The 57,671-nt window shown below is 32.5% G+C and carries 52 protein-coding genes (1 of these 52 running past the window's edge); 48 read left to right on the forward strand and 4 right to left on the reverse strand.

Features of this window, described 5'->3' with window-relative positions; translation table 11 throughout:
• Positions 1-101 precede the first annotated feature (101 nt).
• The 3 genes from JOC47_RS07935 to JOC47_RS07945 all read left to right on the forward strand — a co-directional run bounded on the left by JOC47_RS07935 (position 102) and on the right by JOC47_RS07945 (position 4,405).
• A complete protein-coding gene (locus tag JOC47_RS07935; RefSeq protein ID WP_204701537.1) occupies positions 102-1,229 on the forward strand; it encodes an amidase domain-containing protein in 1,128 nt (375 codons plus the stop codon).
• 180 nt (positions 1,230-1,409) lie between these two features.
• The gene (locus JOC47_RS15910) at positions 1,410-4,001 is read left to right on the forward strand and encodes a DUF4145 domain-containing protein (protein WP_204701538.1); all 2,592 of its coding nucleotides are present in this window, start codon (positions 1,410-1,412) and stop codon (positions 3,999-4,001) included.
• A gap of 23 nt (positions 4,002-4,024) precedes the next feature.
• On the forward strand, positions 4,025-4,405 hold the full coding sequence (locus tag JOC47_RS07945; protein ID WP_204701539.1) for a VOC family protein: 381 nt from the start codon (positions 4,025-4,027) through the stop codon (positions 4,403-4,405).
• 24 nt (positions 4,406-4,429) lie between these two features.
• Here JOC47_RS07945 and JOC47_RS07950 read toward each other — a convergent pair whose 3' ends face one another.
• On the reverse strand, positions 4,430-5,122 hold the full coding sequence (locus JOC47_RS07950; protein ID WP_204701540.1) for a hypothetical protein: 693 nt from the start codon (positions 5,120-5,122) through the stop codon (positions 4,430-4,432).
• A gap of 227 nt (positions 5,123-5,349) precedes the next feature.
• Positions 5,350-5,643: a DUF4351 domain-containing protein gene (locus JOC47_RS07955; RefSeq protein WP_204701541.1), complete on the reverse strand. Its 294-nt coding sequence runs from the start codon at positions 5,641-5,643 to the stop codon at positions 5,350-5,352.
• Positions 5,644-5,834: 191 nt separating this feature from the next.
• On the opposite strand from JOC47_RS07955, the gene JOC47_RS07960 reads away from it, so the two are divergent.
• The 18 genes from JOC47_RS07960 to JOC47_RS08040 all read left to right on the forward strand — a co-directional run bounded on the left by JOC47_RS07960 (position 5,835) and on the right by JOC47_RS08040 (position 25,814).
• On the forward strand, positions 5,835-6,194 hold the full coding sequence (locus tag JOC47_RS07960) for a helix-turn-helix transcriptional regulator (RefSeq protein WP_204701542.1): 360 nt from the start codon (positions 5,835-5,837) through the stop codon (positions 6,192-6,194).
• A 25-nt stretch (positions 6,195-6,219) separates the two neighbouring features.
• The gene (locus tag JOC47_RS07965; protein ID WP_204701543.1) at positions 6,220-7,017 is read left to right on the forward strand and encodes an ImmA/IrrE family metallo-endopeptidase; all 798 of its coding nucleotides are present in this window, start codon (positions 6,220-6,222) and stop codon (positions 7,015-7,017) included.
• Positions 7,018-7,144: 127 nt separating this feature from the next.
• Positions 7,145-7,492, forward strand: coding sequence for a hypothetical protein (locus JOC47_RS07970; RefSeq protein ID WP_204701544.1), 348 nt, complete (start codon positions 7,145-7,147; stop codon positions 7,490-7,492).
• 195 nt (positions 7,493-7,687) lie between these two features.
• Positions 7,688-7,831, forward strand: a complete 144-nt coding sequence (locus tag JOC47_RS07975; protein WP_204701545.1) for a hypothetical protein — start codon at positions 7,688-7,690, stop codon at positions 7,829-7,831.
• A gap of 31 nt (positions 7,832-7,862) precedes the next feature.
• Positions 7,863-12,089, forward strand: coding sequence for a PDDEXK-like endonuclease domain-containing protein (locus tag JOC47_RS07980; protein ID WP_204701546.1), 4,227 nt, complete (start codon positions 7,863-7,865; stop codon positions 12,087-12,089).
• 94 nt (positions 12,090-12,183) lie between these two features.
• Positions 12,184-13,671, forward strand: coding sequence for a class I SAM-dependent DNA methyltransferase (locus JOC47_RS07985; protein ID WP_204701547.1), 1,488 nt, complete (start codon positions 12,184-12,186; stop codon positions 13,669-13,671).
• A gap of 65 nt (positions 13,672-13,736) precedes the next feature.
• Entirely contained in the window at positions 13,737-15,014 is a 1,278-nt protein-coding gene (locus JOC47_RS07990) for a restriction endonuclease subunit S (RefSeq protein WP_204701548.1), read from the forward strand.
• 129 nt (positions 15,015-15,143) lie between these two features.
• Entirely contained in the window at positions 15,144-15,452 is a 309-nt protein-coding gene (locus tag JOC47_RS07995; RefSeq protein WP_204701549.1) for a nucleotidyltransferase domain-containing protein, read from the forward strand.
• A 129-nt stretch (positions 15,453-15,581) separates the two neighbouring features.
• Complete coding sequence (locus tag JOC47_RS15445; protein ID WP_275579396.1) at positions 15,582-16,817, forward strand: type I restriction endonuclease; 1,236 nt, start codon at positions 15,582-15,584, stop codon at positions 16,815-16,817.
• On the forward strand, positions 16,801-18,654 hold the full coding sequence (locus JOC47_RS15710) for a type I restriction endonuclease subunit R (protein ID WP_275579397.1): 1,854 nt from the start codon (positions 16,801-16,803) through the stop codon (positions 18,652-18,654). Before JOC47_RS15445 ends, JOC47_RS15710 begins: the two co-directional genes overlap by 17 nt.
• A gap of 13 nt (positions 18,655-18,667) precedes the next feature.
• The gene (locus JOC47_RS08005; protein ID WP_204701550.1) at positions 18,668-19,396 is read left to right on the forward strand and encodes a M48 family metallopeptidase; all 729 of its coding nucleotides are present in this window, start codon (positions 18,668-18,670) and stop codon (positions 19,394-19,396) included.
• Positions 19,397-19,601: 205 nt separating this feature from the next.
• Positions 19,602-21,311, forward strand: coding sequence for a diguanylate cyclase (locus JOC47_RS08010; protein ID WP_204701551.1), 1,710 nt, complete (start codon positions 19,602-19,604; stop codon positions 21,309-21,311).
• A 31-nt stretch (positions 21,312-21,342) separates the two neighbouring features.
• Entirely contained in the window at positions 21,343-21,513 is a 171-nt protein-coding gene (locus tag JOC47_RS08015) for a M48 metallopeptidase family protein (protein WP_239551000.1), read from the forward strand.
• Between the two features lie 129 nt (positions 21,514-21,642).
• Positions 21,643-23,268 (forward strand): SEC-C metal-binding domain-containing protein, encoded by a 1,626-nt coding sequence (locus JOC47_RS08020; protein WP_204701552.1) that lies wholly within the window; start codon positions 21,643-21,645, stop codon positions 23,266-23,268.
• A gap of 154 nt (positions 23,269-23,422) precedes the next feature.
• On the forward strand, positions 23,423-23,671 hold the full coding sequence (locus tag JOC47_RS08025) for a DUF6364 family protein (RefSeq protein ID WP_204701553.1): 249 nt from the start codon (positions 23,423-23,425) through the stop codon (positions 23,669-23,671).
• Positions 23,652-24,080, forward strand: a complete 429-nt coding sequence (locus JOC47_RS08030) for a PIN domain-containing protein (RefSeq protein ID WP_204701554.1) — start codon at positions 23,652-23,654, stop codon at positions 24,078-24,080. Before JOC47_RS08025 ends, JOC47_RS08030 begins: the two co-directional genes overlap by 20 nt.
• 245 nt (positions 24,081-24,325) lie before the next feature.
• On the forward strand, positions 24,326-24,970 hold the full coding sequence (locus JOC47_RS08035; protein WP_204701555.1) for a hypothetical protein: 645 nt from the start codon (positions 24,326-24,328) through the stop codon (positions 24,968-24,970).
• A complete protein-coding gene (locus tag JOC47_RS08040) occupies positions 24,963-25,814 on the forward strand; it encodes a contractile injection system protein, VgrG/Pvc8 family (protein ID WP_204701556.1) in 852 nt (283 codons plus the stop codon). Before JOC47_RS08035 ends, JOC47_RS08040 begins: the two co-directional genes overlap by 8 nt.
• 105 nt (positions 25,815-25,919) lie before the next feature.
• Here JOC47_RS08040 and JOC47_RS08045 read toward each other — a convergent pair whose 3' ends face one another.
• Entirely contained in the window at positions 25,920-27,218 is a 1,299-nt protein-coding gene (locus JOC47_RS08045) for an RNA-guided endonuclease InsQ/TnpB family protein (protein ID WP_204701557.1), read from the reverse strand.
• Positions 27,219-27,453: 235 nt separating this feature from the next.
• Between JOC47_RS08045 and JOC47_RS08050 the strand changes: the two genes are divergently transcribed.
• The 17 genes from JOC47_RS08050 to JOC47_RS08130 all read left to right on the forward strand — a co-directional run bounded on the left by JOC47_RS08050 (position 27,454) and on the right by JOC47_RS08130 (position 45,562).
• On the forward strand, positions 27,454-27,738 hold the full coding sequence (locus JOC47_RS08050; RefSeq protein ID WP_204701558.1) for a hypothetical protein: 285 nt from the start codon (positions 27,454-27,456) through the stop codon (positions 27,736-27,738).
• Between the two features lie 19 nt (positions 27,739-27,757).
• Positions 27,758-28,549 carry a hypothetical protein gene (locus tag JOC47_RS08055; protein WP_204701559.1) on the forward strand — a complete coding sequence of 264 codons (792 nt, stop codon included), beginning with the start codon at positions 27,758-27,760 and terminating at the stop codon, positions 28,547-28,549.
• A gap of 322 nt (positions 28,550-28,871) precedes the next feature.
• Positions 28,872-29,285: a hypothetical protein gene (locus JOC47_RS08060; protein WP_204701560.1), complete on the forward strand. Its 414-nt coding sequence runs from the start codon at positions 28,872-28,874 to the stop codon at positions 29,283-29,285.
• 45 nt (positions 29,286-29,330) lie between these two features.
• Complete coding sequence (locus JOC47_RS08065; RefSeq protein ID WP_204701561.1) at positions 29,331-29,738, forward strand: DUF4280 domain-containing protein; 408 nt, start codon at positions 29,331-29,333, stop codon at positions 29,736-29,738.
• A 279-nt stretch (positions 29,739-30,017) separates the two neighbouring features.
• On the forward strand, positions 30,018-30,962 hold the full coding sequence (locus JOC47_RS08070) for a contractile injection system protein, VgrG/Pvc8 family (protein ID WP_204701562.1): 945 nt from the start codon (positions 30,018-30,020) through the stop codon (positions 30,960-30,962).
• A 14-nt stretch (positions 30,963-30,976) separates the two neighbouring features.
• Positions 30,977-31,552, forward strand: coding sequence for a hypothetical protein (locus JOC47_RS08075; RefSeq protein WP_204701563.1), 576 nt, complete (start codon positions 30,977-30,979; stop codon positions 31,550-31,552).
• A 156-nt stretch (positions 31,553-31,708) separates the two neighbouring features.
• Complete coding sequence (locus tag JOC47_RS08080) at positions 31,709-34,597, forward strand: PD-(D/E)XK nuclease family protein (RefSeq protein WP_204701564.1); 2,889 nt, start codon at positions 31,709-31,711, stop codon at positions 34,595-34,597.
• Positions 34,597-38,100 carry a UvrD-helicase domain-containing protein gene (locus tag JOC47_RS08085; RefSeq protein WP_204701565.1) on the forward strand — a complete coding sequence of 1,168 codons (3,504 nt, stop codon included), beginning with the start codon at positions 34,597-34,599 and terminating at the stop codon, positions 38,098-38,100. Before JOC47_RS08080 ends, JOC47_RS08085 begins: the two co-directional genes overlap by 1 nt.
• Positions 38,101-38,201: 101 nt before the next feature.
• On the forward strand, positions 38,202-38,387 hold the full coding sequence (locus JOC47_RS15715; RefSeq protein ID WP_204701566.1) for a VOC family protein: 186 nt from the start codon (positions 38,202-38,204) through the stop codon (positions 38,385-38,387).
• 37 nt (positions 38,388-38,424) lie between these two features.
• Positions 38,425-38,568 carry a VOC family protein gene (locus tag JOC47_RS15720; RefSeq protein WP_204701567.1) on the forward strand — a complete coding sequence of 48 codons (144 nt, stop codon included), beginning with the start codon at positions 38,425-38,427 and terminating at the stop codon, positions 38,566-38,568.
• 163 nt (positions 38,569-38,731) lie between these two features.
• Positions 38,732-39,472, forward strand: coding sequence for a hypothetical protein (locus JOC47_RS08100; protein ID WP_204701568.1), 741 nt, complete (start codon positions 38,732-38,734; stop codon positions 39,470-39,472).
• An 18-nt stretch (positions 39,473-39,490) separates the two neighbouring features.
• Positions 39,491-39,931 carry a hypothetical protein gene (locus JOC47_RS08105; protein WP_204701569.1) on the forward strand — a complete coding sequence of 147 codons (441 nt, stop codon included), beginning with the start codon at positions 39,491-39,493 and terminating at the stop codon, positions 39,929-39,931.
• Between the two features lie 46 nt (positions 39,932-39,977).
• Positions 39,978-40,589, forward strand: a complete 612-nt coding sequence (locus JOC47_RS08110) for an IS607 family transposase (protein ID WP_204701570.1) — start codon at positions 39,978-39,980, stop codon at positions 40,587-40,589.
• 28 nt (positions 40,590-40,617) lie between these two features.
• Positions 40,618-42,147 (forward strand): transposase, encoded by a 1,530-nt coding sequence (locus JOC47_RS08115; protein ID WP_204701571.1) that lies wholly within the window; start codon positions 40,618-40,620, stop codon positions 42,145-42,147.
• Positions 42,148-42,247: 100 nt separating this feature from the next.
• Positions 42,248-44,254 (forward strand): SwmB domain-containing protein, encoded by a 2,007-nt coding sequence (locus tag JOC47_RS08120; protein ID WP_204701572.1) that lies wholly within the window; start codon positions 42,248-42,250, stop codon positions 44,252-44,254.
• Between the two features lie 101 nt (positions 44,255-44,355).
• Positions 44,356-44,673, forward strand: coding sequence for a carbohydrate-binding protein (locus JOC47_RS08125; protein ID WP_204701573.1), 318 nt, complete (start codon positions 44,356-44,358; stop codon positions 44,671-44,673).
• Between the two features lie 424 nt (positions 44,674-45,097).
• On the forward strand, positions 45,098-45,562 hold the full coding sequence (locus JOC47_RS08130; RefSeq protein ID WP_204701574.1) for a redoxin domain-containing protein: 465 nt from the start codon (positions 45,098-45,100) through the stop codon (positions 45,560-45,562).
• A 382-nt stretch (positions 45,563-45,944) separates the two neighbouring features.
• On the opposite strand, the gene JOC47_RS08135 is transcribed toward JOC47_RS08130, so the two are convergent.
• Positions 45,945-46,886 carry an aldo/keto reductase gene (locus JOC47_RS08135; RefSeq protein WP_204701575.1) on the reverse strand — a complete coding sequence of 314 codons (942 nt, stop codon included), beginning with the start codon at positions 46,884-46,886 and terminating at the stop codon, positions 45,945-45,947.
• A gap of 589 nt (positions 46,887-47,475) precedes the next feature.
• Here JOC47_RS08135 and JOC47_RS08140 point away from each other — a divergent pair.
• The 10 genes from JOC47_RS08140 to tpiA form a co-directional block, all read left to right on the forward strand.
• Positions 47,476-48,693 (forward strand): glycosyltransferase family 4 protein, encoded by a 1,218-nt coding sequence (locus tag JOC47_RS08140; protein WP_204701576.1) that lies wholly within the window; start codon positions 47,476-47,478, stop codon positions 48,691-48,693.
• A gap of 103 nt (positions 48,694-48,796) precedes the next feature.
• On the forward strand, positions 48,797-49,735 hold the full coding sequence (locus tag JOC47_RS08145; protein ID WP_204701577.1) for a hypothetical protein: 939 nt from the start codon (positions 48,797-48,799) through the stop codon (positions 49,733-49,735).
• Positions 49,736-49,760: 25 nt separating this feature from the next.
• A complete protein-coding gene (locus JOC47_RS08150; RefSeq protein ID WP_204701578.1) occupies positions 49,761-50,513 on the forward strand; it encodes a PHP domain-containing protein in 753 nt (250 codons plus the stop codon).
• A gap of 106 nt (positions 50,514-50,619) precedes the next feature.
• Positions 50,620-51,483: an RNase adapter RapZ gene (rapZ, locus tag JOC47_RS08155; protein WP_204701579.1), complete on the forward strand. Its 864-nt coding sequence runs from the start codon at positions 50,620-50,622 to the stop codon at positions 51,481-51,483.
• A gap of 16 nt (positions 51,484-51,499) precedes the next feature.
• A complete protein-coding gene (gene mgfK / locus JOC47_RS08160; RefSeq protein ID WP_204701580.1) occupies positions 51,500-52,795 on the forward strand; it encodes a gluconeogenesis morphogenetic factor MgfK in 1,296 nt (431 codons plus the stop codon).
• A 15-nt stretch (positions 52,796-52,810) separates the two neighbouring features.
• Entirely contained in the window at positions 52,811-53,770 is a 960-nt protein-coding gene (gene whiA, locus JOC47_RS08165) for a DNA-binding protein WhiA (RefSeq protein WP_204701581.1), read from the forward strand.
• A gap of 248 nt (positions 53,771-54,018) precedes the next feature.
• Positions 54,019-55,053, forward strand: coding sequence for a sugar-binding transcriptional regulator (locus JOC47_RS08170; RefSeq protein ID WP_204701582.1), 1,035 nt, complete (start codon positions 54,019-54,021; stop codon positions 55,051-55,053).
• 62 nt (positions 55,054-55,115) lie between these two features.
• The gene (gene gap, locus JOC47_RS08175) at positions 55,116-56,114 is read left to right on the forward strand and encodes a type I glyceraldehyde-3-phosphate dehydrogenase (protein WP_204701583.1); all 999 of its coding nucleotides are present in this window, start codon (positions 55,116-55,118) and stop codon (positions 56,112-56,114) included.
• A 91-nt stretch (positions 56,115-56,205) separates the two neighbouring features.
• On the forward strand, positions 56,206-57,393 hold the full coding sequence (locus JOC47_RS08180) for a phosphoglycerate kinase (RefSeq protein ID WP_204701584.1): 1,188 nt from the start codon (positions 56,206-56,208) through the stop codon (positions 57,391-57,393).
• A gap of 211 nt (positions 57,394-57,604) precedes the next feature.
• On the forward strand, positions 57,605-57,671 hold the beginning of the coding sequence (gene tpiA / locus JOC47_RS08185) for a triose-phosphate isomerase (protein WP_204701585.1). It continues 686 nt past the right edge of the window; 67 of the gene's 753 nt are visible here — the first part of the coding sequence; it begins with the start codon at positions 57,605-57,607; the stop codon falls past the right edge of the window.

The following is a 57,671-nucleotide window of genomic DNA, read 5'->3' on the forward strand; positions in this document are numbered from 1 at the left end:
TAAGGAAGATTATAATCAAGCGATTATACCTAACACGATCTAATCCTGTATGATTGTGGTCTATGTATAGTTTTGCATAGGTTTTTATAAGCAGGGAGAAAATGATATTTTTAACTGTTGCCAAAAATAAATTGCTTTTAACATTAGGTTTATCTTTGTTTTTTCTTGTTGGAGTAGGTGGTTTGGGGTTTGATTTATTTTTTAAGCAAGAAAATATAACTGTTAACAAAGAATTAGATTTTGGATTAGAAGAAAAAGTAAAGAAAATATTTGCAAAGCGAAATAAAGCATTATTAGAAGAAAATACAGATATTCTAGAAAAATTATATAATAAAGAAATTAAAACGGGTATGTGGGCTTATGAACATGAACTTAACAGAATGCAGTATCTACATCAATGGTCAACTAAACAAGGTGTAAAATTTAAAAAGATTGCTTCACAGATTGTTATTGATCGCATAACAGAGAAAGAAGATGGTCATAAAATAAATTTAGCTGTTTCTACAGAGTACACATATGGATATCCAGATGCTTTAGCAGAAGATAATTCTTTTAGAACAGGAACTTATCACTCTTTAAATTTAATGCCTCAAGATGAAGAACTATTAATTACAAAAGAGTGGTATAGAGATCCTTTTGCAGATTCTCTGCATTTGGATAAGATTAATGATAAGCAGATAAGAAAAATAATCCTTTCTAAGAAAGCTAAAAACTTGTCTGACCTTAATCCTAAGCGAGTAGAAGCCTTGGAATATGTAGATCAATATTGTGGTTCTGCCAGTCCTTCTAAATATAATCAAAAATATAATCCTCAATATAAAAATTATAATTATCAAGGTGGAGATTGTGCCAATTTTACTTCTCAGATGTTATATGAAGCAGGTGGGTTTAAAAAGAATAGAATTTGGAATTATAATAATGGAGCAGGAACTAGAGCGTGGGTAAATGCCCATGCTTTTAATCGATACATGCTAAATAGTGTTAGGGCGTCTTTGATTAATCGCGGTAGCTATGAAAGAGTATTAAAATCGTCTTATCAATTATTACCTGGTGATTATATTGCCTATCAAAAGAAAGGAAAAGTTGTACATATATCTATTGTGACGGGAGTAGATTCTAACGGATATATTTTAGTCAATTCTCACAACTCAGATCGTCATAGAGTCCCTTGGGATTTAGGATGGAGTAACCGTGAAATAAAATTTTGCTTAGTGCGAGTTCATTATTAAAGTAATTCTCTCCTATAAACTTATAATTGAAAAATATATTTTATTACAAATATATTAATGACTATAATTTTTTGTATTAAAAAAAGATAATTTCTGTAAGACAAGAAATAATTAAGTAGTTGTAATATATTTAACAATACTTTATGCAGCATATTATAATTATATTCAGGAGGGAAAATAGTGAGCTTTAGTAATTTTTCTTTTTTAAAAGATAAATGGTCTGATTTAAGCAAGATTGCAAAATTAGCTGAGAAAAATCTATATAGTGATCCGAATACAACTTTATTTAAATTAAGGAAATTTGGAGAGAAAATAGTTGATTATATTTTCACATATGAAGATTTAGAGGGAATGAAGGATGATAGGCAGTTCAATCGTTTAAAAAAGTTAGAAGAAGAAGAATTAATTAATCAAGAGGTATTAGAAAAGTTTCATGACTTAAGAAAAGTAGGAAATGAAGCAGTTCATAATGCTCATGATGATAGTAAAGATGCTGAAGAATTAATTGCAGTAGCCTATGAGGTTGCGATTTGGTTTATGCAGTTGTACGGTGATTGGGATTTTGAGGGAGATGAATTTAGACTACCTGATGAAGAGATGATGACTTTTTTAGATAGTAACCGCAAATTTATTACTACTGATCCCTTTGGCACTCAAGGGCAGCAGGAAGAGAAAGAAGTATGGGAGTCAGTCAAAAAGTCTTTTCGAGATAAAGAATGTTTAGCCTATTGGAGATATCCTATTTTTTCTAAGCGGGGAGAAAATAGAAGTGAACCAGATATTTTAATTGTTGATAAAGAATTAGGATTGATTGTGTTAGAGGTTATTTCAGCTAATTTAGAGCAAATAGATGAAATTAATGGTAGTCAATGGGATTATAGAGGTTATGACCTTGATTCAGAAACGCCAATTGAGAATGTTGAAGATCAGTTATTTGCTTTATTAGGCTATTGTGATGCAGAACGGGAGTTGAGAAGAAAAGTAACGGGTAGGTCAATAGTGGTTCTGCCTAATATTACTAAAGAAGAATGGGAAGATAGTGATTTGCCTATACTATCAGATCTAAAGCCGATTATTTATGGAGATCAGCTTGGCCCTAAGACTTTGCTAGAAAGAATTAAAGATTATGATCCAATAGCTAGAGGTCAGCAATTAGATAAGCAAAAATGGAAGACTTTAATCTCCGTATTGACCGGGACAGTCTTACATAGAGAAAAAGCTAAGAGCAATAATCAAGATCAAAAGACGAGAAAAGGAGTTAAGAATATAATTAAAGAGCATCTTCATAAGATTGATTTAAAGCAAGAAGAGATAGGAAAGAGTATTCCTCCAGGGGCACAGCGAATTAGAGGGATTGCGGGCTCAGGTAAGAGCGTGTTGTTGGCCCAGAAGGCTGCTCATATGCACTTGAAAAATCCAGACTGGAAGATTGCCTTAGTATTTTTTACCCGTAGTCTGTATGATGCAACGATTAAACAGTTAGATAAGTGGATGAAGCGATTTACTAATGGAGAGCAAGGATATAATCCAGCGGAAAATGATAATTTATTGGTTTTACATGCCTGGGGTTCTAAAAATCAACCTGGATTTTATCGTAAAGTTTGTGATGAACATGAGGTTAAACCGCTTGGAGCGATGAATAAAAAATTAGGAGATAGAGACCCTAATCAAAAGTTGATTTTGGCTTCTAAAATATTTTTAGAAAAAGAGTTAGAAATAAAGCAGTTATTTGATGCTGTGTTAATTGATGAGGCGCAGGATTTAGTAGCAGATGATGAAGAATTGAAATATCAGAATAAACAGCCATTTTTCTGGTTGGCTTATCAAACTTTAAGTGATATTAATGATGAGCAGGATAAAAGATTAATTTGGGCTTATGATGAAGCCCAGAGCTTAAATTCATTAAATATTCCAACTGCTCCTGAGCTATTTGGTGATGATCCTAAATTTAAAAGGATGGTTAGTGGATTTCATGATGGAGGAATTAGAAAGAGTGAAATTATGTATAAGTGCTATAGAACGCCTGGGCCAATCTTGGTAGCAGCTCATGCCATTGGAATGGGCTTATTAAGAGAAGAAGGGATGTTGCGCGGCTTTACCCGCCAAGAAGATTGGGAGAATGTTGGTTATCAGGTTCGAGAAGGTAGTTTTAGACCTGGCAACCAAATTGTATTACATCGTCCTCAAGATACTACCCCTAATCGGGTTCCAGAAATTTGGGATGATGAAATTATAGGATTTGATAATTATAGCACCCGAGATAAGGAATTACAGGCCTTGGCTAATAATATAAAGTACAATATTCAAAAAGAAGACTTAGATCCAAGTCGAGATATTCTAGTCATAGCCTTAGGAGAAGGTAAAGAAGGATATAGATTAAAGACTAAAGCAGCTAAAGTGCTGCAAAAGTATGATGTTGATATTTATGTACCTAAAGCGAAAGAGAAAAATGTGGTGTATCCTAGATATCCTAATGTTGACCCTAATAAGTTTTGGCATCAAGAGGCAGTTACAATTGCTAATATTTTTCGAGCTAAAGGAAATGAAGCCTATATGGTATATGTGATTGGTCTTGATCAAATTGCTAAAAATGAGGCTGATGTAGGTCTGCGCAATCAATTGTTTGTAGCTTTAACGCGGGCTAAAGGTTGGGCTCAGATTAGTGGAATTGGTAGTTATTCATTATATGATGAATTAGAAGATGTAATTGCAAGTGGTAATACATTTAAATTTGAATTTCAACGACCAGTAGCAGATGAAATGAGTGGTTAAAAGTAAAGTAGGTGGGGGTTAAAATGCAAATAGAACATATAGCAATTTGGACAAATAACCTAGAAAAACTTAAAGAATTTTATGTTAACTATTTTGATGGTCAGGCTGGAGAAAAATATTATAATCCGAAAAAAGAGTTTGAATCTTACTTTATTGAATTTGAATCAGGAGCTAGATTGGAAATAATGCGTAAAGCAGGAATTAAAGATAAGGTTCAAAAAGAAGTTTTAGGCTATGCGCATCTAGCTTTTTCAGTAGGTAGTAAGGAGAAAGTTGATCAATTAACTAATAATTTAGAAGAAGCAGGATATGAAGTTGTAGGGGGACCGCGTAGAACTGGTGATGGGTATTATGAAAGTAGTGTTCTTGATCCTGATGGTAATAAAGTTGAGATTACGGAATAGAAATATAATCTCTATCTGCAGGGGTTAAAAAATTATTTTTTTAATAGCTAAGATGATTATAGATAAGAGTAAAACTAAAATTAAATAAGTTGAGATTTTTTTCTCAGCAAACTGGCGAACATTCCACCAAATTTTAGGGAATTTAATTATATCTTTAATCTCCCATTGTTCTTGTTGACCAATAGCAAGTACATATTTACCTACTTCTTCTTTGTTGGAGAAAACAGTTAAATAGTATGTTCCTGTGGTTGGAGCAGTAATTATTAGTTTTTGTTTCTGCCAATATGAGGTTTGAGTAAAAGGTTCAAAAAATACTTCGGAAGTTGACTTTGAATATTGTTTAATAATGACTCCTTCATCAGTGCTAAAGTTAAGTTTAGCAGCAATTTCTGTTGGGCTTAATCTAGCATAGTCTGAATCTAGACCAGGGCCAATTAAAGCCAAGTCAGGGTTAAATCCTTTTAATCTATCAATTTCAGGTACTAATAGCGAGGCGAAAATTTTATCGCCTTGCTGAGCCTGAAAACGATAATAGTCTGCATCATTAGGTTTAGTAAGGCGATTGTAGGCAGCCCACGATAATTTATGATTGCTAACGACGATCGGTTCTTCTCTAGTGGCCGGTCCGTCTGTATCTAAAGGGCGGTGGGCCCAAGTGATATTAGTAGTTATTAAAAGAATACTAACTACTAATATCATTACATGTTTTTTCTTCATTAGTAATTATCTCCTTATATTAGAGTTAAAAAATTACTTTGTATTATAAATATATTATTAGCAAATTTGAAATATTCTATATTATATAAATTAGCTAAACACAAGCAGGAAAATATGTTTAAAGAAATTGGTGAAAGGGAATATAAATTAATTGAGTAAGGATAGATTTTTATTAAAGCCAATATTCTCGAACAGTTAGCTCGAGAATACTGGCTTTTGTTTTGTAGTTAAATAAAATATTCCTCTAGTTCTTTTATACTGTTCATTTCAAATGCTGCAAGGAGTATCTTTTCTAACTGCTCCAAACTCTGATGCTGTAATTCTTCAATATATTCTTCAGGAATTGTTGCAAATTTATCTGATAAAATATTAGTGATCATCTCCACTGTTGCTTCTTTTTGGCCCTCTTTGAAATTAGCTTGATAAAATTCTAATATCTGGTCTATTTCTTTTGCTAAATATTCTTTTCTAGATTCATAATTATTTTTAAAAGCTAAATAATATACGAAAGATGACTTCAATGAATCCGCTTTGTCACTAAATTCATTTTGTCATAAAAATCCGATTTACTAGAAGGGAAAAACATAATTTGAATTTTGTTAATCTTTGATTTACAAAATAAAAAATAAATATAATTTTGTAAATATATTTTTGACACTAGGATATAATAAGAATATAATAGTAGTATAAGTAAGAAAGGAGTTGAAGAGTGATGGATATGAATCAAATTGTAGGAAAAAGAGTTTCTGATTTTTTGGAAGATAAAGGGTGGACTCAAGTTAAATTAGCAAATAAAATTGGAGTTTCAAGACAGATAATGAATAATATTATCCAAGGTAAAAAAAATATAACAGTAGCAGAAGTAAAAAGTATAGCAGAAGTTTTGGAGGTAGATGTTGAAGATTTAACTAAAACATTTACTAAGGAAAAAGAGCCTGAAACTATTACTGCTTTTATGGGTGAAGTTAGTACTGATAAAGCTAAAAAAGGAATAAAAAAAGTGGAAAAAATAATGGATATGATAGTCTTCTATAAACAAACAAATGATTCGTTTGAAGATATGATGTCTTAATTTTGCACAAAATAGAGGTGAAATAATGGAATTGATAAATGAAATTGTTAAAAAGAATAATTTACAATTATATGAAGAAGTAAAAAAGGAAGTTGCTTATATAAGAGAAGAGCTAGCTGGAGCTTGTGATGAAGCAATAAGAGATAGTATTTTTGACATATTAGATGATCAGATTAATTTAATTATGTTTCCGATTAAAGACGATGATTTCTGTGGTTTCATCTGTGAATATAAGGGAGAAAAATTTATTTATATTAATACTTATTTACCTTTAGAAAAACAGATTTTTGCAGCAGGGCATGAATTATATCATTTGATTAGAGATACTGATGAAGGAACTGAGTTATTAAAAAGTAGTATATTAAATGAAGAAGAAAATATAGAAATAGAAGATAAGCTGGCTAATCTTTTTTCGGCATTATTATTAGTTCCTAAAGAGTCTTTATTAAAGCAACTTGATCTATTAAAAATTAATAATTATAAAGATTTAACTATAAAAAAAATATTAAAACTAATGAATACTTTCGCTGTACCATATAAAACCATTATTCTTCGGTTGTATGAAATTGAAATATTATCTGAAACCAAAACTAAAAAATGGTTAGAAGTTGAGGATCGAGATACTGACCGTGAAGTGTTGTATGAGATTAAAAAACATCAAATTGGAGAAAAATGGCAACAAAGGACAAAAACAGTTAAGTTGAGTAATTTAAAAGCTTTAATAATTGATAATGGAGAAGAAAAATTGTTACCTAAATCAAGAATTGATTCTGATTTAAATTATGTAAATGAGTTAATAAAAGAAGCTGATAAGTTAAAATGAAAGATAAATTTATTAAAAGAGGGTTTTTAGATGCGGATATATTAAACTTAAATAAGATATAAGTTCATAAAAAAGTTTAGACTTTAATTTATAAATTAATGATGGCAATTTGAGAGGAGTGAAGTTGATGGATGTTGAAAAGATAAAGGGTGATTTTTATTTCATGATTGTGAAAGACAGTGACGATTTCACAATTTATAAAACTGAGGAAGAAATAATTGATTTATATCAAGAGAATAAAGTTTTACTTTATAAAGAAGAGGATTTATTATTAGAAGATATATCAACTTATTCTGATGATAATTTTGTAGTGGGAAAGGAATATTATGATTATTATAATGGAATGTTAGTAGGTTTTTTTGAAAGTAATAATATTGCTATGACTATTATATTAGTTCATTTAGCTTCCAAAAGCTATTATAAAGGAGATCCCTTTAATTTAAAAAGGATTGTTAAGGAAAATAATGAATATTAAATCATGATTCCCGGGCCAAGCGCTCGGGATTTATTTTTTGTTTAAATATAATATTTTTCGCAAGATAAAAGGAAAATTGCTGTAAAACAAGAAATAATTAAATGGTTGTAGTAATTTTATCAATATTTTAATTTTGCTAATTATAATTATTAAACTGAGTATAAATTAATATATATCAGTTAAGGGGGTAAATATATGGGTGAAACTAAATTGAGTAATAAGGCTGGACAGTTATTTGATTATTTAAATGATGTAGTTAAATTAGGTTATAAACCTACTTATAGATTAGAAGACCATAATCATTTTTTAGTATATCAAGATCAATTACCTAAAAGTTGAGTTAATAGATAACAACGAGCAGTTTTATTTTTTGGATAATAATTTATTTGCGATTATTCGCAAGGAAGTTCCTGACCCACCAGCAATACCAAATTTGCTGAGTAAATGGATAAATGTTTCTGATGATCCAGAAGATATGATTAGTATTGAGTTGTGGGAGAATCATTTAAAATCTGGAATAAGGGAGAACTTTTATGAGATCCCAGAGAGAGAATTAGCTTTGCGTACATATATTAAACAATGGGAAGAATGGGCTAAAGAAGCTAAAAAGATTAAAGAAAGCAAGGAGCTATTTAATGAATTATTTAATATTCGTAAGGAGTTACAGTACGAAGAGAATTTGGAATTAGTATTAGGTTATGGATTAGTAGTTTGGAAAGAGAATGATAAATTAATTAATCATCCCTTATTAACTCAGAATATGACAATTAATCATCAACCTAAACAGAATAAGATTGAAGTTAAAGTTCCGGATGATGCACAATGGAATTTGGAGTTAGAGCCACTAATTGACGCTGGGATAACTGAAACAGAAGAAATCAGGAGTCAATTTAGAAATCTAAGTTATGAAAGTAAAGAAGAAAATCCTTATGTAGATTTGTTTTATGAAGCTAGTGGGTTATCTGCTGAAGGAGCAGTGGCGAAAATTGAAGATGTAAAATTAAACCCGAGTTCTCAATTAAAAGTAGTAGATGGCTGGGCTTTGTTTGTTAGGAATAGAAATCAAAATGAATTATTAAAGGATATTAGAGAATTTAATCGACAATTAGAAGAAGAGAATGTTGAATTGCCAGGGGGATTAGAACGAATTATTACTGATCCAGAAGATAGTCCGTCTAGTTGGGATAAAGATAATTTTCATGATGAGTGGACTGGATTATTAGATAAAGATATCTTATTTCCTAAAGAAGCTAACAAAGAACAGATTCAGATTTTAGATAGTTTAGAACATTCTGATGGAGTGCTTGTGCAGGGGCCGCCTGGAACTGGGAAAAGTCATACGATTGCTAACTTGATTTCTCACTTTATGGCTCATGGGAAAAGAACTTTAGTGACTAGCCAAAAAGACCAAGCTTTAAAAGTGTTAAGGAAAATGATTCCTGAATCTTTGCGATCATTATGTCTAAGTGTGTTACAGAATGATGCTGACCGTAAGAAAAAGTTAGAAGAGGCTGTTACTTATATTTCAGATATAGTTTCGAATGAAAAAGATTATAAATTACAAGAAGAAGCAGAAGACTTAAGAGAAAAGATTGATATTTATCGCAGAAAGTTGCAAAAAAGCAAACATAAGCTGCAGGACTTGGCCCGGGCTGAATTATATATTAATATGAAAAACTTTGACCAACCTTTATCACCAGCCCAAGCTGCTAAAAAAGTGAAAGATAAAAATAAAGAATATAGTTGGTTTAATGACCAACCTAGTTATCAAACTGAGAAACAGACTATTGATAGAGAACAAGTGTTGCAGTTAATCCCTGAGTTTTCTATTACAGAACGAGAATTTAAACAGATGTATGATTTACGGAAGAAGATCTATTCTCACTTAGATGAACTGCATAACTATCAATATCCGAACTCAGATGATTTGTTAAATCCAAGTGATTTTAAAGATTTAGCCCAATCATTAGCTAAGATAGATCAATTACAGGAAGAAGCTGATAGTTATTATTCTGATTTGATATTTAAAAAGGAAACCGCTTTAGAAGCTATAGTTGAGTTAGCTGAGAATGCTGTAGAGAAATATCAAAAGATTACAGATACTTGGGTAGAAGAATTAATTAATAATCAGCAGTATCCCCGGGAACAATTAGAAGAAGCAGTAAATAAGTTAGAAGAACTATTTTCAGAATTAATTAGTTTGCAGCAGCAATTGGATTTAACCACAAATATTAATTTAGCTTCGGAAGTATCTTTGCCTGATTATCAAGAATTTGTGGCTGAAGCTTTAACTAAAATTAATAATGATAAAGAGCCGGTAACTTGGTTGAATTTTATCACTCAGTTTTTTGACGGCGGTAAGACTGAAGCATTAAAGCAGAGTCAAATAAATAATAGTCAACCGGAAACTAAAGAGGAATGGCAGCAAGTTAAGAATAAGATTGATTTCAAAATAAAATTTAGAGAATTTATTACTGCGTGGAGTGGATTAAGAAATAATTTAGGAGACTACTTGCCTGAATTAGAGACTACAGATAATTATAAAGCGGTTAAAGAGGTATACGAGAAATTGAAGGCAGGAATAGAATATACTTATCAATTAAAGCCGCAATTAAAAGAGGAATTGAAAGAGACCATTAGTAATCACGATCAATTGTTGACTAATAATTTAGACCAAGAAATAGAAGAGATTTATCAAGTTTTAAAAATCAAACAAGAACAAAGTGAATTTAAATCTGCTAAGCAAATTCACCAAAATTTACGTCAAAAGTTGTCAGCTGTGAATACTGAAAGTGCTCATCAGCTAGTGGAGAGACTATTATCATGTGTGCCTGAAGAATTGGCCCGGGTGCAAGAGAAAGTGGATATGTGGGAAGATAATTATCGACAATTACAGGAGTTAGAAGTATTAGAACCAGATTATCAACAGTTTAAAGATTTAGTGGGTAAATTAGCAGAGCAAGCACCAAATTGGGCCCAAGATTGGTTGAATGCTGATTATCAAACTGAAAATTTATATTGGGATAATTGGAAAGAAGCTTGGCAGTATGCAGCTTTAGAAGCTTATTTGGATGATATAGCTGATAGTGAGGGTAAAATACAGAAGATTGAAGCACAGCAAAAAGATTTAGAAGATAAATTAAGAAGGAGTAAAGAACAATTAATATTAGTTGCTACTAAATTAAAATTAAAAGAAAATATTTCTCAGCAGGATGTAAGTTCTTTAACGGCATGGAAAAATGCTGTTGATAAATTAGGTAAAGGTACTGGGAAATATGCTCCAAAATGGCGGAGAAAAGCACAAGAACATATGCAGGAAGCTAAAGATGCTGTACCAGCATGGATAATGCCTATTTATAGAGTATCAGAGACTATTCCCAAAGAGTTTGGGGCCTTTGATGTAGTAATTATTGATGAAGCAAGTCAATCTGACATCAGAAGTTTATTGGCGTTATGCCGAGCAGAGAAAGTAATAGTAGTTGGGGATGACCAGCAGATAAGTCCTAGTGCAGTAGGTATTCCTCATGATCAGGTGAATGCTTTTATTGACCAGCATTTAGATGGAATTCCATTTAATGAAATGATGGATTTACAAACAAGTTTATATAATATTGCTGATATGTTGTTTGACCACCAAGCAAAGTTGATGTTAAAGGAACATTTTCGCTGTGTGCCTGAAATAATTAACTTTAGCAATCAAGAATTTTATAATGACAATATTTTACCGATAAGAAATGTACCAGAAGCAGAAAAACTGCAGCCAACTTTAGAAAATAATTTTGTAGATGAAGGCTATATAGATGACAGAGGAAAAGTCAATAAACCAGAAGCAGAAGCAATTTGTCAGAAGATAAAGGAATTAGCTGAAAACCCACAGTATGAAGATAAAACCTTTGGTGTGATTTCGTTAAAAGGGAAGAAACAAGCTAAATATATTTTTAATGAAATTGATAATTATCTTACTCCAGCCCAACAAGAAAAACATGATTTCTTAGCAGGGGATGCCTATGCTTTTCAGGGTGATGAACGAGATGTGATGATTTTATCTTTAGTAGTGGGTGATAATAAACGATTTAGGGCTTTAACTAGTAGAAGTGCTAAGCAACGTTTTAATGTAGCAGTCAGTCGAGCCAAAGATCAATTGATGTTATTCCATTCTGTAAAATTAAGTGATTTAAACAATCGTGAAGATATGCGCTATCGATTATTAAATTATATTCAAAATGGAGTTACTACTAGTAAAGAGTTAGATAATCCTAAAGAGATTATGGATTCTCCATTTGAGGAAGATGTTTATGATTGGTTGACCGAAAGAGGGTATCAGGTTACGCCGCAAGTAGAGGTAGGAAGTTATCGCATTGACTTAGTAGTGGAAGGTGCAGAAAATCGTTTAGCAGTTGAATGCGACGGCGACCGCTGGCATCCGCCAGAAAAATGGTGGGATGACCGTATGAGACAGCGGCAGTTAGAACGAGTCGGCTGGAAGTTTTGGCGCGTATCAGGAACTGAGTTTTACCGCAATAGAGAACAGGCTATGGAATCAATTATACCTCGGTTGGAAGAATTGGGGATTAAACCGCAAGATTTTAGTGATTAAAGTAATAATAATTTCTAATCATAAGTAGGACTTTCAACATTAGTCTATAATATTAAGTAGTGGTAACGATAATAAATAAAGGAGTGTATGGTTTATGTCAGACGATATTTTAACATTAGATAAGCTAGAATCTCATTTATGGGAATCTGCTAATATATTAAGAGGTAGTATTGATTCAGCAGATTATAAGAACTATATTTTTGGAATGTTATTTTTAAAGCGAATTAATGATGTCTTTGTAGAAGAACGAGAGCGGGTCAAAGAAGAAGACGGTGAACAATTTGTTGATAATCCTGTCTTTTATGATTTTTATGTACCTGAACGAGCGAGATGGGAGCATCTTGCTAGTATTAAGCAGGACATAGGAGCAGCTTTAAATAAAGCTTTTGAAGAATTAGAAGAAGAGAATGAAATGTTAGAAGGAGTTTTAGTCAATATTGATTTTAATGATAAAGAACGACTGCCTGATCATGTATTAGATGAATTAATACAACATTTCTCTACTTATACATTGAGTAATGAAAAATTAGAAGATCCAGATATATTAGGAACAGCTTATGAGTACTTGATTAAGCAGTTTGCAGATGATGCCGGTAAGAAAGGTGGAGAATTTTATACTCCGCAGGAAGTAGTAAAGTTATTAGTAGAGATATTAGACCCTCAACCAGGTATGCGAGTTCATGACCCATGTTGTGGTTCTGGAGGAATGTTAGTTTATTCAGCCGATCACTTAAAAGAGAATGGCTTTGATACTTCCCGCATTACTCTTTATGGACAAGAGAGAAACCTTAATACTTGGGCTATTTGTAAGATGAATATGCTGTTACACGGTCATTATGATGCAGAAATAGCTAAGGGAGATACAATGCGAGATCCTGAATTTACTACAGGGGGAGATTTAGAGCAGTTTGATATTGTACTAGCTAATCCAATGTGGAATCAGAAAAGATGGAGTAAAGAGTATATTCAAGATTCAGAACCTTATGGGCGAATGAAATATGGATATCCACCAAAGAACAAAGGAGATTGGGCTTGGATTCAGCATATGCTAGCCAGTACTAATCAAGAAGGTCGCTTAGGGATTGTGTTAGACAATGGAGCTTTATTCCGCAGTCGTTCCGAAGGAAAAATTAGAAAGAAAGTACTGCAGGATGATTTAATTGAAGCAGTAATTGCTCTACCTTCTAATTTGTTTGCTAATACATCATCCCCAGGTTGTATTTTGGTCTTTAATAAAGATAAGCCTAAAGAGCGAAAAGATAAAGTACTATTTATCTATGCTGAAGAAGATTATGAAGAGTTAAGTAATCAAAATAGATTGCGAGAAGAAGATTTAGAGAAGGTACTAGATGCTTATCATAACTTTGAAGATGTAGAAAAGTACTGTCGAGTAGCTGATATGGAAGAAATTGAACGTAATGACTTTAATCTTAATGTGCCGAGATATGTGGATACTACTGAACCTGAAGAACCAGTTGATATTGATGAAGTGTTAGATGATCTTGAACAGCTTGAAGCAGAATACGAAGAGATTGAGAATGAATTAGAAGGTTATTTAAGTGAGTTGGGGTATGATGGGTAGAGAGCAATTGATAATTGATAATGGAAAATTGAGAATTAACGAGCGGGATAAGTTGGTGGTAGGTTATGAGTAATGAGGTTAAAGAGGGATACAAAGAAGTTCAATTGATTGGTGAAACTATTGAAGTGCCTGATAAATGGGAAGTAGAAGAATTGAATGATCATATTGACGTTTTGTCTGGGTCTTCTTTTGAATCCGATTTATTTAATAATGAAAAAAAAGGGTTGCCTTTGATTAGAATTAGAAATTTACAAGAAAGTAATATTGACACCTATTATAGTGGAGAATATGATGAAAAGTATATTATAACTAATGGAGATATTCTAATCGGTATGGATGGTAATTTCTATGTAGTAAAATGGAATAGTAAGGATGCTTTACTTAATCAGAGAGTTTGTCGAGTAGAGGCTTCAGATGATTTATTAGATCAAAATTATTTGTATTATAGAATTCAGCCTGAAATTGAAAAGATACATAGAATTACTCCTGCTACAACAGTAAAACATCTTTCAGTTAAAGATGTTAGAGCGATAAGAATTCCTGTTCCACCTCTTCCAGAACAGAAAAAAATAGCCGATATTTTATTTTCAGTTGATCAGGCAATAGAAAAGACAGCCCAAATTATTGCTAAGACTAAAGAGTTGAAGCAAGGATTGATGCAGGAGTTATTGACGAAGGGGATTGGGTATGATGAATTTAAGGAAGTTAGAATTGGCCCGAGAGTCTATAATTTGCCTAAAAATTGGAATGTAATTAAACTAAAAAAAATAACAGACTATATTTCTAGAGGGAGAAGACCTAATTATGTTGAAAAAAGTCCTTATAAAATTATAAATCAAGCTTGTATTTATTGGGATAAAATATATAAAGAAAATGTAAAATTTCTAGATGAAGAAGCATGGGAAAATTTAAATGAAGAAAGAAAACTTAAAAATAATGATGTATTGTTAAATTCTACTGGGAAAGGTACTATAGGAAGAGCAAATTGTTTTGATGGAGAAGAAAATTATACTTGTGATGGTCATGTTACAATAATTAGACCTAGTAAAAATAAGTTGAACTCTAGATATCTTAAAGGATTTATAGAAAGTTATGAAGGACAAAAACATCTTGAAAGATTTTGTATAAGAGGTTCAACTAATCAAGTAGAGTTATCTAAAACTGAGTTAGAGAGAATGTATATTACCTTACCACCATTAGAAGAACAAAAGAAAATAGCTAATATTTTATCGTCAGCAGATAATAAAATACAGAAAAAAGAAGAACAGAAAGAAAAACTAAAAGAACTAAAAAAAGGCTTAATGCAGAAATTGTTAACAGGTGAAATAAGAGTAGAGGTTTAAGATTGAGTTTAAGTTTAAGCTTGAGCTTAGAATAATTGGAGAGTAATCTTGCTCTAACCAATGTTAAACACCATGATTTGTGATATATATTATTAAATAGTTTGAATGCTAATTAGAGAGGGGATTATCATGATTAATCAAGAAGACTTACAAAAACTAAGCCAAAGAATTTCAGAACTAATTGATACTAAAAAGATAATTCTATTTGGCTCTCATGCTAATGGTAATGCAGATGATGAGAGCGATGTAGACCTCTGTATAATAACAGATGAAGATAAGCGTAAGTTAGATATTATGAGAGAAATAAGAAAGAATTTAGATTCTGTTATAGATTATCCCCTTGATTTAATAGTTTATAAAGAAGATGAATTTTATCAAAAGGCTAATTTGAATAATAGCTTTGAGCATAAGATAAGTGAAGAAGGCTGTAATATTTAGAAAAGTGATTAATATAAAGACCACAACTACTATATTGAAATTGGTTGTGGCTCTTTTTTTATTAGTTGATGGCAAATTTTATATTAAGTAGTTAAATTTATAATTGGTCACAGACGAGGAGGGGATTAGATGAGTCAGGATTGGGACGAATATCATTTAGCAGAAAAGAGAGCTTTAGATCTATTCCAAGAATTAGATTATCAAGTTTATGATGTAGAACAAGACGATAGTTTACCTTATAGAGAATCAAAACATCAAGTATTACTCTTAGATAAACTAAGAGAGTCGTTACAACGAATTAATCCCTGGTTAAATGAAAATAACTTAAATAAAGCTGTTAATCAGATTCGACCTGCTAAGATACAGGCTACTAACTTAATGGATGCTAATGAGAAGGTTTATGAAAAATTAGTGCAGCATATTTCACTACAGCAGGATTTAGGTAAAGGAAAGAAGAATCAAACTGTTAAATATATCGATTATGATAATCCTGAGAATAATGAATTTATAGCACTTAATCAGTATACAGTTTACGGCAAAGAAGAAATCAGAACGGATATTACAGTCTTTATTAATGGTATACCTATAGCAGTAATTGAATGTAAGAATGAAACTACTTGTAATCAACCTGAAGAAGAAGCAATTAATCAACTGCAGAGGTACCAAAATTTAAGAGGCTATGAAGCAGATGAAGGAGCAGAGAAACTCTTTTATACTAATCAATTCTTAGTAGCAGCTTGGGGTCATTCAGCTTCAGCAGCTCCTGTAGGGACTCCTACCCGCCATTTTAGAGAATGGAAAGATCCGTATCCCTATACTAGAGATGATATTGCAGAACTAACAGGTAGAGAAGCAAATTTACAGGATATACTCTTATTTTCTATCTTCAAGAAAGAAAATTTACTTGATTTAATTCAAAACTTTACTGTCTTTGAACAGGAAGGTAATGATTTAGTTAAAAAGACAGCCCGCTATCAACAATTTAGAGCAGTGAATAAGGCATTAGATAGAATTCAAACTGCTGATAGTTTAGCGGATAGGAATGGGACAGTCTGGCATACGCAGGGTTCAGGCAAGTCTTTATCGATGCTCTTTTTAGCTTTGAAATTACGAAGATTGAAAGAATTAAATAATCCTACATTGTTAATAGTAACAGACAGAGTAGATTTAGACCGTCAAATAACTGCTACTTTTGAAAGATGTGGTTTTCCTAATCCTAAATCTGCTGGTGGAGTAGAGGATTTAAGAGAGAAAATCAAATACGGTTCTGGCAAGACAATTATGACGACAATACATAAATTCCAATTAACGGCTGAAGAACAGAATGAAAATAAGAAACGATCTAATAATGAAGAAAAAAATTAAATATCCAGTCTTAAATAAAAGTGAGAACATCTTTGTGATGGTTGATGAAGCTCATCGAACGCAGTATAAAGATCTAGCTTTTAATATGAGAAGAGCAATCCCTAATGCTTGCTATTTAGGGTTTACTGGAACTCCAATTGAAAAAGAAGAACGAAGTACTACTCGTACCTTTGGTGATTATATTGATACTTATACTATCGAAGAATCTGTAGAAGATGGGGCGACTTTGCCCATTAAATATGAAGGACGATTACCTGAATTGAAAGTAGAAGGTAATGATTTAGATGAGATATTTGAAAGAGCCTTTGCTGATTATAGTGATGAAGAAAAGGCTGAAATTAAGAAAAAATATGCTACTGCTCAAGCGATAGCAGAAGCACCAAGGCGAATTGAAAGAATTTGTTTGGATATAATAAATCATTGGGAAGAGAAAATTGCTCCGCTTAAGGCACAGATAGTAACTACCAGTAGACGGGCAGTTGCTATTTACAAGGAAAAATTAGATGAGTTGAATGCTCCACAGTCAATTACTATTTTTAGTGGAGGTAATCAAAACGATCCGCCGTTAATTAAGAAACATCATACTCCAAAGGAAAAACAGAAACAGTTAATTGAGAGATTCAAGAAACCTGATGATCCAATTAAGTTTTTAATAGTCTGTGATAAGCTTTTAACAGGCTTTGATGCTCCTGTAGAGCAGGTTATGTATTTAGATAAACCTTTAAAAGAGCATAATCTATTACAAGCAATAGCAAGAGTTAATAGACGTTTTGAGAATAAGAATTATGGTTTAGTTGTAGATTATTACGGCGGTTTTGATAATTTACAAGAGGCATTAGCCATCTTTAATCAAGAAGATGTTGAGAATGCTGCTACTCCTGTTAAAGATGAAGAACCAAGATTGCAGAGAAGATATCGCAAAGTAATGAGATTCTTTGAGGATGTTAATTTAGATGATTTAGAAGAATGTGTTTTAGCTTTTGAAGATGAAGATAAGCGAATGGAATTTAAAGAAGCCTTTAAGGCTTTTGCAGAGAGTATGGATATTGTAATGCCTGATCCAATAGCTGATCCTTATCGTGATGATTTAAAGACATTAGGTAAAATTTATAAAGCAGTTAGAAATCGTTATCGAGATCAGAATATTAATGTCAAAGGATTAGGTGGTAAGATTAGAAAGATAATCGACAATCATATTCGCGTTAGTGATATTAGTTTACTGCATGAACCAGTATCTATTTTAGATGAAGATAAATTTGACCAAGTAATTAAAGAAAAAGATAAAGAAAAAGCTAAAGCTAGTGAAATGGAACATGCTATCAGACATACTGTTAATGTTAAGATGGAAGAAAACCCTGCTTTCTATCAGTCGCTTAAAGAACGTTTAGAAGAGATAATAGAAAAACAGAAGCAAGGTCGTTTTGACTTTGCAGAACAGATTGAAGCAATGCGGGGTATAATTAATGAAATTAGAAATGTTAGAACTAAGGCTGAGAAATTAGGTTTGAATGAAAAAGAATTTGCTCTCTATGAGTTATTAGAAGAAGAATCACAAAGTGATAATCAGCCAAGTGAAGAAGTAGCAGAAGATAGAGGCGAATATGAAGTAGATGGTGATGAAGAATTTAAAGTAAATAAAGAACTAAAGGAATTAGCTCAAGAATTAATGAATAATCTAAAAGAAATGGCAGTAGTAGATTGGAAGAAAAAACAGAACAAAGTATTGAAGCCGATGAAACGAATGATTATGAGAAAGTTGTACCAGTATGAAAAATTCAGAGATGATTTAGATAATTTAACTACTCAAATAATGAAACTAGCTAAGAATATTTTATAATGGAGATGTTATTATGGCAACATTTCAATATGGAACTACAACAATAAATTATCAAGTGGTGAGAAGTAATCGCAAAACAGTAGGCTTAGAGGTTAGTATAGAAGATGGAGTTAAAATTAGAGCTCCTAAAAGATTATCACAAGCTGAAATTGAGTCAATAGTAGAAAAGAAAGCAGAGTGGATTCTTAAGAAACAAAATAAGTTAAGCGATGTGAAACCGGCACCTAACCCTAAAGAGTTTTTAAGTGGTGAGAAGTTGCCTTACCTGGGTAGAAGGTATAGAATTAAATTACAAGAATCTGATAATGTTAAACAAGTTAAAGTTAAGCTATACCAAGGAAAGTTTTGGCTCATGATTAGTAAAAGTGTAGCTGAAGCTGATGATAGGCGAGAATTAATTAGAGAAGAAGTAATTCAATGGTACCGTAGTCATGCTGATGCAAAAATAAAAGAACGAGTAAAAAAGTATCAACAACAAATAGGAGAAGAACCTAATGCAATCAAAGTCAAGAAACAGAAGAAAAGATGGGGTAGCTGTAGCAGTAAGCGGAATCTTAATTTCAATTGGAAGTTAATCATGGCACCAATGAGTGTGATTGATTATTTAGTGGTCCATGAGTTGGCGCATCTTAAATACCCTAATCATTCTAAAGAATTTTGGCAGTTGGTAGAGGCTGTGATACCTAATTATGAAGAAAAGCAGGAATGGTTAAGGATTAATGGACGCAGATTAGATATATAAGAAAGAGAGTTTCTGTTGGTCAAAAAAGATTTAAAAGGGAATATTCTAGTGGTATAAGCAAAATGGTTAAAAGTAAATAAACATCATAGTGATATTGCGTATATTAGGGGATTGGTATATAATTAATTTATAGAAAGGTAGGTGACAATTGTAGCAATCTCACCCCGATAGATAATGTGGCTGGAGTTGCTATACTACATATTAGATGAAAATTAAAACAAAAGTTATAGTTGTTTTTCTAGTCTCTTCTTTGGGTTTAGTAGGGATAATCGGTCTTATTAACATTTATCAAAGTAATAAAATTATTCGTAATGAGGTAGAGGAGAAATTATTTTATTTAGCGCAAAGTCATGGTAATCGTATTGATCAAAGTTTAGAAAAGGTAAATCAGATGGGCAATCATTTTTCTACTTCAATAATTAATTTGACTGATTTAGATCGTATTCAAAAGGATAAAGAATACTTTCTTAATTATAAAAGAAATGAAATGGATAATTTAGTTAAAAACTTTGCTCGTCTTGATGATACATTTGGGGCATATTTTTATTTTAATCCAAACTTATTAGGTGAGGCTCATGATGTTTGGTATCGCAAAACAGAAACAGGAACTTATAAGAAGCAGCCCGAGGCACCTAAAGAATATTATTCGCGCAGTTATCCTTGGAATCATATTCAGGGGAAATATAGTAATGTAAATATGGATTGGTACTATGAACCAATTGACAAAGGTAGAGCAGTGTGGAGTGATTTATATGGAGATTGGGTTGATGATTCAGTACGAACATTGTCATATACAAAAGCAGTTTATAAAGATAATACTCTATTAGGTGTAGCAGGGATGGATATTAATTTTAATAAAATTCGAAAAGCAATAGAAAAAATAGAGGTTTATGATAATGGTTATGCTTTTTTATTAGATAAGGACTATAATTTTTTAGTGCATCCTGAATATAGTAAATATGAGAAACTAGATAATTTAGTTAACGAAAAAGTGTTTAAGCACTTGTCAGAAAATAAAAATGGAATTTTAAATTATTCTTTGGGAGGGCCAAAACTAGTAGTAGCTTATACTGAATTATTAAATGGTTGGACACTTTGTGTGGCTGTACCACGTGAAGAGATATTTGCCGAAAGATTTCAATTGATCTATCTTATAGGAGGACTAATTATAATCTCAGGATTTATAGCTCTATTGTTAAGTCATTTATTAAAAGATAAGATCTTTAATCCTGTAGAAAAAGCTGTAGGTTATTGCCAGCAAGTTGCAGAAGGAGACTTTTCTTTTACTATTGACGAGAATTTTTTAAACCGAAAAGATGAAGTAGGAGATTTAGCTAAAGGATTAAAGTCAATTAAAGCAAATTTGCAAGATATGATTCAGGATTTGAAGGATAAAAATCAGCGTTTAAAAAAAGTTTCAATTATTGATCAGTTGACTGGGATTTATAATAGAAGGAAATTAGAGTCAATTTTAGAAGAATTACGGGAACAAACGCTTAGATATAATAAAGAGTTTGCTATTATTATATTAGATTTAGATCATTTTTCAGATATAAACGATAATTTTGGTCATCTTGAAGGGGATCATGTTTTAGAAAAAGTTGCTAGTTTAATTCAGGAGAATATAAGAGAAGTCGATAGTTGTGGTCGTTGGGGAGGGGAAGAGTTTTTGATTATTTGTCCTGAAGTTGGTTTAGAAGATAGTTATAAATTGGCAACGCGTTTAAGGAAATTGATTAGTGAAGCAGATTTTTCTCCTGTTCCTAAAGTAACGGCTAGTTTTGGAGTTGCTTCTTATTTAAAAGGAGATGAGATAGATACTATAATTGAACGAGCAGATAAAGGTTTATATAAAGCAAAAGAATTAGGTCGTAATAGAGAAGAGACTATACAAGAAAAGATGGGGGAGTTGTAGTAGCAAGCGGAATCTTAATTTTAATTGGAAGTTGATTATGGCACCGATGAGTGTGATTGATTATTTGGTGGTCCATGAGTTGGCGCACCTTAAATACCCTAATCATTCTAAAGAATTTTGGCAGTTGGTAGAAGCTGTGATACCAAATTATAAGGAAAAGCAAGAATGGTTGAGAATTAATGGACGCAGATTAACAATTTAATGTAATCTAATTAATTTTCCCGGGCCAAGCTCGGGACTTTCTTATTTTTTGGAGATGATGTGTTTGTAGTATAAAATCTGTATTTCCAGGTAAAATAAATAGTATAAGCCATATGCAAAGGATGATAAAATGGAAAACAATATTAATTGGGAAGTTGGTCGCAACGAACTTTGTCCTTGTGGAAGCGGAAAGAAATACAAGAAATGTTGTTTGAGGAAAGTTGAGCAGGAGCAAAGCTATAATTTGGCAGTAGATCGTGTGATTGATAAGGTAATGTCTTTCTTTTTTGAGCAGGAAGAAAACTACTTATCTGAAGTAGATGCTTATGTGGAGCGTTATGCTCAAACATTTGAAATTGAAGTATTTGATATGCCTGCTGAGTTAGAATTTTTAGCTCATTTCAATTTTATTTTTGATTGTAAGTTAGAAGAAGATAAGACTGTTTTAGAGCTTTTTAAGGAAGAACTGGAACACAATCTATCAAAGAGGGAACAGCAGGTGCTTGAAGCTTTGATTGCTGCACGGCTAAAAGTTTATCAAGTCAATGATCAACTTGGCATTCGTTATGAAGTGGAGAACTTATTTCAAGATGAAAGTAGTTTTGTAATTAATAGTGAAGAGGAAATTTTGCCAGGAGATATTTTAGTAGGGAGAATAGTGCAGATGGCCGAATATGCCCAATTAGTAGGATTGTATAATGTAATTTCTTTTGATTATAAAGAGATTGTTGAAACTGAGTTAAATGGGAAGTGGGCCAAGTTTAGAAGAGACAATAATAGTAGTAATTGGGAAGAATTTTCTCGCTGCTCCAGTGCTCAAATTTGGGACTTGTTTTTCTGGTTGATGGAAGAACCACTGGATTTTTCTCCTATTATTTATGAAGTAACTTATAAAGTACAGTCGCCACAAATTGTTAAAGAGCGGTTACTAAAATTAAATAATATAATACCCGAAGAAGAAGCAGAGCAACAAAGCTTGGTTTGGTTGGCAAAAGAACCGGACTTAGACCCTGATATTAGAGGTGACTTTATTATTGAAGAAGATAAGTTGATTTATATTACTCCTTGGGAAGATCAATTAGAGTTGGGAAAAAATCTGCTGGAAACTGAATTGTCCTTTCTAATAGAATATGATGAAGAATGTCTATTAGACCTTGAATCTGGTGAAGTATTAGAGTGGATTACTCGCAGTCAAGAAACTAGTGAAGCAATTGTTGAAGCTTTTATTTCTTTACCACTAGAAGGTAGAGAAGATATTGAAGGGCGAACTCCCCAAGAATTAGTAAAAGATGAAGAGGGGCGAAATAAATTAAAATCATATTTAGATGAATTAGAATTATTAATTAAATTTTCATTTGCTAATGATCCTAATAATTTCACTTTAGATGAAATAAAAGCAATAAAAAAACGATTAGGTTATGAGGTAAAAGATGAATCTTTGCTGCTGGATGGAGTGGAAAAATTATTAGTTGAAAAAATGCCAAATCATGATCTGCTAGGAGAAGAAGTGGTTGATGCAGTATTCCTATGGCGAGATTATAAACAAGAAATTGATTCTTGGTCTGGTAGTGATAGAGCTTGGGCTGCTGCAGTGGAATATACAATAGGATCTATTAGCTTTAGTACTTTGGAGCATACTCAATCTGAATTAAGCGAAATTTACAATGTAAGTGTAAATGAGATTTCGAAGAGATATCAAACTATTGCAGAAACTTTGGGAATTGAAGTTAACGACTTCCAGTGGGTGCTTAATTAATGATTAAGTTGAAATGTTTAAAAAATAAATTTTTATCCCGGGCCAAGCGCTCGGGATTTTTCGTTGCACCAAAAACTTAGAGGTTTAATACTAAACATATAATTGCAAATAAACACGTATAATGATATAATAATATACGTAAGGAGGGATGAGCATGAAAGATAAATTAACTTTAAGTATTGAAGAAGATGTAATTGAATTTGCTCATAGATTATCTAAAGAGACTAATCAATCTATTTCTAGTATAGTTGAAAAGCATTTATTGGAATTAAAAGAAATAAAAGAGCAAGATTATGAAGTGGATCCGAGAGTAAAAAAGTTAAGTGGGATATTTGAGGGGGAAGATTTTCCGGAGAGTAAAGAAGAAATGAGGAGATTATTCCATGAAAAAAATAATAGTTGATATTAATGTAATAATGGATTTGAGTTTGAAACGAGAAGGATTTAACATGGCAGAAAAAACTTTTGATATTTGCCTTAAGGATGATATTCAAGGTTATGTTTGTGCTCATGAAATAACTATTTTATCATATTTATTACAAAGGAAATTCAAATTACAAAAAGTCAAATATTTTTTAGAAGAAATATTAGATATATTTCAAATTATTTCTGTAAATAATAAAATTTTAAAATCTGCTTTAGATTCAGAAATTAAAGATTATGAGGATGCAGTAATAGAATTAAGTGCTTTAGAGACAGAGGTTGATTATATAATTACTAGAAATTTAAAAGATTTTAAAAATAGTAGAGTTGAAGCTTTAAGTCCTGAAGAATTTGTTTTGTTGTATAAAGAAATGATTTGTGAAAAATAAATATTATAAATGGAGGTTCACTCACTTGGTATTTTCATCTTAAATTGTAGGCTTCTTTTGGTGTGTTTTAAACACATCAAAGGAAGCCTTTTTTTATTTTTTGGGACTAGTTAAAAAATGATAATTGAATAAGACTTACGCTTTGGATATAATAGTTATATAATAAAAAATATTAACAGTAAAATATAATGAAATTTCATGTGAGTTAGTAGATTGAAAGCTATAAATCTAAAGGAGGAAGCAAAATGGATGAAAAGATTGTTGAAATTATAAACAAAAATCAAGCAGAACAAGAAGAGGTGGTTGATGACAAGAGTTATGAAGAAAAAATTGCCGCTAGTATTAGAAAGGTTAGTTTAATAATTGATGGCCAATTGATTGAATTTTCCGCAAGGACTATTCTAGACGAGAGACTCAAGATCTATTTACCTGATTTTTTTGAAGTCATGTCTGCAGAAATCGCTGCATTAAAGTATCCTTCAGCCAGAAGACCGGAATTGATTTATACTAATCCCGATACTACAATTAATCTTTCCTTTAATCATACTGCTAGTGAACTTAAGAGTGATATTACTGAAGACGAAATGACAGGGTTTAAAGATTATATGTTAGAAGTGATCCAAAAGATGCAGCCGGCAGCTGAAATTTTGGCTGATGGGGTAGAGGAGATAAATGGTCAACAGCTAGGGTTTTTGGAGTTTGTAACGCCAGCTTTAGATACTGATATTTATAATTTTAACTTTTTAGTAGAATTGCAGGGGAGAGCTTTGATTTGTAGTTTCAATTGTATAGCCGAAAAGATGGCCGACTGGAAAGTAGCTGCAAAAGGAATGATGCAGACAGTTGAAATAGTTTCAGAAGAAGTTAAAGGAGGTTCGTTAGATGGCTAAAGTAATAACTGGTGGGAACTTGGAGATAGCCCCGATTGCTCTTGAAGCATTATATGAGCTTGAAATTGTCAAAGAAATAAATGAGCATAGTAGTTTGCATTTTAAGGGTGTAGTGCCTGAAGAAGATAAGAATAAGTATATTCACCTAAGAGATACGCAAAAAGAACTAGAGGTGAATAAAGTAGATGATGCTGGAACAGAGATTCTTTTCAAAGGGAAAATTTCAAATTTAAAGATCAAGGCCGTCAGAAATATTTATCATATTGAGGTAGAAGCAGTATCTTATACCTCTGACCTTGACTTAAAATTAAAAAAACGTTCTTTTCAAGATCAAAAAATGACTTATAAACAGCTGCTAAAAGAAGTTATTGCAGATTATCCTGGCGGAGATGTAATGGATAAAGCTTCTCAAGGAGCCCAGATTGAAAAATTCATCCTCCAGTACCGCGAGACTGATTGGCAGTTTTTAAAGAGATTAGCTTCGCGCTTTAATACAGGACTTATTCCTGATGATAAATTTGCAAAACCAAAATTTTATTTTGGTGTACCTAAAAAAGCTTCTAAAGGTAAGTTGAAGAATTTTAATTATCGCGTCAAAAAGCGCTTAGGTGATTATAGATTTTCATCTGAAAATTATATTGAAGATATAAAAGAGACAGATTTTACTTATTATGAAGTACAGACCAATCAAATTTTAAATGTAGGAGATAAGGTTAAATTTAAAAACAATCCACTCTATGTGAGCAAGGTTGTAGCTAAGCTAAAAGATGGACTCTTAAAACATATTTGTTCAGTGGCTCGTGAACTACTCGGCAATGAATTACCGAGCTTCATAGTCGCTTAACCTTATGGGACACAAGATGAATTTCACCCGTAACATCGATTAAGTTACCTAGTTGGATAGTCCGTACCCACTACTCCTATCCTATTACAGACTCGGAGATACTTTTTAAGCTACAAATTTATTTTGATCCCAATAATATTTACTTAGATTGTTTAAACCTTCAACTTGAAGATCAATCTCAGGTCCTTTACGTCTTTGCTGTAAATACTTTTTTAAAATATTAAATGCTCCTACTATATCAGCATTAAAAGCTTTTTTATTATCTACATATAATCCTCGCTTTTTACGATTAGAACCTTGAGCATATTTTTTAGTCACTTTTTTAGTATGAGGACTGCATTGACTAGTAAATGCTTCATTCTTTTTAATCAGATTTATTCCTTTTAATTTAAGTTTGTACTCTAATTGGTGGTAAATTTCATCATAGGGAAGTTGATGTAACTTTTGATTGTTCACCTTACCGATGTCATTATTGTCTCTGATACCTTTAATGTTTCCGACTATAACCCTGTTAATGTTATGTTTTACACAATAGCTAACTATTGTTTTAGTTGCAGCATGAATTAGATGGCTAATCTGTCTATCTCTTTTTTGATATAGTTGTTTTAATCGTTTAGAAGTCTTTTTTCCTTGTGAATTCAAAATAGATTGAAAGTGTTTTATCTTTTTATTAAAATAGCAGCTGATACTTAAATATTGGCCTCCATCCAAGATAAAACTTTCTTTAGTTTTATTAGAATAACAAGTTGCAAGGTTATTAAGCCCTAGATCAATAGATAAATAATTCCCATTATCAGCTTTGATTTTTGGTGTTTCTACTTTATAAATTAAGATTAATTTATAATTATCATTTGTTAAAGGTTTAAACTCCAATCTAGTGGTATTATTTAAAATATAATCTCTATCAGCAGACAAAAGCTCGTTTGGCACTTTTATCCATAAGAATTTTTGGTTGATAGAGTATTCTTCTTTTAAATAATCTTTTAACTGTTTTGGAAGAGATAACCTTAACTTGTTATCTATAATCTTAAACCCATTATTGAGAAAACGGAAATTAAACTTACTATCTTTAGGTTTATATGATGGTGGTTTAGGCTTGCCTGTATATTTGCTTGGGTTAGACTTATAGTCCTTTATAGATTTAAAATAAGATTTCCAGTTGTCTGATAATATTTTCAAAGTTTCTTGGGCTGTCTGAGAAGGCAGATTTTTATACCAAAAATGATCTTTTAACTCTTTTTTCTGCTTATACCAATCAGGAAAATCTTTATTGCTATCTTTAGAGTAATTTTTCCGTTCATAGTTCGCAACATTATATAACTTTGCACTTGCATATCCTAGACAACCTAGTATAATTTGCTCGGTTTTGTTTGGCTTCAGAATGAAGTTTTCAGCTAATTTCATCGCATGCACCTCCTCTCTTATAATTGTTTGTAAAAATCAATTCTCTTTTTGTTTTTTGATATACTGTTTAACAGACTCTTTAGAAATGCTACCAAACTTATCACCTTTCTTACACATAGTATGTCATTAATGATTGATAAATATTAGTATAATAAAAGGTTATTGTGATTATATATATGGTATTAAAAAATAAAACCGAGCAAATTCATCACCCATTTAAAAAAGGGGGGGTTCTTTGCTCTTTAGTCCTAAAGATGGGAAAGAATTGAAATTTAGTCCCGAAGAGATTGTGATCACTGGGAAAGATGAAGAAATCTTTATTAGGTTACATGACAAAGAAGGAATAGAAATCATCAGTAAAGAGCCGATTAAATTTAAGACTAGCAAAGATTTAAGTATAGATGCGAAACAAAAAGTAGTAATATCTGCTGAAGAAAAGATTGACCTAAAGTGTAAATCAAGTGAGATAACTATGGATGGTAAGACAATTATTAAAGGCGGAGAAGTTAAGTCGAATTAAGTTAAGAAAGGAGCTAACAGTGAATAAAAGAGAAGCTTTAGAGTATTTTTATGATAATTATGCTGAGAGGACAATTACCCACAGCCTGTTTGCAGTAGAAGAATATTTTAATGCTCACTTAGATGAGTTGATAGCCGATTTTAGAGCATCATTTAAAAAATTGTGCTGCCAAGTTAATCAACTGCAGGAAACAGGTGAGAAAGGTAAGATTGCCTATATTACTTATTCAATGTTACGAACATCGATAGCTGATAAAAGTTATATCTATCTAGTAGAAGCCCAAAATAAATATTGGTTCTGCGACCACCAGAGCTTCCAAATGGAATATGATGCCAGTTGGTTATTTGAGTTTTTAGAAGAGGCGGAAAGAAAACTACAACAGCAGATGAACTCATATATAAATCCCCTCTCCAAAACTGATATTGAACGGATTACACTCCAGCAGGCTGAAAAATATAATTGCTATATAGTTTATCTAGCCAGAGATGCAATGAAAGAAGTTCTCAAGTTAGAAGAATATCAAAACTTAGCTAGAAACGAAGAATTTGAAGTGCGAGTAGGTGAATATAGAGATTTAAGTGAGATTGTTTATAAGGAAGATAGAAAAGAAAAGGATGCACAGAAAATGAAGGAGTGGCTAGAAGAAAAGCGAGATTATGAATATGCTTATGAAGTGTTTCAAGATTTGGATTTAGCTCAGGGTGATTATATCGGAATTGATTTAAGGTATAGTGATTTAAGCAATAGTAATTTGGCTGAAAGTTATTGCATTAGTTGTCAGAAAACCCTAATGGGCTTGCCTTTGGGCTGAATGACAACATTTTAGAAATAATTAAATATTATTTCTAAAATATGATATACTAAATATGAATCAAAAAAATCAAACCCTACGATAAAGAGTAAGCGATAACCAAGCTGCTCTATAAAATTAGCAAAGGGTAAAAAAATAATACATTACCGTCGGGCTGACGGGAATTCAAGCTTCTGGAGGCATTGCAAGTTGCCTCAACTGGTCTTTTGGCTAGTCTAGAAACTGTAAGACCTGATTTGTCTTGCTATTTACGGTAGGTTCAGATTAGGCTCGTTTCAATGAATGAAGAAACCTGAACGGGCTTGCCCTTCAGGTAGGTCATATGAACCATTGTACTTTATTGGGGACTAAGTTCACTAACGCTGATTTAAGAAGAACAGATTTTATTGCCCGACCGCTACTTTTAATCTCTGATCCCTTAAAAGAACTATTTGAAAAGTATCAAGCAGATATCTTTTTTAAGCCAGTAGTTTTATTTGATCCTCAATGGGAAGATCAAGTTTTATATTGGATTATGATTCCGGAAAGTATTGGTTGTTTATCACGAGCTAGTCAATTTAATAGAGACGGAACAGTAGAAAAGATAGTAATTGATTCTCAAAGAACGGCTGGAGCAAATATTTTTAAGATAGCAGAAACTGTTGAACCTACTATTGTTGTTAATCTAGCAGTAGCAGAAAGTATATTACGTAGAGAATTTATAGGTGTTGATTTAAAGAAGGTAGAGGTTGATTGAAACTTAGCAGAGAGAACTATAAATGTGAAAGGAGCATCTCGATAAATGGAGACTAAAGTAATCAAGAGTACAGCTAAGAAGAAAAGTTATGTAGTTGAAGGGGCTACTTTAAAGTGTAATCAAGGAGATAAGAAGAGTGAGTTATGTGTGACACCTAATCATGGAATCTATATTAGGGATAAATCCCAAGCGAATATCAATGATTTTGTGCCGATGAAAAACATCAAAGCTTTTGGGAAGTGTAAGAGCTTAGCTAATCCCACAGTAGCAGCGGCAACTGCTGCAAACAAGGACAAATTAAAGAAAATGCCCTGTATCCCAGCAATTACTATGCAGTGGATTGCGGGCAAAACTGATGTGCTAATTGGCAAGTTCCCAGCTCTATTGAATACATCTACCATTATGTGTACTTATGCTGGAAAAATAACAATTGAAAAAGATGGGCAAGGGTAAAAGCAGTTATTAGTAATCAGTAATCAGTTTACAGTTAAATTCAAAGGCAAAGTCAAAAGCAAGTTCAAAGGATAAGAGAAGTTAAAGTCAAGAGCAAAGTCAAATTCGAAAATAAATATATTAAGCAGTATATTAGTTATTGCAAATTAATTTTATCAAGTGGGTGTTTAATGTTTTGCTTGTATGATTTCAATTATCAATTTATTTCAGGGAGGAGTGATAATCTGCAGTTTGGTTCAAGAAATAATGAGGAATTTATAGAGCAGAGGGGGAGAGTAATTGGCAGGGGATGAGAAGATAATGGGCTATGAGAATATAGAGGTGATATCTCCTTATGAGCTAAAAGAACTTAGAGAATTAGAGATTCTACAAAGTGTAAATGATCATGCCAAAATGAAGTTTAAGGGAATAGTAGCTGAGGAAGTGGGAGATACTTGTGTAAGGAAGGCAACAGTTCAAGATGAGATAGAGGTTAAGCAGGTAGTTGATGGGACTAAAGTACGAACGGTATTTAAAGGTGTTGTGACTAGTGTTGAAGTCAAAGCTGTGCAGGGAATACATTATCTAGAGGTGGAGACAATATCATATACCTTTGAATTAGACCTTAAGATAAAAAGTCGTTCCTTTCAAGATCAAGAGATGAAATATAAGCAGATGATCCAGGAAGTGATTAAAGATTATTCCGGAGCAGACTTTAATGATAAGGCTAGTAATGGTCAAAAACTAGAAAAATTTATTTTACAGTATGAAGAAACAGATTGGCAGTTTCTAAAGCGGATGGCTTCTCACTTTGAAACAGTATTAGTACCCTATAGTGCAGCAGACGGGCCAAAATTTTGGTTTGGAGTACCCAGCGGGAAGTCAGGTTCTCTGCACCAAGATTTTCATTATACTTTAAAGCGAGATAGGTCGGATTACCTTTGGACGGCAGAAAATTATAATCAAGGTTTAAAAGAGAAAGACTTTATTGACTATGATGTCCTATCCTATAACTATATTGATATAGGGAATAGAGTAAAGTGTCAAGGCAAGTCTTTGTTAGTAGCTGAGGCAAAATATAAAGGTACTTATAATTATGTTGTTCCAATGTTACCACCAGAGAATAAATTAGATATTATTGCTTGGGGTGAGTATGCAGTAAAAGGTGTAGGGCATGTTGTAGAAGATGTGGTGCCTTATTATCTTACTGGGAAGAAAAATGAAAGGAATCAAGGTGAAGAATAAGGGAGGTGTTAGAAATGTTTTCTTTGAAAAATGTACTTATTGTTTTAATTATTGTTATATTTATCTCAAGTTTTTTAACATCATGTAAATTTTCAAAAATAATCGACTTAGTCCATAAAGACACAGATACTTTTTATAAAAAATATGATTTTTCAGATTCTAGACTAAAGAAATATCAGGTTAATGGTATAATATTTATACCATATACAAGACAGCTTCCTCATCGTAGTTATAGTGACAAGTTTCATTACTATTATTTATCTTTAGCTTCATACAGAAAAAAGGGAGATGATGGCAAAGTTATTATTAATAATGTAGAGTTAGAAGGGGTAAAGGAGGTTAAATTTAAGAAGATAACTAAGGAGTTAAAGCAAGGACTAGAATTTAAAGAGTATGAAAAAAATAATGGTATATATAAGGATGAATTTAAATTAATTCATCAAATAAATGACTATAATATGGAATTGACAGATAAGAGTCAAATTAAAGTTGTATTAAATGTGAGTGTTGAAGAAGATGGTGAAGTTATTACTCGGGATTTAGAGTATATATTTGAAACTAGGATAAGGGAATATTTAGTGCAAAGATAGAAAAGCAGTCTTTTCTGATAGCTAAAGGTCAATTTTTAATTAGTCACTTATGAACATGATCTAATTAGTATTTTATAGATCATGCAGGATATTTTAGGAATTGAGTGAATTTTAATAATAAGAAGTTTGCAATTTATCAGAAAGGAGCGGTTATTGTTGACTAAAAAATTAATTTATAGTGATATTAATCCCCAACTCGATACAGATTTAGAGTATTATCAAGAGCATGATAATGCCTTAACCATTTTACCTTATTATGAGATGATAACAGCTTTTCGCAATCGTTTAGTGGCTCAAGCTCCAAATGGGGCAGTAGAACTGAATAATTTAATTTCTATTGCGCAGTTACTGCAGGAGTTATATGTTAAAGTAGGTACTAAGCAGTTAATCAAAGAACAACAATTAAAGTATTTAGTTTATGAACTATTAAAGAATAATGATTACAAGTATTTTGATCATAAGTCCATTGATTATATAATTCAGTTTATGAATCAGGTGGATGCTCGCTTAGTAGATTTATCGGAACAAGAAGTGAGTGCACCGACAGCCGAATTGATTGCAATTTATCAAGCAATAAAAGAAGAGTTAGCTGAGCAGGGGTTAGTAACTAAATGGCAGTCTTATCAAGAACTACTTAATAACATAGAACAAGAAGATTTTGCTTATTTATATCCAGAAATTGAAGAATTGTTTTTATACAGGTTGCAGATTATTAAAGCAGTAGAATTAGAATTAATCCTTAAATTAGCAGACTTTGTTTCTGATACAACAATTGTCCTGGATTATGACCCGGAAAAACAGAAGTTATTTCACAATTTAAAAGATGTAGTGGAACGTTTAGAGGCAGAGGATTTTGATGTTGAAGCTAGATTAGAAGAAGAAAAAACGTTAATTCAAGATCTGTTTAATGACCAGTTTAAAGTAGATAAATATAATTGGCAGCAAGAAATGGGGACTAAGTTGCAGGTGAGTAGTAAAGCAGATGTAGTGGAAGAGCTAAAGGCTACAGCGCGTAAGATAGTGTCTTTGGCTAAAGAAGGCCAAAGTTTAGATAGAATTGGAATAGCATTTTCCTCTCCTGATCGCTATTTGCAGCACTTGGCCCGGGTCTTTAATAGTTATAATCTGCCTTATCAACAGCAGATTCCTCATCCTTTAGCAGAATCGTCTCTGCTGCAGGATATTAAAGTAGTTCTGCGCTTACTGCAGGGAGATTTTACTGCAGAAGATTTGTTAGTATTATTGAAAAGTGATTGGCTAGAATTAACTCCAGCTGCAGCAGCAGATTATCATTTAGAACAGATATTAAAAGAGATTCGTTTCCCTGTGGAAGGTTGGAATTTAGTTGATTTAATTTTAGAGCAGCAGGAATTAGAAGCAGAATTGCAGACTGCTTTAGAGCAATTGCAGGAATATTGTTGTTGGCGGCCTAAAGAAGAGGTCAGTTCCGAGGAGTTTACAGCTCGATTAAAAGACCTATTAACTGATTTGGGGTTGGCCCAGGTCTTAGCAGAGGCACCTGCTGATATTACAGCAGCTTGGCAGGCTTTGCAAAGCCAAATTGCTAGCTTGCAAGATTTAGAATTGGGCATTAAAGAAGTAACAGAGTGGGTAGAATTAGTGCAGCTAGCAATCAAAGAAGGAACTTATACTCCAGACAGTAACGGGGGAGTAGAAGTCACAGGTAAAATTGAACTGCGGAGTGGGGATTATGATTATATATTCTTATTAGGTATGAGTGAAGAATTATATCCGACGATTAGACAGAATCCAATCGATAAATATTTAGAAGAAGTCAATATCAAAGTGGATAATCGAGAAGTAAGAGATAGATATTTGTTGAATGATCACTTGCTGTCGGCTAACAAAGGTATTTTTATGCTTTATTCTAAGACGGGCAATCAAGAAGAAGCTTTAAGTAGTGCTTGTATAGAGGAATTAAGCCGCGTAGTAGAATTAGAAGAAATCCCAGAAACAGATGAAATTTATTCTCAGCAGGAATTACAGCAGGTAGTTGGTTTAGACTTGCAAGAGAGAAAGCTAAATCAAGTCGCTTTAGATTATGACTGGGGCCAAGGTTTAGAGATTAAAGCTAAATTAACGCAGGGCCAAGTCAGAGATGATTTAGCCGGCTATAATGGCAATCTCCAGGCTAAAGATAATCTAAATTGGCTGCAGAATAAATATAATGACAAGTATAATTATTCGGCTTCGTTTTTAGAGAAATATTTAGAGTGTCCCTTTCAATTTTTATTAGATAAAGTATTTGAATTGGAAGAGATTGAATATGAAGAAGAAATGAATCCTTTAGAAAGAGGGTCATTACTGCATAGAATTTTAGATCAGTTTTATACTAAGTTTGCCGCTAATAAAGTTACAGAGGAAAATTATCAACAAGCCTATGAAACTTTAGTGCAGGTAACAAAGGAAGTACTGAATGAGTATAACTTGTTTGAACATAGCTTTTATTGGGCTACCGAAGGTAGTCGTTATTTAGATAATGATCAACTAGGTATTGTTTTAGAGGAATTTTTAGAGAATGAATTAAATGGTACTTATAATCAATATTATAGCAAGTCTATTCCAGCTAGTGAACTTGAAGTTAAGGAAACAGAATGGGAATTTAAAAATTTGAATTTGGTGGATGATTATTTATTTGCAGGAAAGATTGATCGAATTGATTATCATTCTGGTAGAGATGTAATGGGAGTTATAGATTATAAAACTGGCCAGTTGCAGTATAAAAAATTAAGTAGTGCGCCAGTTCAAATCCCCCTTTATATGATGGCCGTTAAGCAGGAGTTTGCTCATGAAGTAGGGATGGGAGGTTACTTTGGTTTACATCCCAAGGAAGATAGAGATAGCCGCTATAAGATACTGTTAGGTAATCAATTACGCAAATCTTATTCAGGAAAATTGGAAGAAGCAGAAGATAAAATTAGAGAGGCAGTGCAGGGGATTAAGTCGGGGAAGTTTGGCCCAGGAGAAAATAGCAATTGTGAGTTTTGTAATTATTGGGCTCTATGTCAGAAGGAGGATAACTAATGGGAGAAGAGATTAGAGGTTTAGAATTAACTACTGCTCAAGTACAGGCAGTTAAAACTCTAGATCAGAACTTAGCTATTACTGCGGGAGCAGGAAGTGGTAAAACAAGAGTATTGACGGAAAGATACATTGAAATTTTGTTAACTGAGTTAGAAGATGAAAGTAAAAGTGCTAAAGAAGTTCTAGAAACGATAGTAGCCATTACCTTCACTAAAAAAGCAGCCTCAGAAATGAAAGAGCGAATTAGAGAACGCTTAGAAGAATACTTAACAGATAATTTTAATAGTCTAAGTGCTAAAAGAAAAAAAGATATTATTAATATATTAGATAATCTATCTCATGCTAAAATTTCTACGATTCATTCTTTTTGCAAAAGTATTCTCAAAGATAATTTATTTGAAATCGGCTTAACTACAGATTTTGAAATTGTAGAAGGAATCCATAAGGATAATTTACTGCGTGAAACAGTGATTGCAGTGATAGATGAAATTAGAGCAGATGAAAGCCATCAATTATATGATATATTGTGGGATTTGACTTATCGCTATGGCAAAAAAGATTTGATTGTAGTTTTAATGGAATTATTAGAGCAAAGACAAGAAATTGCTCGTATAAAAAAGGAACTAGAAGATAAAAGTTTAGCTGATAAATTCAATCAATTGCTTCGTGATGTGCCATTAAAGCAATTACAGCGCTATGCTGTGCAGGAAGAATTTCAAAAGAAAGTAAAGCAGTTAGCTGATTTTGAAGTAAAAGAGCAATCATTAGGAACTAGTATAGCTAAAAAAGTGGCTGAAATTGCTGAAAAAATCATAAAAGAGATTAGTAAAACTAATTCTTCGTCCCAGGATGAATTACTAGAACTTCATTTTGAACTATTAGATTGCTTTTATGATTCTGAGGCAGATGAAAAGAGAAAATCAATTTATAGCGATATGAGTGCTAGTGATTGGGTGGGTGGTAATGATGTTAAATTAGCAGCTAATCAGATTTTCAAAGATTTATTTGAGTTACTGCCTGGTACTGGAAGCAAAGCTTTAATGAGTGAAGAAGAAAGTAAAATTAATTTTAGTCAACAGATATTAAAATTATATCAACCAGTTGTGGATAAATATCAAGAACTAAAAAAGAAACAAGGTTATTTTGATTTTGTTGATTTAGAGCAAGAAGTGATTGATAATTTTAATAACAACTATCAATTAGTAGAAGAACTAAGAAATGAAATTGATTTTATGTTAGTTGATGAATTTCAAGATACTAATCAGATGCAGTGGGATATTATTCGTCCCTTAGTGACTATAGATAAAGATTTTACTAAGTTAGCAGCGGATAAATTATTTATAGTTGGAGACCCTAAACAATCAATTTATGGTTTTAGAAGAGCTGATATTAGAATCTTTAAAGAAGTAATGCAGCAAATAGAAGCTACTAATTCGGAAGGTAGGATTGAATTAAGTAAAAACTTCCGTTCTAATCAAGCCATTATTGATTTCACTAATCATGTTTTTAGTGATGTATTTGCTGTTACCCATCAGGAGGCAGCCGAATATGATGTTGTTAAGCAGGATTTGAGTTTTGGTAGAGAAGTAAAATATCAAGATGAAATTAGCCGCCATCCCGATTCTCATATAGAGACGTTATTAACTGAATACAATCGCAATGATGAATATTCCAAAGGAGAATATGAAGCACAGCAGATAGCTGAAAAGATTGAGTGGTTAGTAAAAGATTCAGACAAGAAAATTTTCAAGAATGGGGAATTACAGGCAGTTGATTATGGAGATATTGCAATTTTAATGACTGCTCGGACAAGATTAAAGGATTATGAACAAGGATTAGAAAAAGCTGGTATTGATTATATTACAGTAGCAGGGAAAGGTTACTATCAACGCCAAGAGATTTATGACCTCTATTTAGCTTTAAAAGCATTATTAAATCCTAAAAATGATGCTTTGATTTTTGGATTATTCCGTTCGCCGTTATTTGGATTTAGTGATGAGCAGTTATTTAGGATGATGCGTCAAAAAGAAGCTTCTTTATTAGCAGAAATCTTTAATAAACAGCCAAGCAGCAAAGCCCAGTTTGAAAAATGGCAGCAGCTAAAGAATGAGGTTAGTATTGACCAGTTAATTGAGACTATATTAAGTGATTGTGGGGCATATGCTAGTTATTTAAGTGGAATAGATGGGAAGCAAAAGATAGCTAATTTTGAGAAATTGATTGAAGAAGCAGCTCAATTTAGTAATAATGAGGGTAACAATCTTCATTCATTTGTCGGACAATTAGAAGAGTTAATGGAGCAAGAAGAAAAAGAAGGCAGTAAAGAATTAGAAACTGAGGATCAAGAAGCAGTACAGTTAATGACTGTTTATGCAGCTAAAGGTAAGGAATTTCCGGTTGTCTTTTTAGCTGATTTAAATAATGCTGGTAATCCCCAAACAGGAAATATAATCTGTGAAGAAGTGGCGGGACAGGAGCAAATTGGAGTAAAATATTATACAGAAGATTTTAAGCGAGAAGAAACAAGTAGTTATCAAATGCTGAAACAAGAACGTGGGGCTAAAGAAGAATTTGAATCTAAGCGTGTCTTTTATGTCGGCGTTACTAGAGCAGAAGAAATGTTATTCTTATCAGCTTCAGTTCATGTAAATAGTGATGATGAAATAAATTGGCATAATGGTTTAAAGTGGTTAATGAAAGGCTTAAGATATAGTAATCAAGATTTAGTTGAATTTATGCAGGGGGAGGAAGAAACTAGGACAGAAAATCTGGCGATTAATGATCAGCAAAGAAGTGTAGCAGTAAAGCTAACGAAAAATCAAACAGAAGTTAGAGAATTAGAAACAGAGTTAGCATTTGAGGCAAGTATTACAGATGACGCTTTGAATATTTTAACCGAGCAGGAATCTGAAGCTCTAACTATTGAAGTTGAAACTCCATCTAGCACAGCAGAGTTTGAACCTGAAGTGAAGCAGGATGAAGAGGTAGATGAAAACAAAGAAAATAAAATATCTTGGCAGGAAGAAAACTTGGCTACCTTAAAGGGGACTATCATTCACCATGGCCTAGAATTATTAATCAATGATGGTACAATTGATTATAGCTATTTATTTAGGTCACACCCTGCTATTGAAAAGTATGGGGATAAAAAAGAAGAAATTAAAAATGAACTACAGAAAATAGAGAACTGTCCTGAATTTCGCGATTTAACTGCTGGACAGTGTCAGACGGAAGTAGATTTTTATTTGCAGATTGAGAATAATAAATTTATGAATGGCTCAATTGATTTATTAACTCAGAATCAGGCCGGAGAATGGTTAATAGTTGACTGGAAGACTAACCGTGTTCATAGTTCTCAAGATATAGCAGATCATTTGCATGAGTACAAATCCCAGTTAGAAAATTATGAAAGAGCAGTACAGCAATTAAAGGATACTGAAAATGTGCAGAGCTATTTATATCTTACAGATGCTCCTGCTGGACAGCGGCTACAGCAGGCCTAATAATTATTATTTGAGTTAATGCAGGGAATTAAAGAGCAATATATAAAATAAGATGTAAGAGCGAGAAATATAATACTTAAAATTTATTGGAGGGATAGTTAATGCAATTTCAATTAACCACTATTCATGTTAATGATTTAGAAGAGTCACTAAACTTTTATCAAGATGTTTTAAATTTAGCAGAAGTTAAGCGCTTAAATCCCCGTCCAGGAGTAGAAATTTCTTTTCTACAGGATGAGGGAGGAACGATTGAATTAATAAGCAGGGGAAGAAGTAGAAGCAGATAATGATTGTCCTGTGTCTATTGGATTTGCAGTAGAAGATATGGCAGAAACTATTGCAGATTTAGAAGCTAAAGGGATTGAATTACTGCGCGGGCCAATAGAGACTCCTAATGGAACTAAATTGGCATTTATCGAAGATCCTAATGGTGTAGAAGTAGAATTCATTGAAAATTTAACTTTATAGTAGTTTCTCAACCTGTCCCGAGCCTAGTGCTCGGGATTTTTTTATGTGTCAATTATGAGCATGAGTTGAAATTATAGTAATAAAATGTTATAATAAAGAAAGTAAAAACATAATTAGAAATAAATTCAATAAAAAGTTTGGGTTTATAAAGGAGCGAAAGATAGTGCAATCTGAAAAAATAATCAAATTAGCAGTTTTAAATCTAGGGTTAGCAGTGTTAGAAATTATATTTTTTTCAGAAGGTTTGCTAGGAATTCAGTTAAGAGGAGGAAGAGCTTTTGAAACAGCATTGGGAGTAACAATAGTGGTGCTTAGTTTTGTTATCTTTATTATGGGGAATTATAAATTATTATTTGAGAAAGAAGAAATTATTAATACAGTTAACCTTAATACTACTGCTGACTATATTGAAGCTCTTAAACAAAATAAAAGTAAGAAACTATTTACTAAAGATATTGATAATATTTTAGAGCAAATAGACAGGTTTAATAATAAGAAAGAAACAATCAAGGATATGCTACTGCAGAAGTTTAATGATGATGAACTTAGTTATTCTAAGTTTGAAGGTACAGTTTTAGATATTGAGCATATATTTTATATAAATATTAAAAGTATTATTAATAAGTTAAATGCCTTTGATGAAGAAGATTATAATTTTATTAAGAGTAGTGAGGCTCAAGAAAATTATTCACCAAAGTTTATTAAAAATAAGAGAAGTATCTATCATGAGTATATTTCTTTTATTAAAGATTCTATAGAAGATAATGAGGTGATATTACTGAAATTAGATAAATTACTTTTAGAAATCTCTAGATTTAATAGCTTAGAAGATGGAGAAATAGAGCAGATGGGGGCTATGAAAGAAATAGATGAATTAATTAAGCAGACAAAATTATTTAAATAATAAAGAGGAGTGAGAGAAGTGAGCAGTAAGAAGAATTTATTAACTATAGTACTGAGTTTACTTTTATTAGGGATAGGTGTTTTTGTTATTGTCTATGGGGGTATGACTTTAACAAAAGATATAGGTAAAAGCAATCAAGTGGTTTCGAAAGAAAAAGCCCAGCAAACTTTGCAGGATACATATAACGATATAACTGTTAAAAAGAATAAGCCTAGAAAAGCCTTAGTTGATATCAAGAAAAGTAGTGTTAAAGATTCTCTACCCGATATATCTAAATTTTCTGTGCAAGTTCAAAATTCAACGACAGAGTTTATTGAAATCTTTTCTTCGCCGGAAAAAGCAGGGCCAAGAAAAGATGGTTGGTTAATTGAAATAGCTAAAGATTTTAATAATGCAGGGATAAAAGTAAAGGGGCTTCTAAACAGTTTAATTATTTATAATCAAATATACTTATTTTGATGTATAAATAGATAGATTTTGGTTATATTATTAATAGGTGATAAAAATGAAACTATCAATTAAAGAAGCAGCTAATTTTTTAGGAGTTGCAATTTCAACTCTGAGGCGTTGGGATAAAGAAGGGAAATTAGTTCCTGAACGTACTGTAGGTGGGCATAGAAGATATGGCAAAAAGAAGTTAATTGCTTTTCAAACTAAAGAGGATAATCACAGCCGATTAACTATTGGTTATTGCAGAGTTTCTAGTAATAGTCAAAAAGATGATTTAGAACGACAAATAGATAAAGTTTCTAGTTATTGTACAGCTAATGGTTATCAATTCAGGATTATTAAAGATATAGGTAGTGGTCTTAATTATAAGAAAAAAGGACTTAAAGAACTTATTAAATTAATTGAAAGTAGGGAAATTGGAAGAATTGTAGTTAATTATAAAGATAGACTTATCAGATTTGGATATGAAATGTTTGAACAGATATGCGAGTTAAATGATGTCAAAATTGAAATAATAAATTATACTGAAGATAAAAGTTATCAAGAAGAATTAGTAGATGATGTATTGTCAATTATTACAGTATTTTCAGCTAAATTATATGGAAGTCGCAGTCATAAATCTAAAAAGATAAAGACAAGTAATAAAGAATTATTTACTATTGATTAAACATATTAAAGTTAAAGGAGAAAACTAGATGCTGCGCACAAGCAAAATATTAATCAAAGATCAAGACTTTAAAGAATTTGCAATTGAGAAGGTATATTTAACAAGGCATTTTGAAAATATGCTGCTTATTTTATTAGAGCAAGATTATAAACAAGAGATTGGGGATAGAAATTTGATTTCTAATCCTTATGTAATGAGAGCAGTGATTAGAGATACCAAAGGTGGTCAACATGCTGAAAAAGTAGCCTACATGAAAGAAAAATATAAAGATCATGATCTAATGCAGGATTTAATTGAAGTTGGGAAACAACTTAAAAAAGATAACCTCGTCATGACTATTAGAAAAGTACGAGGTAATTTTAAATCTTTTTACACTAAAAACAAAAAAGGTGATAAAAAAGCCAAACCACCCAAACCTAAAAGTTTATCTTCACTAAATCACTATACTCTTTTAATTGATAATGATAAAGGTATAGGACTTTCTTATTTAAAGAAAGGTAAAGACAAATTAGGTATAACTCTGGACCATGATAGAGGCAGACAATATATAAGAGTTAATCAGCAAAAGCTAAAACAGTTAGTGGATGGTGACCTAGATAACATTCAATCTATTAATTTACAGTATTCTAATGGTGAATTGTACCTATTAGTTACTTATCACCATAATAAAAAGGTGCAAAATAATAAACCGCATAAGATTGCAGGTTTAGATATAGGGGTTAATAATCTAGCAGCAGTTTATATAGAGGATAAAGATAGCCCTAGTCTGATAGTAGATGGTAAGAAGTTTAAGAACTATAATAGTCAATTTAATCGGCAAATAGCTAAATTGTCTAATGCTATTGACACTCTAGAATCTAAAACTAGAAAGAAATATTTAAGAGAATATATAAATTTTCTCTTCGAAAAGAGAAACAGGTTTTTCTATGACCAGTTTCATAAAGTCAGTAAAAGAGTGTTGGAATACCTCGATAAACATAATGTCACTGAACTGGTTATATCATATACTCTTAATGATATGAAAAACAATGGCAATTGCAATATGCAGAAAAAAACAAAGCAAAATTTTATCCAAATTCCATTTATTAAACTATTAGAATATCTAGAGTATAAAGCACAAGATTTTGGAATTGAAGTGACAGTTGTTGATGAAGGATGTACATCAAAGTCTAATTCTTTTACTAAAGAAGTTTATAAAGCTAAATCATTACAGAAAAAGATTAAAGATCTAAAAAATCAACAAGATAAGACTGAATCTGATATTGAATATCAAGAATATCAGCGTTTAATTGATGCTTGCAAGAAATTGTTGAAAAACTACAATTATTCAGGTAGGCGAGTTGAACGTGGGTTATACGTTGATGGTGTAAATGATTTAGCAATAAATTCCGATATTAATGGAGCAAGAAATATTTTAAAATTAAGTCCCAACTATCAAGAGCAGAAATGTACTAATCTTTCTAAACTCTGTAACCCAATTAAAGTAAATAGTGATTACGAATTTGCCAAACTGCTTAAAGATAGCTGGGACTATGAAATTAAGAAGAAAGTAGTCTAAAAAGCACCCCCGAGTCTTTTTAAGATAGGGTTTGTGGATAAGAACACTGTAACTTTGGTGTTAACGCTGTAATCTACTCATTTGTTAATTTTGATTAGCTTTGAGCAGATATAAATCAGCGGCAACAGCTCCCGTTGATATTAATTTAAGCAACACTGACCAAATACTTCCCACATTAAAGCAAGCCGTAGTAAAAAATTCCACAAATATTGTACTTACTATGAGTGAAATAGTAAATACAAGTGATGCGACTGGTTTTATTGTGAAAATTAATGGGACTGCAGTAACAATTGCTAGTTTAAATGGTAGTGGAACAGAGGTTTTAACTTTGACTTTAGATACTAAAGTTAAAAAAGAAGATACAGTAACTTTAAATTATAGTGGAGGTAATGTAAAAGATATTGCTGGCAATGAATTAGCTGATATCAGTGGACAAGCAGTAACTAATACTGTAGAAGCAATTACTTTCCATTATGCAATGCCGAGTTGGGGTGATTCAGGAACAGTAAATTTATCTTATTATAAGAATGGGGAAGAAAGTGCTTCAGGATTAAGTATGACTAAGAATAGCAGCTGGTATGAAATTACAGTAGCAGTAGAAGATGCAGCAGCTACTACTGAATTTGTGATTGAGTTTTCTGATAGTGGAACAAAGAAGTTTTTGAAAGCAGATGATTTTAGCTCTAACGTTACTTATAGCACAAGTACAAATAATATTTGGATTGATGCACGAAATATTACAAATTGGGGCGGAGACAATTATTATTTAGAGAGCACTAAATATAGTGATACAGAGATAGATATTACAGCACCAAGTTTCAGTTCTGGGCCAAGCACAGCCAATATCACGGGGACATCATTTGATTTGAATGCTACGCTTAATGAAGCTGGAACAGTTTATTATGTAGTAGTTAATGATCAAGCTAGTGCGCCAAGTGCTGCGCAGGTAAAAGCAGGAAATAATGCTTTAGGAGCTGCAGCATTAGCAAATGGTAGCAAGACAGATAGCGGCAGTGGAGTTGCAATCACTGTCACAGCTTTAAGTGAAAAGATTGCTTATGATGTTTATGTAGTAGGAGAAGACGAAGCCACACATCCTAATTTACAAGGTGATGCAACTAAATTAGAGGTTACAACTCTTGATGAAACAGCACCAACTGTGAGTAATGCAGTAGTAGAAGATACAGCACCAAAAGATGTAGTCTTAATAATGAGTGAAGTAGTAACTGCTACAGATGCTAGTGGATTTAGTGTTAATGTAAATGGAAGTCCAGTAGCTGTTAATAGTTTAAGTGGTAGTGGAACAGACACTTTAACTTTATCTTTAGCTGTTGAAATTGTAATAGGGGATGTAGTTACAATTGATTATAGTAATGGTAATGTCAAGGATAGTGCTGATAATTTATTAGTTGATTTCAGTTCTCAGTCAGTAACTAATAATACCATAGTCATTATTGATGGTGATATAGGTGAAGCAGATTATAATTCACATTATACAGATGTTATGGGAGCTGGGCATGAAGTATATAACTGGGGTGATAATGCTCCGACGATTGGTGAAGTTAAGACTGCCAGAGATGAAAATTATTTATATATTGCTGTCCAAGCTAGAACAGCTAACGATGGAAATAAAGAAAGTTTTCATATTTTAATTGATGAAGATAATGATAACACTACAGGGAAAAAAGATTTTTCTACTACTCCATTTTATAATCAAACTTATAATACAGAAGTTGGGGTTGATTATGCTATTTATGTAGAACCATCTGGTTATAAGGGTAATGGTTATATTTCTTATATTGATATTGCCACTGATGGTTCTGATAGTCAAATCAGAGGTGGAGAAATGGGGACTACTTCAGAATTAGGTAGTTTAGACGCACCACGCAGTGCTGATAGTGATTTTGCTTTTGAACTAAGAATTCCTATTTCTGAGTTGAGTAATTTTGATAGTAGTTCAAAATTAATTATTACAGCTGCTCCAAGGTATAATACTACTCATGTACATGATATTACTCCTAATAATGGCAATAGTATTGCCAATGATGACAGTGATAGTAATGAAATAATTACTATTCCAGCAGCAGATAGTCTCAGCGGAATGTAAAAGAAGATTAATTAAAAAGTTGTTTTATTTTTCCTGCAATAAAAAAGATTTAATTACCTCATACTACTATTGATATCTATATTTATAGGGGGAATTAGAGGATGGATGATGCTAAGATAGAAGTAAAACCAACACCAATTACTGCAGGAGAAAAAGTTACTATCTCTTACAATGGAATATTAGCTGAATCTGGCGCAGAGAAAGTATATCTTCATGCTGGAATAGGTTTCAATGATGAATGGCGAGATGTAACTAGTATTCAAATGAAAAAAGAGGATGCAGAAAAGTGGCAGGCACAACTTAAAGTTAATACTACTGACCGCTTTAACTTTTGTTTTAAAGATTCTGCTGAAAATTGGGATAATAACCAAGGTAGTAATTGGAGTTTTGAAGTACATGATGGACAGCAATATAATTAAGAAAAAGCAGTGACAAGAAAAGACAGTAAAGAGAAGTAAAGAGTGAAGAGTGAAGAGTAAGAAGTAAAGAGTAAGGAGTAAGGAGTAAAGAGTGAAAAGTAAGAACAGTAAGAACAGTAAGAACCATAAACCCTAAAATCACTTTCGGGAAGAAAGATGAATGACTGATGTAGAGACTAGGCATTGCCTAGTCTACGAACTATCACCCAGAAAAATAATTATTGGGAACAGTGAGTAGTGGGTAGTAAAGAGTGACAAGTGAAAATAGAGAAGAAATATAAAAGCAGGGATAATCCCTGCTTTTATATTTGAGAGTTAAATTGTTAAAGTAAATCATTGACAAGATATAGTAAATCATTTATAATAACAATAACGATAATTATTATCATTTAAACATAATAAAATTTTAGGAAGGGTGATAGTTATGACTGTAGAAGTAGGAACTAAAATAAATGATTTTACTTTAACTGACCATAATGAAAATGAAGTCAATTTATCTGATTTGGAAGGGCAGAAAGTATTATTATCTTTTCATCCGTTGGCGTTTACAAGTGTCTGTGCTAACCAGATGCAAGGGTTAGAAGCTAATTATGAAGAATTAGAAGAATTAAATATTGTGCCGTTAGGAATTAGTATTGATGCAGTGCCTGCTAAAAAAGCGTGGGCAGAAGAATTAGGACTAGAAAAGTTACAATTAGTATCTGATTTTTGGCCTCATGGTGGATTAGCTAAAGAATTAGGAATCTTTAGAGATGAAGATGGATTTTCAGAAAGAGCTAATATTTTATTAGATGAAAATGGAGAAGTTATTTATTCTCAAGTTTATGAAATTTCTGAATTGCCTGATCCGCAAGAAATAATTGATTTCGTTAAGGGCAGTGATGAGTAATTAGTGATGAGTGAGGAGTAAAGAGAGAAAAGCAGTAAGAATAGTAGCTGGTAGTTAAATTTGGGGAAATTGCAATATATAGATTGCGCAGCTAATAAAGAGAAAAGTAGAGAGAACAGGACTGCACGGAGTGTTTTTTGAATTTTAAAAACACGGAGGAGACGGTTAAAAGTAGTAATCAGTGAAGAAAGTGAAGAATAAAAAATTGAAGAATAGAAAAGCAGTGAAAAAATAAAGATAAAAAACTGAATACCAATCCCGTTTTTTACTTAATATATAAAGGCATGGCTATTTAGCCATGCCTTATAATATATTTTTATTAATCTTTTAACTTGTTACTCTTTACTCATGACTCGTCTCTAAATGGGCGACAGCCCATGCTTTATTTTATGACTTTATTGGATGCTTTAGTTAATCTTTCTATTTCAGCAGCAGAAAGATCCCAATCTGCTGCTCCAGCATTTTGCTTGGCTTGTTGTGGTGTTTTGGCTCCTACTAAAGCAGTAGTGATTCCTTCTTGTTGACGAACCCAATTAATTGCTACTTGGACAATAGGAGCATTATGCTCTGCAGCTATTTCTTCCATTACATCAATTAAATCTAATGTTTGAGACCAAGTTTCTTCATCATAGAAAGGATAGAATTGACTTCGTTTATCATCATCATCAAATTCTGGAGGTTGATCATATTTTCCAGTTAAAATCCCGCCCCCGATAGAACCATAAGATAAATTACCGATATTATGTTCTACACAATAAGGTAATTCTTCTGTTTCAATCTCACGCTGTAATAAAGAATAGTGCGGTTGTAAACTAACTATATTAGTTAGATCAGTTATTTCTTCTAATAGTTGTTTATCAAAATTAGAAACTCCTAAGTAGCGAAATTTACCTTCTTCTTGTAATTTTTCTAATTCGGCAACTGTTTCTTCTAATGGTACATTAGTATCGGGCCAGTGGATTTGATAGAGGTCAATTGTGTCGATTCCCAGTCTGTCTAAAGAATCATTAACTTGCTTTCTGATCGTAGATGGACTCAAATCCCGAACCAATTCTGCTCCGTCGCGATAAACTCCACACTTAGTAGCAATTAGAACCTGCTCTCTATATCCTTTAATTGCTTCTCCAACAACTTCTTCTGAGTGCCCGTCTCCATAAGGCGGAGCAGTATCGATTAAATTAATTCCTGAATCAATAGCTTGTCTAATAGCGGCTATTGATTGTGAATCATCAACTTCTCCATAAAAATCACTTCCTAAGGCCCAAGTTCCTAAACCAACTACTGAAACTTCTAAGTCGCTATTTCCTAATTTTTCATATTGCATACTATCACTCCCATTTTTATATTATTTCACATTTGCTTATTAAATTGCATATTATCTATATAAAGTGTAACTTCGAGATGGCTGAGCAAGCATTTCTTCGTTAAGAAATTTAGGATGATTCGTCTAAAATTCATTCAAGTAAAATCAATTTCACTTAATTTAAATTGGAAATTAAGTAATACAAAATTGATTTTACTTTCACTTCATTAAGACTCATTAACATCCTAAATTTAATGCCACTACGAAAAACTTGCTCAGCCATCTAATGATAGTTTTACTTTAATAGTGGGGTCAGGGATTATCTTAAAGTGAGGTTACTTATTTTCTGATTGTGCCTCTTGGTTTTGAATTTACTACTAGCTACTAGCTTTTATCTACTAGCTAGTGGCACGATAGTGCCACTTTATATAGATACATCGTAATATTAGGATTTATAGATAGAAATAGTAATTCCTGGTTTGAAATAAAAATAATTATTATTAATAAGAAAACTTTGCATTAAATGAATAAAAAAAATTAGCCTGACAATACTATTTAATACATTAATAATTTGCTTTTTTATTTTTTGGGATAATGGGGGTAATAATTAATGAAATTATTGGTTTTGTCATGGGAGTATCCTCCCTGTCATGTAGGGGGATTAGCTAGTCACTTATCTGATTTATTACCGGAATTAGTGAAAGAAGGAGTAGAAGTTCATCTCATAACGCAAGGATTATCAGATACGGAAGAATATGAAATTGAAAAAGGGATTCATGTTTATCGAGTACCTCCAGTTGAGATTGAAACAAATGATTTTGCATCTTGGGTGCTGCAGTTTAATTTTAAATTAGTAGAAAAAGCAATTGAAGTAATCAACTACCATCGTATTGATTTGATTCATAGTCATGATTGGTTAGTGAATTTTGCTGCTCAAACTTTAAAACACAGTTATAAGTTGCCGTTAGTAACTACAATTCATGCTACGGAAGTGGGAAGAAATCAAGGGTTGCATAATGAGCAACAACGGTATATTAATGATATCGAATGGAAGAGCACTTATGAAGCATGGAGAGTAATCTGTTGTAGCCAGTATATGAAAGATGAAGTAAGGGATCATTTTTCGTTACCAGATGATAAGGTACAAGTAATTAATAATGGAGTAAAAAAAGAGAACTTTAGCAGTGACCTTCCTCAATCTTTTAGGGATAACTATGCTCGACCTGAAGAGCGAATAGTGTATTTTATTGGTCGCTTAGTACGCGAAAAAGGAGTTCATGTCTTAATCAATGCTGCTCAAGAGGTGTTGGCCCATAATTATAATGTGAAGTTTATTATTTCTGGGGAAGGGCCGGCACAAATGTGGTTAGAAGATCAAGCTGCTCAGTTAGGAATTAGAGAAAAAGTTTTGTTCACTGGATATGCTGATAAAAAACTTCGTAATAACCTTTATCAGATAGCAGATGTGGCAGCATTTCCTAGTTTGTATGAACCATTTGGAATTGTAGCTTTAGAAGCGATGGTGACTCAAACGCCGGTAGTAGTTTCTGATGTAGGTGGTTTTAGTGAGATTATTGAGCATAATAAAAATGGACTCAAAGTTTATCCTGGTGATAGTGCATCTTTAGCTCATAACTTGTTAAGAGTTTTGTCTGACCATAATTTAGCTGCTAATATAATTACTAATGCCTATCAAGAGGTTAAAACTGAATACAATTGGAAAACAATAGCTAATAAAACTATAGATGTTTATCAAGAAGTACTACAAGAGTATGATGAGATTAATTGGGGAACCCAAGAAATCCAGCAGAAGTTAGCCACAATTTAGTAAAAAATGGACTCGCTAAGAGTCCATTTTTTAATTAGTTGGAGGAAATCTAGGCTAACTATTGAATTAGTACTATAGATATTGTAATTTGAGGTGGTTAATTATGTTAATTAAACTATTATTAGCTATAGTTATTACACTACTATTTTATGTGCGGCATAAAGTAGGATTTAAAATGAAAATATTTTTTCATCCTTTATTATTAGCTCCTGCTTTAGGATGGTTGCTTAGTCCATCAGTATTAGGAGTAAGTGAAGGAAGTTTTAGTGCTGGGATAATCATTGGAGTATTGACAGAATTATTATGGGGTAGTAACTTAGTAGATTTTACGGCTGGGTTACAGTATGGATTATTAACTAGCTTATTATCTGTTTCGCTAGTAGCTCTGACAGCTAATATAAATTTGCTGTTTCCATTGAGTCTAGTAGTATTATTGCTTTATAGCTGGCAAGAGACAGTGGCTTCCTATTTCTCGGAAAAAAAGTGGTATATTTATTTAATGGGAGTCTTTAATTTTTTAATACTATTAGGAGCGCCCTTAGTAGAAAAGATATTAGGATGGTTGCCTGCTGAAATATTAGGTAATATTACAGTAGCAGAAGGGCTGATTCCAGCAGTGGCTTTAGGATTTATTTTTGTGCAGGGAATTTTTCCTGTCTTTAAACGAGATAACATCTGGTATTATGCTTACTTATTAGCAGTGTTAATGACTACAGTGTTGATGATTAATGATGAACCATGGGCTGTATTTTTCTTCCCATTAGTCTGGTATTCAATTTATTATTTATGGAATCAGACTAAAGAGGTTAAGTTTAAAAAATATTTTAGATATTCATTAGCAGTGATAGTAGTTATTACAGCAGCACTATTTTTAAAGTTTGATAGTTCTTATATTACAACTAATGTGCAGTATGTATTATGGGCAGAATCATTAGTAGCTTTATTTGCAGTATTAAGATTTTTAAAGTTGACAGCTATTGAAGGTTATTTCATTATGATACTATTGAGTATTATTGGTAGTAAGATTGGAATGTTTATTTAAATTTAATTATTGAGGAGCGAAGTTAGTGCGTTTAACGGCAGATTATCACACCCATACTCTTTATAGTCATGGAGAAGGAAGAATTAAAGATAATATTGAGGCAGCAATTGGACAAGGATTATCGGAAATTGCTATTGCTGACCATGGGCCAAAAAGTCAGAGTATTAGACGCTTTGGAGTTAAGAAAGCTGAAACTCTCTTAGAAATAAAAAAGAAAATTGATGAATATAATGAATATTATCCTGAGATAAATATTTTAGCAGCAGTTGAGGCGAATATTATCAACTTAGATGGAGAAATTGATGTGCCTGTAGAAGTGTTAAAACAATTAGATAAAGTGTTAGTCGGATTTCATTTGTTTATCAGACCAGGTGATTGGAAATCATTGTGGGGCATTATTGTTAATAATGCTATTATTGGCAAATTAAGATTTAATAATGATAAAATTAGAAAAATGAACACTGAATTAATGATAAAAGTTATGGATAATTATGAAGTGGATATTATAACTCATCCTGGTTATCAAGTTGATATTGATACTAAAGTTTTAGCTACTGAGGCCGCTAAACGAAATGTAGCTTTAGAAATTAATGCTAAGCATGGTTTTTTAACTGAGGAATTCCTTAAAGTAGCAGCTCAAGAAGGAGTTAAGTTTAGTTTGGGGAGTGATGCTCATACTCCTCAACAAGTAGGGGAAGTTACTCCAGCCTTGGAATTAGTGCAGCGTTTAGGAATCCCCCCCTGCTCAAGTTATAAATGTTCAATAATAAGTAAGTAATATAAAATGAGGAGTCTCGGCTAAATTTAGATCTGTGCTCAGTACTATGAATTAAGCAACTAATTTAGCTGATAGTACTAAAAATTAATAAAGAGGTGACAATAAGATGGATAAGAATTTAGATTTTATAATCGTGACCGGAATGTCAGGGGCGGGTAAGTCGGAAGTGATTAAAGGTTTAGAAGATTTAGGCTTCTTTTGTGTTGATAATTTACCTCCAGCTTTGATCTCTAAGTTTGCAGAATTATGTAAACATTCTAGCGGTGAGATAGATAGAGTAGCTGTTGTGATTGATATTCGGGGGCGAGATTTTTTTGACAGTTTATTTGAGGAACTATCTAGTTTAGAATCAGCAGGTTTAGCTTATCGGATTTTATTCTTAGAGGCAGATACTGATGTGTTAATTAACCGCTATAAGAAGACAAGAAGACGACATCCTTTAGCACCAGAAGGTAGAATTTCAGAGGCGATTAATTTAGAGCGAAAAAAATTAGAAGAAATTAGAGGGAAAGCGGATAGAATTATTGATACTACTGACCTTGGCCCTAAAGAATTAAGAAAAGAAGTTAAAGAAAAGTTTGTTAAAGAAGAAAATCAAGAACAACTGACAGTATCAATTTTATCTTTTGGCTTTAAGTATGGTGTTCCTGCTGATGCCGATTTAATGTTTGATGTCCGTTTTTTACCCAATCCTCATTATGTAGATTCGCTGCGTCCATTGACTGGTGATGATCCTCGGGTGCAGGAATATGTTTTGAAATGGCCGATAACTCAGAATTTCAAAAAGAAATTATTTGATTTGATTGAATTTACATTACCCCAATATATTAAAGAAGGTAAAACTCATTTAACAATTGCGATTGGTTGTACAGGTGGTAAACATCGCTCAGTAACTTTGGCTAATAAACTATATCAAGAATTAGATGGGGATTATAATTTATTGCTTGAGCATCGTGATTCTGATAAGTAAAGGGGAGGGGTGTTGTTTGAATAAGTTAAAATGGCTGTATCCGGGTTTGAAGTTTAAAAGATGGTTAGCAATTGTCTTATTAGGTATATTATTAATTAGTACAGGAGTAGCAGTTATAATTAGGTTTGAACCTTTGAGTATGTTAGAAGATGTTTTTGTGAGTTTAATATATTCAATTACAGGGCAGCTTTCTTCGGGGATTAATATCTTTTTAGGAATATTAATTATTGGCTTTGGATTTTATTTAGTTATGTTTGGGATTCGAAAGATGATTAGTTCCGTTTATGATGCTTTATTGCCGGGGCAAGAAGATGGATTAGTAGATATTTTATATCAAAATAGATATCTTAATCGTGGGCCAAAGATTGTTGTTGTGGGTGGTGGAACTGGTTTATCCACTATGCTGCGGGGGATAAAAAAATATACTAGTAATATTACGGCAATTGTGACTGTAGCAGATGATGGAGGTAGTTCTGGAGTTTTACGTGATGAGTTAGATATTTTACCTCCTGGTGATATTCGTAATTGTTTAGTAGCTTTAGCAAATACAGAGCCATTAATGGAAAATTTATTTCAATATCGTTTCGAAGAAGGTGAATTAGAAGGACACAGTTTTGGTAATTTATTTATTGCAACTTTATCTAAAATAACTGGTAATTTTCATCAAGGAGTAAAAAAATCTAGTGATGTATTAGCTATTCGCGGTCAGGTCTTACCTTCAACTTTGCATGATATGAGATTATATGCTACATTAGAAAATGGAGACACAGTAAAAGGAGAATCTAATATCCCTGAAACTGAAGGGAAAATCAAAAAATTATCAATTGACCCGGCTGATTGTGAAGCGCTACCTGAGGCCTTACAAGCTATTAAACAAGCTGATGCTGTGATTTTAGGACCGGGAAGTTTATATACAAGTGTATTACCTAATTTATTAATTGAAAATTTAGCTGAAGAAATAAAAAAGACAGAAGCATTAAAAATTTATGCTTGTAATGTGATGACCCAACCTGGTGAAACTGATGATTATACTGCTAGTGAGCATGTGCAGGCTATTTATAATCATATAGGAGAAAAAATCATTGACTATGTGTTAGTTAATGATGGAGAAGTAGAAGAGGAATTGTTGGAAAAATATGCTGAAGAAGGGTCTTATCCAGTGGAAGTTGACTGGAATCAATTATTAGAGCAAAATTTAGAAATTATTAGCGAAGATTTAATTAATCAAACTGATTTAGTGCGTCATGACCATGATAAATTGGCCCAAGTAATTATGAATTTAATTTTTGCTGAAGAACAAGAAAGGAATTAGAGTAGGTGATAAGTGATGTCATTTAGTAATGAGGTAAAAAAAGAAGTAATTAGAAAAGATAATTCTAATCGCTGCTGTCATTTAGCAGAATTAGCAGCATTAATTAAGATTGAAGGTAGTTTAGAAATAGTAAATGGGAATTTGGCTTTAAAATTAAAGAGTCAAACTGCCTCTGTGGCTAGAAAAATCTATACTTTATTAAAAGAACAGTTTAGTTTTTGGACTGAAATTCGGGTTAGAAAAAAGATGTATCTTGATAAGGGGAATTATTATATTATAAAAGTTCCTCCGCAGGAAGGAATCAAAGAATTGTTGATTGACTGTGGATTAATTAATGAAAGCTATATTTTGAATTATAAGATTAAAGAAGAATTTTTGAATAATGATTGTTGTCGTAAAGCCTATTTGCGGGGCGTATTTTTGGCGGCAGGTTCTATTAGTAACCCTGAGAGTGACTATCACTTAGAAATAGTAGTAGATTATGACGAATATGCTGAAGAACTGCAAAAATTATTTGCAACATTCGAGATTGAGATCAATTTGCGGGTGCGGGGCGAAAAGAATGTGTTGTACTTAAAAGATATAGAAGAAATCTTGAAGGTTTTAAATATAATTGGAGCACACTCCACCTTGTTAGAAGTAGAGAATTTAAGAGTTTATCGAGAAATCAAGAATCAAGTTAATCGTAAAGTTAATTGCGAAACAGCAAATTTAAATAAAACAGTTGAAGCAGCACAGGAACAATTAGAAGCAATTGAACTGATTGACCGATTAAAAGGTCTCGATAGTTTAACTCCCGGCTTAGAAGAAATTGCACATTTGCGACGTGAAAATCCTTATGCAAGTATGAGAGAATTAGGAGAAATGTTAGAACCTTCTCTCTCTAAATCAGGTGTTAATCATCGCTTGCGGAGAATTAAGAAACAGGCTGAAGACTTAAAAGAGGGGCAGAAATTTTTAAAGGATCAAGCATGAACGGTAAGTCATGAGCTATGAGGTAGGTTGTTTTTTGACTCTCAGCGCGAAGATCAGGCCTCATAGCTATTTTATGTTTTTTTAATATTTTTATTTACATTTGAGTCTAAATATCATATAATATAATTGGTGAAAAGTTGAAGGGAAGCCAAAATATAATCCTAATCACTGATACATATTTTTTTAGCCTTTGTGGGACAAATAAATACAACACGGACAAATTTGTCCCGGAAGGAAGAGGGATCAGGATGGAGAATTACTTTAAACTACAGCAGAAGATAGTACCTGAAGTAAGACAATTAGTAGAAGAAAGATATGCTATTTTAAGAGCGGTTAATGGTTTTGAACCAATTGGTCGCCGTTCACTATCTAAAAGGTTAAATTTAAGTGAACGGACAATTCGCAACCATCTTAATTTCTTTAAAGACAAAAAGTATATTACTACTACTAGTAGTGGAGCTAAAATAACTTTTCGAGGAGAAAGAATACTTTCTCAATTAGATGGTTATATTAAAAAACTGAGAGGAACTACTTATTTAGAGGATGAATTAAAAGAAATTCTGCAAGTTGATGTATATGTAGTTCCAGAAGGGTTAAATTATAATCATGGTGCTGAGGGATTAGGTAGGTTTTCTGCTAACTTCTTAACTAGAGCTATTACAGAAGAAAGCATTATTGCTGTGACAGGTGGTTATACTTTATCTACTGTAGCAGAGATGATGTCACCTTTAGAGCAGAGTTTAGATGTAACTGTAGTACCTGCTCGCGGTGGATTAGGAGAAAAGGTTGAAATTCAAGCCAATACGATTGCTGCTGAAATTGCTGATAAATTAGGCGGTAAATATCATTTACTACATATTCCAGATAATTTAAAAGAGGATACAATATCCACGTTAATTAATGAACCATTCATTAAACAAATTCTAGATTTAGCTAGAAATGCTGACTTTTTGATTCAAGGTATTGGTACAGCACAAGTAATGGCTCAAAGACGTGATATGCCTCAACAGCAAATTGAAAAGTTGACTGCTAAAGGGGCTGTAGGAGAAAGTTTTGGTTACTACTTTAATCCTCAAGGAGAAATAGTCTATTCAACTGCTAGTGTAGGATTGAAGCTAGAAAATTTATCAGCTATAGATAAAGTGATTGCTATTGCTGGTGGAGAAGATAAGGCAGAAGCAATTTTATCTGTTGTTTCTAGTCAATACCAGGATGTATTGATCACCGATGAAAGTGCAGCACGTAAGATGATTGAATTGTGTAATAAAGAGTCATCATGCTAACTAAGTAGAAAAATCAATTAACATATATTAAACAAAAAATACTTAAACAGGGGGAATTTGAAATGGCTAAAGTAGCTATTAATGGTTTTGGACGTATTGGAAGAGGATTTTTAAGACTTTTAGAAGGTAGAGGAGTTGAAGATTTAGAAGTTGTTGGAATTAATGATTTAGTAGATGTAGAGAATCTAGCATATTTATTAAGATATGATTCTGTACATGGACAGTTTGATGGAGAGGTAGAAGTTAAAGATGGAAACTTAGTTGTAAATGGCAAAGAAATTGCTATTAGTAAAGTTAAAGATCCTGCAGAATTACCTTGGGATGAGTTAGACGTTGATCTTGTAATTGAATCTACAGGTGTATTCAGATATAAAGAACAATTAGAACAGCATCTAGAAGCTGGAGCAGACAAAGTTCTATTAACTGTACCTGCTAAAGATGAAATTGATGCAGAAATTGTACTAGGTGCTAATGATGATGAATTATCTGATGATGATAAGATCGTTTCTAATGCATCTTGCTCAACTAATGCTTTATCTCCACTAGTTAAAGCATTAAATGATGAGTTCGGATTAAAGCAAGGGATTATTACTACTGTACACGGATATACTGCTAGCCAGTCTGTATTAGACTCTCCAGCAAGCAAAATCAGAAGAGGTAGAACTGCTGCAGAAAATATTATTCCTACTACTACTGGTTCTGCTATTGCTACAACTAGAGTTTTACCTGAATTAGAAGGTAAAATTGACGGAATGGCACTTAGAGTACCTGTACCAGATGGTTCTTGTATTGATGGAGTATTTGCTCTAGAACAAGATGTAACTGTAGAAGAAGTTAATCAAATGTTCAAAGAAAAAGCAGAAGGAGAAATGGAAGGCGTTCTAGGTTATACTGAAGAGCCTCTTGTTTCTCGCGATATCATGGGACAATTTGAGTCTACTAAAGTTGATGGTGACAGTACTATGGTTGTGAATGGAAACATGGTTAAGCTTATTTCTTGGTATGACAATGAATTAAGTTATACTCACCGAGTTATTGATTTAGCTCTTAGAATGGTGTAAGTTGAATTTATAAATTGAAGTTCAGGGCCAAACTTAGTGTTGGCCCTGGATTATTATTGTTTAGATTTAAAAACATACGGAGGTGTAATTAATGGAAAAAAAGACACTTAAAGATGTAGCGGTTAAAGGGAAAAAGGTCTTAGTTCGGGTAGACTTTAATGTACCGGTTGATGATGATGGTAATGTTACTGATGATACGAGAATTGAAGCTGCATTACCAACTATTAATTATTTAAAAGACGAAGGTGCTAAAGTGATTTTAATGGCTCACTTTGGTCGTCCTGGTGGCGAAGTGCAAGAAGACTTACGCTTGGACCCAGTAGCTAAAGCTTTAGCTGAAAGATTAGGTGAAACTGTTACTAAGACAGATGATACTGTAGGTGAAGAAGCTAAAGAAGCTATTGCTAAGTTAAAAGAGGGAAATGTACTATTATTAGAAAACACTAGATTTAATGCTGGTGAAAAGTCTAATGATGAAGAATTTTCTAAGCAATTAGCTGAATTATGCGACGTATATGTTAATGATGCTTTCGGTGCTGCTCATAGAGCTCATGCTTCTACGGCAGGAGTAGCTCAATATGCTCCAGAAGCTGTAGCTGGATTCTTAATGCAGAATGAAATTGAAACTATGAAGCCAGCTGTTGAAGAACCAGCTCAACCTTATGTAGCTATTGTTGGTGGAGCTAAGATTTCTGATAAAATGAGTACTGTAGAGAACTTAATGGGTAAAGCTAAAACTATCTTAATTGGTGGAGGTATGGCCAATACTTTCATTAAAGCTCAAGGTTATGAAGTTGGAGATTCTTTACTTGAAGAAGATCAAATGGACTTAGCTAATGAGTTAGTTGAGAAAGCTGAAGCTAAAGGAGTTGACTTAATCCTACCTATCGATGTAACAGTTGCTGATGATTTTGCTGCTGATGCAAATCATAAAGCAGTTGCTATTGATGAGATTGAGGAAGGATGGCAAGCTCTTGACATTGGCCCTAAGACTATTGAAAAGTTTGCTGATGTTCTAGCAGATGCTAAGACAGTTACTTGGAATGGACCTTTAGGTGTGTTTGAAATGGACGCATTTGCTAAAGGAACTAATGAAGTAGCTAAAGTTTTAGGTAACATTGATGCTACTACTATTGTAGGTGGCGGTGAATCTGCTGCAGCAGTTAAGAAAGCTGGATTAGAAGATGCTGTAACACATATTTCTACTGGTGGTGGAGCTTCTTTACGAGTTATCGAAGGAAAGCCATTACCAGCATTTAATGCATTGAATAACAAGTAGAAACTAAATTTAGTTCAACGAAATTGATATGGTAAAAGTAATAAACTACCACATCACGAACAGTTTTCTGCTTTTTTGAAAACTGGTAGGAATGCATTGAATAGCAAGTAGATAATATATTTCGTTAAGCGAAATTAACTTAATAAATGAACTATAGTTGGTGGTGGCTTAGCTACTACCAACTATAAACTATAATTCGGAGGTGGAGTAAATGAGAACTCCTTTTATGTGTGCTAATTGGAAATTGCATAAAGATGTTGATGAAGCTGTAGAAATGG

Source organism: Halanaerobacter jeridensis (assembly GCF_016908315.1).
In the GTDB taxonomy this organism is placed as follows: domain Bacteria; phylum Bacillota; class Halanaerobiia; order Halobacteroidales; family Halobacteroidaceae; genus Halanaerobacter; species Halanaerobacter jeridensis.

Bases quoted from the DNA above. Each gene is read 5' to 3' on its own strand.
- JOC47_RS08040 (WP_204701556.1), top strand. From the start codon at position 24,963: ATGGCTAAAGTAATAACTGGTGGGAACTTGGAGATAGCCCCGATTGCT.
- JOC47_RS08045 (WP_204701557.1), bottom strand. From the start codon at position 27,218: ATGAAATTAGCTGAAAACTTCATTCTGAAGCCAAACAAAACCGAGCAA.
- JOC47_RS07935 (WP_204701537.1), top strand. From the start codon at position 102: ATGATATTTTTAACTGTTGCCAAAAATAAATTGCTTTTAACATTAGGT.
- JOC47_RS08170 (WP_204701582.1), top strand. From the start codon at position 54,019: ATGGAGAATTACTTTAAACTACAGCAGAAGATAGTACCTGAAGTAAGA.
- JOC47_RS07970 (WP_204701544.1), top strand. From the start codon at position 7,145: ATGGATGTTGAAAAGATAAAGGGTGATTTTTATTTCATGATTGTGAAA.
- JOC47_RS08115 (WP_204701571.1), top strand. From the start codon at position 40,618: ATGCTGCGCACAAGCAAAATATTAATCAAAGATCAAGACTTTAAAGAA.
- JOC47_RS08010 (WP_204701551.1), top strand. From the start codon at position 19,602: ATGAAAATTAAAACAAAAGTTATAGTTGTTTTTCTAGTCTCTTCTTTG.
- JOC47_RS08075 (WP_204701563.1), top strand. From the start codon at position 30,977: ATGTTTTCTTTGAAAAATGTACTTATTGTTTTAATTATTGTTATATTT.
- JOC47_RS15720 (WP_204701567.1), top strand. From the start codon at position 38,425: ATGGCAGAAACTATTGCAGATTTAGAAGCTAAAGGGATTGAATTACTG.
- JOC47_RS08085 (WP_204701565.1), top strand. From the start codon at position 34,597: ATGGGAGAAGAGATTAGAGGTTTAGAATTAACTACTGCTCAAGTACAG.
- JOC47_RS08035 (WP_204701555.1), top strand. From the start codon at position 24,326: ATGGATGAAAAGATTGTTGAAATTATAAACAAAAATCAAGCAGAACAA.
- JOC47_RS08065 (WP_204701561.1), top strand. From the start codon at position 29,331: ATGGAGACTAAAGTAATCAAGAGTACAGCTAAGAAGAAAAGTTATGTA.
- JOC47_RS08135 (WP_204701575.1), bottom strand. From the start codon at position 46,886: ATGCAATATGAAAAATTAGGAAATAGCGACTTAGAAGTTTCAGTAGTT.
- JOC47_RS08020 (WP_204701552.1), top strand. From the start codon at position 21,643: ATGGAAAACAATATTAATTGGGAAGTTGGTCGCAACGAACTTTGTCCT.
- JOC47_RS08110 (WP_204701570.1), top strand. From the start codon at position 39,978: ATGAAACTATCAATTAAAGAAGCAGCTAATTTTTTAGGAGTTGCAATT.
- JOC47_RS15715 (WP_204701566.1), top strand. From the start codon at position 38,202: ATGCAATTTCAATTAACCACTATTCATGTTAATGATTTAGAAGAGTCA.
- JOC47_RS07995 (WP_204701549.1), top strand. From the start codon at position 15,144: ATGATTAATCAAGAAGACTTACAAAAACTAAGCCAAAGAATTTCAGAA.
- JOC47_RS07985 (WP_204701547.1), top strand. From the start codon at position 12,184: ATGTCAGACGATATTTTAACATTAGATAAGCTAGAATCTCATTTATGG.
- JOC47_RS07965 (WP_204701543.1), top strand. From the start codon at position 6,220: ATGGAATTGATAAATGAAATTGTTAAAAAGAATAATTTACAATTATAT.
- JOC47_RS08030 (WP_204701554.1), top strand. From the start codon at position 23,652: ATGAAAAAAATAATAGTTGATATTAATGTAATAATGGATTTGAGTTTG.
- JOC47_RS15445 (WP_275579396.1), top strand. From the start codon at position 15,582: ATGAGTCAGGATTGGGACGAATATCATTTAGCAGAAAAGAGAGCTTTA.
- JOC47_RS08130 (WP_204701574.1), top strand. From the start codon at position 45,098: ATGACTGTAGAAGTAGGAACTAAAATAAATGATTTTACTTTAACTGAC.
- whiA (WP_204701581.1), top strand. From the start codon at position 52,811: ATGTCATTTAGTAATGAGGTAAAAAAAGAAGTAATTAGAAAAGATAAT.
- JOC47_RS08060 (WP_204701560.1), top strand. From the start codon at position 28,872: ATGAACCATTGTACTTTATTGGGGACTAAGTTCACTAACGCTGATTTA.
- rapZ (WP_204701579.1), top strand. From the start codon at position 50,620: ATGGATAAGAATTTAGATTTTATAATCGTGACCGGAATGTCAGGGGCG.
- JOC47_RS08025 (WP_204701553.1), top strand. From the start codon at position 23,423: ATGAAAGATAAATTAACTTTAAGTATTGAAGAAGATGTAATTGAATTT.
- JOC47_RS08140 (WP_204701576.1), top strand. From the start codon at position 47,476: ATGAAATTATTGGTTTTGTCATGGGAGTATCCTCCCTGTCATGTAGGG.
- JOC47_RS07990 (WP_204701548.1), top strand. From the start codon at position 13,737: ATGAGTAATGAGGTTAAAGAGGGATACAAAGAAGTTCAATTGATTGGT.
- JOC47_RS07960 (WP_204701542.1), top strand. From the start codon at position 5,835: ATGGATATGAATCAAATTGTAGGAAAAAGAGTTTCTGATTTTTTGGAA.
- JOC47_RS07975 (WP_204701545.1), top strand. From the start codon at position 7,688: ATGGGTGAAACTAAATTGAGTAATAAGGCTGGACAGTTATTTGATTAT.
- JOC47_RS07950 (WP_204701540.1), bottom strand. From the start codon at position 5,122: ATGAAGAAAAAACATGTAATGATATTAGTAGTTAGTATTCTTTTAATA.
- JOC47_RS08145 (WP_204701577.1), top strand. From the start codon at position 48,797: ATGTTAATTAAACTATTATTAGCTATAGTTATTACACTACTATTTTAT.
- gap (WP_204701583.1), top strand. From the start codon at position 55,116: ATGGCTAAAGTAGCTATTAATGGTTTTGGACGTATTGGAAGAGGATTT.
- JOC47_RS08125 (WP_204701573.1), top strand. From the start codon at position 44,356: ATGGATGATGCTAAGATAGAAGTAAAACCAACACCAATTACTGCAGGA.
- JOC47_RS07945 (WP_204701539.1), top strand. From the start codon at position 4,025: ATGCAAATAGAACATATAGCAATTTGGACAAATAACCTAGAAAAACTT.
- JOC47_RS08180 (WP_204701584.1), top strand. From the start codon at position 56,206: ATGGAAAAAAAGACACTTAAAGATGTAGCGGTTAAAGGGAAAAAGGTC.
- JOC47_RS08005 (WP_204701550.1), top strand. From the start codon at position 18,668: ATGGCAACATTTCAATATGGAACTACAACAATAAATTATCAAGTGGTG.
- JOC47_RS15710 (WP_275579397.1), top strand. From the start codon at position 16,801: ATGAAGAAAAAAATTAAATATCCAGTCTTAAATAAAAGTGAGAACATC.